A 57,671-nucleotide genomic window follows, 5' to 3' on the forward strand; every position below is an offset into this window, starting at 1 on the left:
AGAACAGTTGGTACAAGTAGGGCGTATTGCTGTGATTGTTATCGCCTTGATCGCCACGTTCCTCGCTCTAGATAAAGATTCTAAAGTATTGAGTCTGGTTTCTTACGCTTGGGCTGGTTTTGGGGCCGCCTTTGGTCCTGCGCTGATCATGTCACTGTACTGGAAGCGGATGAACAAGGCCGGTGCGCTCGCAGGTATTATTGTCGGTGGCGTTACCGTGGTCGTTTGGAAGCAACTAACCGGTGGTTGGTTTGATGTCTATGAGATCATTCCCGGTGTCGTTTTTGCTTTCATTGCGGTTATTGGTGTGTCTTTGTTTACTGCACCGCCTATTCGAGCCATTGAAGAGCGATTTGAGAAGGTATTAGTCGAGCTGAAAAGCTAAGCAAGCTGTCTGCCTCCCGGTGTTAATTTATTAATACCACACGATAGTTCGTCGTTTGACGGGATATCGACCTATACTCATTATGATGAAGCCTCGCTATGCGGGGCTTTTTCATGTCCTAAAAATAAATTTTACTATGGTCTTATTGGGTTGGTTTTTTGTCAGGTTTATGTCATAAGTTTTTATATTTTCTTTAAATAAAGAAAATACGTCTAATAAATTATATAAAATAGTGAAACTGACTTTTGATGTGTAGCTACAATAGATAAAACAAATGCCGTTTAGATACGTTGTTAAAGCGGTGATAACGATTGAAGGTGAGATTATGACAAACACAACTGACCCGTTCCGGACTAAAATTCGAGAGCACTATCTGGCTAATGAGAGCCAGGTCATCCGTGAGCTGATGAACAATGCCCGTATGACGGTTGAAGATCGTCAACAGATCTCCACTAATGCGGCACAGCTGGTTACTCGTGTTCGTAATGATAGTTCACCTTCAATGATGGAAAAGTTTCTCGGTGAATATGGTCTGACCACCAAAGAAGGTGTCGCCTTGATGTGTCTAGCCGAAGCTCTATTGCGGGTGCCTGATGCCTTGACCATCGATGCTTTGATTGAAGATAAAGTCGCATCGGGTAACTGGGGTGAGCACCTCGGTAAATCTAAGTCGTCATTGGTTAACTCCTCGACTTGGGCACTGCTACTGACCGGTAAGCTGATTGCACCGAGTGAAGATAAAGGTGTGACTCAGACTCTGCGGGGTATGGTTAAGCGTCTGGGTGAGCCCTTGGTTCGCACCGCGGTAGGTCAGGCTATGAAAGAGCTGGGGCGTCAGTTTGTCCTAGGGCGTACCATTGAAGAAGCCACAAACCGGGCGCGTAAGCTTGAAAAGCAGGGGTATTCTTACTCTTACGATATGCTCGGTGAAGCGGCGCGTACCGATGCCGATGCATTACGTTATCATCAAGCTTACAGTGCTGCGATCGGTAAGCTGACCCCCGCTTGTATCCACACGGATATTCGTATGAATCCGGGTATCTCGGTTAAATTGTCGGCGTTGCATGCCCGTTATGAATTTGCCCAGCAAGACCGGGTGATGACCGAATTGGTGGAACGCACAAAATCCCTAGCGTTACAGGCTAAACAAGCGAATATGGGCTTCAACATCGATGCCGAAGAGCAGGATCGTTTAGATCTCTCACTGGATGTTATTGAAGCGGTATTGAGTGATGAAGCACTGGCCGGTTGGGATGGTTTTGGTATCGTGGTGCAGGCGTTTGGCCCACGGGCTTCGTTTGTACTGGATTGGTTATATCAACTGGCGAATCGCCTCGATCGTAAAATCATGGTGCGGCTAGTAAAAGGCGCATATTGGGATGCGGAAATTAAGCGTGCTCAGGAGATGGGGCTTGATGGCTTCCCGGTGTATACCCGTAAGGTGAATTCCGATGTGTCTTACCTGTGCTGTGCCGAAAAGTTATTGGCGATGACCGATCGTATCTATCCGCAGTTTGCTACCCACAACGCCCATTCGGTGTCGGGTATATTGCACCTAGCGCGTGATCTAGATAACAAAACATTTGAGTTTCAGCGTTTGCACGGTATGGGTGAATCATTACACGATAGCGTTTTGCAGGGGCAGGGAACTCGCTGTCGTATTTATGCGCCGGTTGGTGCTCACCGTGACCTGCTGGCCTATCTGGTACGCCGTTTATTAGAAAATGGTGCGAATAGCTCGTTCGTTAATCAGATTGTCGATACGCGTATCAAACCGGAAGATATTGCTCGAGATCCGTTTGCCGCTATTGAAGCGATGGGTGAAAACATCAGCAGTGCGGCCATTGTTCGTCCGGCGGCATTGTTTGGTGAAAAACGTCAAAACGCTCGCGGTTGGGATATTACCGACCCCGTTCAAATTGCCGAATTAGCAGCACAGCAGGCGGACTTTAAGACTGCTCAGTGGCAGGCGGCGCCGATGATTGCAGGTCAATCAGTGAGCCAAAAAGCCCTTGCTATTCATAACCCGGCGATCCCGGATGACACGGTAGGTCAGGTGATTGAAAGCTGTCCAGAGGATATTGAAAGCGCGATTGTTGCCGCCCAAGAGGGTTATTGTCGTTGGTCACAAACCCGCGCGGCGGAGCGAGCGGCTTGTCTGCGTAAGGTCGCCGACTTACTAGAGCAAAATGCGCCAGAACTCTTCTCTCTTGTGACCCGTGAAGCAGGTAAAACTCTTCTCGATGCTGTCGGGGAGTTACGCGAAGCCGTCGACTTTGCCCGTTTTTATGCCAATGAAGCCGAGCGTAATGAGGCTGAGGGCGATGCACGGGGTGTGATTACCTGTATCTCTCCTTGGAACTTCCCGATGGCGATCTTCTCGGGTCAGGTGCTCGCAGCACTGGCGGCGGGCAATGCGGTATTGGCTAAGCCTGCGGATCAAACTCCATTGGTGGCAGCCCGCACAGTTGAACTGATGCATCAGGCGGGTATCCCGACGGATGTCATTCAATTATTGCCTGGTAGCGGTGTGGCTGTTGGTACGCCGTTGACATCAGACAGCCGGATTGCCGGGGTTTGCTTTACGGGCTCTACCGGCACCGCGCAACGGATTAACCGGGTAATGGCAGAGAACATGGCAGCGGATGCGCCGTTAGTGGCTGAAACCGGCGGTATGAATGCGATGATCGTCGATTCAACGGCGTTGCCCGAACAAGTCGTGCGTGATGTGCTGGCGTCTTCGTTCCAAAGTGCGGGACAGCGTTGTTCGGCATTGCGAGTGTTGTATGTACAGAAAGATATCGCCGATAACTTATTAGAAATGCTGTTTGGCGCGATGGATGAGTTGCGTTTGGGTAATCCATGGTTGCTGAGCACCGATATTGGTCCGGTGATTGATGCGACAGCGAAAGCGAAGATCGAAGCCCATTGTGCAAAATATGCTGCTAAGGGGCGTGTACTGAAGTCTTTGGCTATTCCTGATCAGGGGTTGTTTGTTGCGCCAACAGTGATTCAGATTGATAGCATTGCCGAACTTGAAGAAGAGATTTTTGGTCCGGTGCTACATGTGGTCACTTTTGAAGCCAGTGACCTGAATAAAGTGGTTGATAGCATCAATGCGACCGGTTATGGCCTCACCTTTGGCTTGCATACGCGGGTTGATAATCGTGTCGCACAGATCTGTAATCGCATTAAAGTGGGTAATATCTATGTCAATCGCAACCAAATCGGCGCGATTGTCGGTTCTCAGCCGTTTGGCGGAGAAGGCTTATCCGGTACGGGGCCCAAAGCGGGTGGTCCACAGTATGTGAAACGCTTTATGCGGGTTGAGGCGGTGCCTCCGATGACGACAGAGTTGAGTGCTGAGGTGGGTACCGCAACACTGCAGCAGACCATTGATCGTTTGGATAATAGTCAATGGGCAATGGATAACGCACGTATCGAAAAGCTTCAGTCACTATTTAGTCATCAAGATATCGACTTCTCATCACTGCAACATGATGCTGAGCCGATGCCTGGGCCTACCGGTGAATTGAATCTATTATCAACCCATGCACGGGGCACGGTACTCTGTTTGGGGCCGGACCTGGCCACCACGATGGCACATGCCATACAGGCCTTGTCGCAGGGCAACGCCGCAGTGGTGGTCGCGCCGGGTGCTGCGGCTGAGTGTCAGGCGGCTGCAGATAGTGGTGTACCGATTAAAGGAATTGATGGTCTGTTGAATCCGGAAGCACTGGCCGGCGCAACCGGTTTTGCGGCGATTGCGAGTGGTGCCGATCATGAGGTATTGCAAGCTTATCGGCGAGTATTAGCGTCTCGTAACGGCGTTATTATTCCTCTGATTACTGAACGTAATGCGGCCGATCGTTTCTCTCTGGAACGACATCTTTGTGTCGATACTACGGCAGCAGGTGGCAACGCGAGCTTGATTGCAGCATCTGAATAAGGTGCTACGGGTTATCGCTGAACTGTTGTTACCAAGCCAGGCTGTGGCTTAGTGGCACATTTTAAGCCCTCTCTACATAGGGGGTAGTAGCGTTGGACAGTATCGTCTGAGTTACAACTTTTTCGGCCCCTCGTTTAGAGGGGCTTTTTTTATGCGCGTATACAACTAAAATACGTAAAAATAACTTAAAGCGACCGCCAGATTAGGATAGAGTGGTAGTAGCTCAACTGTATGGCTGTTTTTATGCAGCTTTCAGGTAATTTAATACAGGGCAAGGAGGCTTGGCAGTTTCAATCAGTGCACTGATGTTTATCAGGCATAGCTTTGCTGTTCACTGTATATTGCTGATATCGGGGGCATGAATGACGACAACAAGGAGTTCAGTTGTGAGTGTAAGAAGTAGTACCACCAGTGATTTTCTGCATAACAATGTTAAAGTTTTACGCTCTCGTGTTTCTAAAACCGCCTGGCAGGGCATCACAATCGCCATTGTGGCTTTGATTGTTGCTACCTTGACCGTATCCCACCTTGAATTTGGCAATATCCATATTTCCAGTTTAATTAAAGTGCAAAAGACTAACTTTGCACTCTGGATTCTAGATGTTATCCCGTTTGTATTTGCCTTCTGGGGGCAGTATTCAAGCACCGTGCTGGCCTATGAAGCGAGCGCTATGGTAATGGATCAAACCAAAGAGCTACGTGATAAGGCGGATACCTTTGAAAAACAGGCTCGTCACAGCATTACCCACGACCTACTCACTGATATGCCCAATAAAGAGTTGTTTTATGATCGGGTCGAGCAGCAAATTGTCTCACCACGGGGTAAGGCTGCTTTTTCGGTGTTATTGGTTGAAGTGTCCAACTATAAAGAGATTAGCGATACATTAGGCCGCAATAGTAGCGATAGCCTGATTAAACAGATTGCGGTACGTTTAGAAAGTGCCTTTCCGTCCCCGCTGACCATCGCGCGCTTAGAAAGTAACGTTTTTAGTATATTGATTAGTGAGCTGCTGTCTGAAAAAAAGGTATTGGAGCTGGCGGACAGTGTCCACCGGGTATTACATGATGCTTTTTATATCGAGAAGGTGAAGCTCTCTGCTCAGGCGAATATTGGTATTGTTCACTTTCCGCAGCACGGGACCGATGTTGATACCCTAGTGCAACGGGCGGGGATTGCGTTATATATGGCGCAGAACTCCAATAAGGGTAGTGCGATCTATGATCCATCCTTTGACGCCCACAGCCCAAAACAGTTGACCCTGATGAGCGAGCTTCATCAGGCGATAGAAAATCAAGAATTGGAATTGTTTTATCAACCCAAAATTCGAGTGGAGGATGACCTGTTAACAGGTGCCGAAGCGTTGGTGCGCTGGAATCATCCGAAACATGGGTTATTGTCACCGGACCTCTTTATCCCGTTGATGGAACGCTCAAGACTGATTCAAGGGTTAACCTGTTGGGTGATACAGGATAGCTTTGCGCAGTGTGCCAAGTGGCATAAACAGGGGTTAGATATTGTTGTGTCCATCAACCTGTCGGCTAAAGATCTTAATAATCCAGAGCTGCCTGACCTTATTTCCGGTATCAAAGGGGCCACGGGGATCGACCCTCGCTGGATTACCCTAGAGATCACTGAAAGCTCACTGATGACCGACCCTGATGCCGCGATGGCGGTGATTAATCGCATACATGGGATGGGGTTTCAATTCTCTATTGATGATTATGGTACCGGTTATTCCTCATTGTCCTACTTGAAACAGCTACCGTTGAAAGAGCTTAAAATAGACCGCTCCTTTGTGTCTGACATTCTTCAAAATGAGAGTGATGCGGTGATTGTTAATGCCACTATTAACTTAGCTCATAACCTCGGCCTAGAAGTTACCGCAGAAGGCGTTGAAGACCTTGAGACACTGTCATTATTGAAGGCTGAAGGCTGTGACCTTGTGCAGGGCTATTATCTGGGACGCCCAATGCCGAAAGATGCCTTTGCTCAATGGGGCCTCGCGAGAGGTGATCGTAGGGCTTAAATGGCAGAGTCCACTTAAGCCCTATTCGATAAGCGCTGTTATATCGGTTTGTTGGCCGTGGTTGCGGGCCGCGTTTTTATCCCACCACATCCAGTTCCCGCTGTTTAAATTTAACCCCCCGAGATTCTGCCAACTGCCGACAGGCATCAATATCGACCCCCTCGAGTCCATTGATCGCACTGGCGCTGACATCCTTTATATAATTTGGGGCTTGTGCCACAAAGGCTAACATGGCTGCATATGAGCCGGGCAGGGCTGGCTGGCAATGGCGGATATACACGGCTTCATTTTGCGCATTGAGTGAGATCGATAACGCATCAATGCACTGGCTGAGTTCAGGCAAAATATTGTGCTTATGAACGAGGTTACCCAGTCCGTCGGTATTTAGACGGGTTATCCCACCTTGCTGCTTGACCCAATGGGCTATTTCCAGCAGCGGTTTGAGTCGCAATGTTGGCTCACCATATCCACAAAAAACGATGCAATCGTAACGGTTAGGGTCACCGATCAGTCGAATGATCTGTTGCGCCGCCGGACGTATGTCGAGGCTAAGATCATAACCTTTTACCTCGGTGCAGCCATTATGCTTGGGGCAAAATTGGCAGGCAAGGGTGCAGCGGTCAGTTAGATTGATATACAAGTTATTATCAATCTGATAAACCAGTGTTTCATCATCGGCAATCGCATTGAGCCGTGGCGCGGGTTGACTCTGATTAGGGCGCGCGGTTGTGTGATGGCGATCGTCGTCAGCATTGTGCTCTGAGGTGTGTTTAAGGGAATGCATGAATTGATCCATTATGACGTTAGAGCCGCAGAGTAGCAGCATCCTATTGGTTGGGAGATGATAGTGATCAATATTCGCTGCACAAGTGTGTATTTAATTAAATATTCACTTTTATATTCACAATAATGCATATATGATTTTCCATATATAAAGAAGCGGTAGTGTTTTATGAATCCAGTTGATCTATTTAAGAGCCTCGCCGACGAGACTCGACTTAAATCGGTGTTACTTATTCAACAGCATAAAGAGTTGTGCGTCTGTGAACTGATGGTGGCGCTCGAACTAAGTCAACCCAAAATTTCTCGTCATCTAGCGCAGTTAAAAAAAACGGGCGTATTGATGGATCGTCGTCAGGGTCAATGGGTGTTTTACCGTATTCATCCGGATCTACCGAGTTGGTATCGTGATGTGCTTTTGCAAACAACCACGGGTAATGAAGGCTATATGGAAACTGAGTCGCAGCGTTTACAGCAGATGGGTGCTCGACCAGGTCGCAGTGATCAATGCTGCTAACTAAAAGGACGTCGTTATGTTTGAAGTATTTACTCAATTGGCGGACTGGCTAATCTATGATTTAGCCGGACTATCAGCCAACGAAAGAATCGGCCAAGCACTGCATTTCTTTATTGAAGATACCAGTAAAATTTTTGTCTTGCTGGTGGTGATGATCTATCTCATCGCTCTGATTCGTGCCTCGTTGAATGTCGAACGGGTGAGGGATTTTCTTGCCGGAAAGCACCGTGGTGCGGGTTACTTGATGGGGGCCGGGTTTGGTGCAGTGACACCGTTTTGTTCCTGTTCTAGTATTCCTATTTTTCTTGGTTTTACCTCTGCCGGTATTCCGGTGGGTATTACCATGGCGTTTCTGCTCACATCGCCACTGATCAACGAAGTTGCCGTGCTGTTGCTGCTGAGTTTGTTGGGCTGGAAATTTACTGTGGTCTATATTCTCGTCGGGATGGGGGTGGGTATTGTCGGTGGCTTTTTCCTCGATGCCATTAAGGCCGAGCGCTGGCTGCAGTCATTCGCGGCTAAAGCATTGCAGCAGGGGCAGCAGAATGCATCGGCGGGCGCGGCGAAGGTAGAGTCTTTGTCTATGGCTGCTCGGCATCAGTTTGCTAAAGAGGAAACCTTAGAGATCTTTGGTCGAGTATGGAAGTGGGTCATTATCGGTGTCGGTTTGGGAGCGGCGCTGCATGGTTTCGTTCCTGATGGTTGGATTGAAGCGCACCTCGGTGATGGCCAATGGTGGACAGTACCCGCGGCGGTGATGGTCGGTATTCCACTTTATTCCAATGCCACCGGCGTTATTCCCGTGATGGAAAGTCTGATTAATAATGGCTTGCCGATTGGTACGACATTGGCTTTTTGCATGAGTACCGTGGCGGCTAGCTTCCCTGAATTTATATTATTGAAGCAGGTTATGCAGTGGCGGTTATTGGCGATTCTGTTTGCCATGCTGTTATTTGCATTCACATTGATTGGTTGGATATTTAACATTTTATTTCCGGTTCTTTAACCGCAGGAGAGCGTTATGAAAAATATTAAAGTGTTAGGCAGTGGCTGTGCTAAATGCACTAAAACCGCAGAGTTGATTGAGCAACGGGCGACCGAATTGGGCGTCGCGGTTAGTGTTGCCAAAGAAACCGATGCTCAGGTAATTATGGCCTACGGTGTGATGCGTACACCGGCCGTGGTGATCGATGAGCAACTGGTTCATAGCGGTAGTATTCCAACGGCGAATGATGTCGCTGGATGGTTGCAAGGTTAACAATCAACGCTATATGCCAGCGGTTTAGGTTGGCATTAGGGTATAACGGCGGCTGACGAATAAATCAGGAGGTGGATGTGGCGATTAAAGTGGGGATTAACGGGTTTGGCCGGATGGGACGGCTAGCATTACGTGCGGCGTGGGATTGGCCCGAACTCGAATTTGTGCAAATCAATGATCCGGCCGGCGATGCGGCGACATTGGCGCATTTACTGATGTTTGATTCGGTGCATGGTCTTTGGGCGCATGAAGCACTTGCTGGCAGTGGCGCCCAAGCGAATCAGATATTGGTCGGTGGTAAGTCGATACGCTGTACTCAAAACCGGGCAATAGACGACACGGACTGGTCCGCTTGCGATGTGGTAATCGAAGCCTCAGGGGTGATGAAAAGCAGTGCGAAGTTACAGCCTTACTTGGATCAAGGGGTTAAGCGTATCGTCGTAACGGCGCCGGTGAAAGAAGAGAGCGTGCTAAATATCGTGATGGGGGTTAACCATCATCTCTATGACAAAGATCGCTACCCTATTGTTACCGCCGCTTCGTGCACGACCAACTGTTTGGCCCCGGTGGTCAAAGTGATTCATGAGCAGTTAGGCATAAAACATGGCTCGATGACCACAATTCACGATATTACCAATACCCAGACGATTCTTGATGCCCCCCATAAAGACCTGCGTCGGGCACGGGCTTGTGGCAGCAGTTTAATTCCAACCACGACGGGATCGGCAACCGCTATTACGCATATCTTTCCTGAGTTAAAAGGTAAGTTGAACGGTCATGCAGTGCGGGTGCCATTGGCCAATGCGTCTATTACCGATTGCGTTTTTGAGTTGCAACGGGAGACAACCGCTGACGAGGTTAACCAGCTCTTGAAGCAGGCCGCAGACGGAGAATTGCAAGGTATTCTTGGCTATGAAGAGCGTCCTCTGGTCTCGGTGGATTATAAGACCGACCCTCGTTCCTGTATTGTCGATGCGTTATCGACCATGGTGGTCAATGATACTCAGCTAAAACTCTACCTCTGGTATGACAATGAGTGGGGTTATGCGAATCGAACCGTTGAATTAGTGCGCATGGTAGGGCAGGAGTAGTCATATCATGTTAGCCACTGTGCAACGCTTGTCACCCGAGGTGCGGCAATACCTGATCGTTACCGGTAACTACTGGTCATTTACACTGACCGATGGCGCTTTGCGGATGTTGGTGGTGCTACATTTTCATCAGCTCGGTTATAGTCCGCTGGATATTGCGCTGTTGTTTCTGTTTTATGAGTTCTTCGGTGTGGTGACCAATCTGTTAGGGGGATGGCTTGGTGCCCGTATTGGTTTAAACCGAACGATGAATATCGGTTTGGGGATGCAGGTCGTGGCGTTAGCCATGCTATTACTGCCTAGTAGCATGTTGACAGTCGCTTGGGTGATGTTAGCTCAGGCATTATCGGGAATTGCCAAAGACCTCAATAAAATGAGTGCCAAAAGTGCTGTAAAACAGTTGCTGCCGGCGAATGCTGAAGGAGCTCTATATCAATGGGTTGCACTGTTAACGGGTTCAAAGAACGCCTTAAAAGGAGTGGGCTTTTTTCTTGGTGGAGTGTTGCTGACCCTGTTGGGATTTCAGGGGGCGGTGCTGGCGATGGCGCTGCTGTTGAGCCTTGTTTGGTTGTTGAGTTTGGTGTTGCTGAAGCAAGATCTTGGCAAAGCCAAGAACAAACCTAAGTTCAGCCATATATTCTCCACTAATGCGGCGATTAATTATCTGTCAGCGGCCCGGATGTTTCTGTTTGGTGCGCGGGATGTTTGGTTTGTAGTGGCGCTGCCGGTTTATCTGGTGAATACCTTAGGCTGGGATCATTGGTCCGTAGGAGGATTTCTGGCGCTGTGGGTGATCGGCTATGGCATTATTCAGTCGTTGGCCCCCTATGTCACAGGCAAACGGTCAGGTCGGGTTCCGGGTGGTAGTCAGGCGGTTGGCTGGGCATTGGCGTTGTTGCTGTTGCCGGTGTTGATTGCATTAGCCTTAAACAATGATTTCTATCCTCAAACCGCACTGCTCGCGGGTTTGCTTCTGTTTGGCGGCGTCTTTGCGATAAACTCTTCACTGCATAGCTATTTGATTGTTAGCTATGCTCGAGAAGACGGAGCTTCGATGGATGTCGGGTTTTATTATATGGCCAATGCGATGGGGCGACTGATCGGCACAGTCTTGTCCGGTTATCTGTTTCAACTCGCGGGCTTAGCAGCCTGTCTTTGGGTATCCGGGCTGTTTCTGGCGTTGGCAGCACTGCTTTCACTGTTTTTGCCTCGCAGGGCCTGATATGGATAACGCTAATTGTTAAATTTTCGTTATCTTTCGAGGTTTGGAAAGCGTTTTGGTATAGGATTTTATGTTGTTAACATAACGAAGCGTTTTTCCTAGTAATAAAACTTCAGTTGCAAACCGCTTTAATAAATCAGTACGAGTGGTGGTATAGGGTGTTTTAATGAGCTCACTATAATGCCAACTGATCTTGGCATAGGCGGGAGCATATTTATTGAACTGGTTGGCTAAGTGTCGGATAACTTTAAAACGATGCTTAGTTAGATAATCATTAATGATATAGCGCTCGACTTCTCGTTTAAGTGTCGCAGAGGTAGCAGTCGTTTCTTTCTTGGTAAATAACCAGTTTAGGTTAATGCTCTCATCACCAGAGGCCGTCACTTGATGAAACCAAACCGGTGGAATGTAAACAATATCACCTTCATTCAGGGTAAAGCGGGTATAGATTTTATCCTTCAGAATAGCGTCTCCTCTATCATCAATAATGCTAAAAGTGGTGAACGGATAGCAATCAATAGGTGTATCAGGTGAAACCAGTATCCAGTCTTTAGTGCCTGTTATTTGAGCATTGAAAACATTAATGAAGGTGCTGTCATAATGCCACCTAGATACATTTCCTTTTTTGTTGATCCATAATCTGAGGTGTTTCTTTCTTGGGAATGCCGCAGTGGAGTCGAGACACTGGTTGATGAAGGGCGGCGTAGTATAGTCTTCGACTAAGGCCTCTCTATTCAGCCAATACCATAGCGATGCGGCTGATGCTGAAGCCTCTTTAGCTAGTTTTTTATGTAGATATTCTTCATTCCAGCGCTCTCGTGCAGGCCAGTTTTTGCCTGCACCTTCAATCACGACAGGGACTTCAGGGGTTAAATAGCTATCGCAGAAGTCTGCAAACGAAATATCTGACGACACACGTGCAACGTCAAAAAATCCGTTGTCTTGATCTTGTGGGGAGAGCATAAATGGTTGAGGCCTTGCTTGATTGAAAGTCTGGCCGTCAATATGCCTCATAAGTTGGCCTAAATCCAGACGGTAAGGCTAAGACGGTTAAGGTTGCCCTGTTATTTCCTTCACATTGATATAGAGCGTCAGATGGCGTATCACGTTCCGCTTACCTACTTGGTTATACCTCTTCATGACAATTGAGGCTGGCGTCAGGCTCTCATAATATTCTTAGTAGGAAATTTATTTGCACATCGTGATGCTAACCGAACCTTAATTAGGAGGGCTCAGATGCAAACAGAGCAATTGAACGGGGTTGCCAGCAAGCCGGTCTATGCACCGGTTGAGTTGAACCCAAAATCGAACTTTCATCTTTTTGTTGCCGAGCAGGATGTTCCGGTAGATCTTCAATCACTTTATGACAGTTGCTCTGCAGATAAAGCGGTAGCGGCCTATGCTTCAGCCAGTGACTCGCAACTGCTTGAGTCACTGCAACGTTTTCCGTTGACCGGCACACTTTACCTCGCTGGGACTGAGTCTTTTCTCTGGCGCGTGAAGAGCCATGCTCGTGAGGCAGGGCTTTGTTCAGATCAGGTTCGTTTGTTGGCTCCGATGAGTCGGGAGCGCCATCTGTTTTGTTGTCACTGCCATACGATAACCAAAGAGGTGACGTATTCGCCTTATTCCTGCAATGGCTGTGGTGCGATGTTGGAAGTGACGGATCATTTTTCCCGTCTACATGGCGCTTATTTTGCTTTTCAGGCGAACGCTGAAGATCGCGCCGATATGCCTGAGAAAAGGGAGGTGAACTGATGAGTACGGTTGATCAGATTGTCGTTGAAGTCACCGCGATTCAACAAGTCGCACCGATGATAAAAGCCTTTACCTTAAAGCCCTTGAAGGGAGAGTTAACGCCTTTCTCAGCCGGTGCCCATGTTGTGGTTGAGATGGGTGAAGAACAGAAGCATCGTAACGCTTATTCCCTGATGAGTGATCCAAATGATAGTCGTGAATATCAGATTGCTGTCCGTTTACAAGAGGCCTCACGAGGTGGATCTATCTTTATGCATGAACAGGTTGCGGTGGGAGATCAGCTGAAGATATCGCCTCCCGCGAACTTGTTTGCGCCTGCTTGGCGGGCCAAAAAACATGTCTTGTTCGCCGGAGGTGTTGGCATTACGCCCTTTCTGTCCTATGTGCCGGTGATGCAACAGCGTCAGGCTGAGTTTGAACTGCACTATCTATATCGAAGCCAGCAAACCGGTGCTTATCGTACTGAGTTAATGGAGGAGCTCGGTGAGCGTTGTCACTGTTACGATGCCGATGAAGGTAAACGCTGTGATATTGCAACCGTAATGGCGGATCAGCCGTTGGGGACGCACTTCTATATTTGTGGCCCAGCATCATTGATTGAGACGGTGCAGGCAACCGCTGATCAGTTGGGTATACCAGCGAGTGCGATTCACTGGGAAGAGTTTGCGGGAGCAAAACCCGGTCAGCCCTTTAAGGTTGAGTTAAGTCGCACAGGGGTTGAGCTTGTTGTAGCGGCGGATAGTAGCTTGCTTGAAGTGCTAGAAGAGGCCGATATTGAGATCCCTAACCTCTGTCGGGCGGGGGTTTGCGGCCAATGTGTTTGTGACGTCACCGAGGGAGACGTTGAGCACCGTGATAATTATCTCAGTGACGCTGAAAAACAGTCTGGCAAGCAGATGATGCCCTGTGTGTCCAGAGCGGCAGGCGGACGACTGGTTTTAGATATTTAGGAGAGCAGAATAATGCGTGTAGCACCGAAAGAGATTCAGAGTTTTCGTGACGATTTTACCTATACAAACAGCGCGGCAGCGATTGAGCGTTTTCCGTTTCCATTTCCTGAAGATGAGTATCGCTACTCGGTGAATATTGAAGCACATCAGCCCAAAGGTGGAGAAGGTTCGGCGTTTGAGCATTACATTGATATTGATGAGCATTATTTGTCCGAGATGGCCGAGCGTGAGCTGGTCTTGAAAGAGATGCCTAGTCGCTGCTTGGCGATGGAGCATATGGACCTAGCCTGTTGGGAAATGCTGGAGCGATACATGGTGTCTTTAGCAGAAGATTACCCTGAGCATTTCAAACTCACCCGAGACGATAACCATTGGCACTGGGAGAACAAGCTACTTAATATTGATGATCACTTTACATTTGGTGATGGTGCCACGCTACCGCGTCCACCCTTGGATTATATTGGCCGTCAGGTGCAGGGTGATTTTGCGTTGATGGACCAGCGTGAAGGCAATCTATTTATGGATGCCGGCATGGTGACTTGCCCTGCGGATTGGTCGCTGGCATTTGATGCAGGCATGAGTTTTGATGAATGGCATGGGCCGGTGCCGATGGTGCATAGTGAAGGGATAATTGAGCGGGCGAGAAAATACCTCCTGGCGCTTCCCGTTGGCAAGCCGGTGCGTCGGCTGAACTGGACACTGACCGTCAATGCGCGCATGGATACCTCGTCTGAGACATATAATGAGTGGGGACATGAGCGAACGTCTATTACGCCAGAGAATGTCGCCGAGAAAGTTTATCTGCGGGTCGAAGTACAGGTGTTGGATAGAATGCCGCGTAGTAATGCGGTCACCATTAGTATTCGTACTTATTTGCTTAGCCTTGAGGATTTGGTCACCAATAAAGCGTGGGCTGTGCGTATGCACCGAGCCTTAAAAACGCTACCGGAGGCGTTAGTTAACTATAAAGGATTAACCCGCTTTCACGGGACAGTGGTGGACTATTTAGCTCAGTTTGATCCCGCCAATTGAAACCAGCAACACTGGCCGGGCTTGCCTGTTTTGCCTGTTTTGCCCGGCGCGCGGCGATTGTGCATATTTGAGGTGTGAATCTATCACCGTAAACGAGATGAATGGTTGATCAAAAACGCAGGAGGTCGTGATGGGGTGGATCTATATAGCTATTGCCGGTGTGTTGGAATGTCTGTGGGCGGTAGGGCTGAAATACAGTGACGGATTTACTCGGTTCTGGCCGACAGCGATCAGTATCGTCTTAATTGTCGTGAGCCTTGGTTTATTGTCCTTAGCGATGCGCACGATTCCAGTGGGCACCGCTTATGCGGTCTGGACCGGTATTGGGGCGTCGATATTGGCAACCTATGGTATTTTGTTTTTGGATGAATCGGGCAGTCTGTTGCGGATTCTTTGCATCGCCATTATTGTTGCAGGGGTTGGTGGTTTAAAGCTGTTTGCCTAAACCGATACAAGGCTCAAGGGCGAGCGATCATCAGCAGCGGGTAAGCGCTCACCGGTGATCGCTATCGATGGTTTACGCCCGCAGCTTCATCACACTGACCCGAGGGTGAAGGCTGACAGATTTTGCGGTCGTGGGCTGTTTAGGGCCACCGCGATGGCGTGACTTCGATGGGATTGGTCGAGCACATTCTGCTTGATTTGTGTCGATGAGGTGCGAGGGTTGTAGTGCACCTGAATTATCTTCTTTCCCTGTGCCTTTAAATACCGCTCTACGGCCAGATTGTGTGGTTTGTCTCCCCAATCTTCGCCGATCACAAAGATGTCGACGTCGAGCGCTTTACAGGCACTTACGTATTCGAGCTCATAATAGGGCTGCACAAGATCGACACAGCTTAATGCCTCTAACATCTCTTTGCGTTGATCCAGAGGAATAACCGGAACATTGGGTTTATAGGAATTAACGACTTTATCTGAAGCCACACCGACAACAACGTTGCCTAATGTTTTGCAATATTCTAGCAAGGCTAGGTGACCTACATGTAATAGATCGAACGTGCCAACGGTGTATATGTTCATTTTTTAACTCACTGATAGTATTGGATTTTCTCTTTTAGTTTTTGGCTAAAAAATTTAACCTAGAAGAACGTAACGCCGTAAAAAAAGCTAACGACTAGGGTATACAGGGCAAGGATACGGACATTGTTCGGGTTGCCGGATAACTTGGGGGTTTTAATTTGTGCGACATTTAATGCCGCCAGCAGCAGTCCGCCGAGTGACAGGATGATGGCAAACGTTGCTTGACTAAATAGCGGTTCAAAAGCGAATAAGAACACCAACATTAAGCTGTTATTGTCCAGCGCCAGCCCCGTGTATTTTGCGCCACTCGCCAGGCCAAAAATGCTGAAATAGCTCAATCGGATGGCGGCAGCGGCGAGCATTACAAAGGCAACCACAAGGAAAATGGGTTCAAATTTACCATAACTCATTATCAGAATAGCGGGTGCCACACCATAGCTGACGATGTCGATTAAAACGTCTAGTTGGCCACCAAAGGCGCTATCTGTGCCCGTTCTGCCTTTCATTTTTCGGGCAATGAGGCCATCGGCCCAATCGAAGGCAACCGCCCAAACCATGCCGATCATGGCGCCATGAAAAACACCTAAAATACTGCAATAGATGGCCAATAATGTGCAGGCTAAGCCGGCAAGGGAACACAGGTTGGGTAGATCTTTGACATAGGAGAGAATGGTCGGTTGAGATTGTTCAGTAATCGTCGTCATAGTGGCCCTAAAGGTGGAGCAGGAATCGATCTCGCAAACCGATGGGATTATTAAGGCCACATAGGGGGCATTACCATGCACTTTCAGTGCAAGCAATGACAGACGTTAAAAATGTCTTGCAAGGTCTGAATATAAACTCGATTGAGCGTTCGAGATGAATAGCTAGAAACAGGCGTGGGAGTAACTGAATGTCGCTGTTGAAACAGCTTATGCAAAGCCAAAGGCTTAGAAATAAGATCGCAAGACGTTGGTACTCTCTGTACTTGGCGAATGAACGATAGTAACACAAATTGCGTTGACTGAGTGATACGAGTGAGCTAAATGTTCATGATGGTTATAAATGTTGGACTTAATATTCAGTTTAACCCGTTATGCTCGGGCCACCCTGAGATTTGATGCTGCCTCGTAATGCTCAGAGACTCTGTGTGTTACGAGGCTGGTTAGTGTTAATCAATATCGACCACTACATAGACCTGTTTACCATTGCGTTCGGTCGGTAGAAAGTAATTACCGGCATGACGGAAATACTGCACGCCGTTAATAAGGATAGCGTTACTGCCATTGGGCAGCGTTGTTAGCACGGAACCGGTTGCATAGTGAGATACCTGCTGTGTCTCGGGCTCAACTATCGTTGGTTCAACCACATAGATCTTTCTTTCAGGCACCCAGCGGTAGTAGGCACCATGATAGCGGTAGTATTCACGTCCATGATGTCGGACAGGGACGGCGCTGGAGGGCAGACGTTCATAATATGCACCTTTAGGCGGCTCTACAACGACATATCCCTTATCGGCTTTGCGGTAAAAGAGGGAGTCCATCACCCAATAAGTGACACCGGCGATGACCATTAACGCGGCTGCGCCAGGTAGGTGATCGACGCGATGGCCTTTGCCATGTGATGAAGGGCTGTGGCTAGAACCTGCATACAGTGGCGTGACGGTGCCTAGAGTTAGGGTGGTCAATAACAGATAGGTGGTTAATTTTTTCATTGATATATCCCCTCCTGTTGAGGCGATTTTGTTGGCAGGGCTGCGAGTTCGATGTGCATCTGATCGTGGCTGACTGTGGATAAATGCCACGACGTACAGATGTTGAAAAAGGTTGCTGAGGTGGCCAATGGTGCAACCGAGAAGGTGTATCGGGTCACTATAGGCTGCGATGTTGCGGTGAAGCTTTTCAGCCGAGATAGGTTGTTAATAACGGTGCTGGAATACATAGGAAAGCGCATGGCTGTTCTCCGTGTGAATATGTATTCATTTTGACAACAGCGAATGTTAAGTTGAGTTAAGCGGTTGTAAAGCTAGGTAAATAAACTCAAGTTGATCAAGATAAGAGAACAGTGTCGTTGCGGTGAGATAGAAGCAATAGGAAAAAAGGCGCTAAGTCGCGCCTTGCTGGTGTTGATGGCGGCTGTATGCCGTCGTAAGCCTGAGCAGCAATTGCTACTTCAGCTTAATGGCGAAGTGCTTAAAGACGGGTTTGATAATTTCCCAGGTACCGGTAAAGCCAGCCTCAACCATAAAGGCGTCACCGGGACATAGCGTTACGGGATCTTCACCGTCTTGTGTCACGATCACTTCACCTTCAATTAGGTGGATGAATTCCCAGCTGGCATAGGTGGCGCGATAGGTGCCGGGTGTTGCTGCCCAGCAGCCCGTAATCATACTGCCATCCGGGCTAGTATATTCAATCCAGGTGGTCATCGATGGGGTGCCGGCGACCTTTTCCCAACCTTCTAGATCATCGGTGATGGGGGTGACTGTTTTATCGATTATTTTACTGACCATATTCATACTGTATTCCTTAGTCTGTTCTTGGAGAGACGGTGAGAGTAAAAGGCTGATCGATGATCAGCCTAAATCGGCTTAAACAGCTTGTTTCATGTCGTCTCCGATCGAGAGGTAGGTTTCCAATGAATCATCGAGTGCGTCGATCCAAGGGGTATGGTGGGTAGGAGACATTGTGCCGGTCATCAGTGAACGATAGGCGTGATCCCTAAACGTCATGATGTCTTCCTGTTTGTGGTGTTTCCATTCGAGGAAGGTTTGTCGAACGCCTTCGATATCGAAGGTTGGGTAGTCGGTGGCTTCAATCAACTCAAGGATGTAATCGCCTTGGAAGGTAAACATCTCTTCAGCGGTGGTCAGTGTGAGTTCTCGGGCTTGCCATTCCTTGCTATTGGCGGTCATCTCTTCTTTGGTGGCGGGCAGTTCAATACGACCGAGAATAATATCCCGTGTATACCAGGCTTGGGCATCAAACATATTGAAGGTGTACCACTGATCTTGCATACCCAGATAGAACATCTGCGGATTATCTTCCCAAACAACACCTTTATAGAGGTCCATGGTCCAGAGACGGTTGTCGGTCTTGAGTCGCAGAGACTCATCGATGAAGGGGAAGTGGTGCAAATAGCCGGTGCAGAGAATGATCGCATCGATTTTACGGCTAGTACCATCGGCAAAGTAGGCGGTATCGGTATCAACCCGTTGGAGTAATGGTTTTTCTTCCCAGTTGTCTGGCCATTTGAAGCCCATAGGCGCGGAGCGGTAACAGCTGATTAGGCTGCGGGCGCCATATTTATAGCACTGTGAACCCACGTCTTCTGCGGAATAGCTGCTGCCAACTAAGAGAATATCTTTATCTTTAAATTCCAGTGCATCGCGGAAGTCATGGGCATGTAGAATGCGACCGCCGAAATGGCTGAAACCTTCAAATTCAGGTACGCGTGGTGTGGAAAAGTGGCCAGAGGCGCAAATAACATAGTTGAAGGTTTCGGAATACACCGTATCGCTGTCGTGGTCGTGTACGGTCACCGTGAAGAGTTTGGTGCTGTCATCAAAGGTAATGGTACGCACGGGGGTATTAAAGCGGATATAGTCACGCACACCGGCTTTTTCGACTCGGCCTTTAATATAGTCCCAAAGCACTTCGCGGGGAGGGTATGAGGGGATCGCTTTACCGAAGTGTTCCTCAAAGCTGTAATCGGCAAATTCTAGACACTCTTTAGGTCCATTCGACCAGAGGTAACGATACATACTGCCGTGAACGGGTTCGCCGTGCTCGTCTAAGCCGGTACGCCAGCTGTAATTCCATAAGCCGCCCCAGTCGCTTTGTTTTTCAAAACAGACTATTTCAGGGATCTCAGCGCCTTTCTGTTGAGCTGATTGGAAAGCTCTGAGCTGAGCTAGACCGCTTGGACCTGCACCAATTATCGCTACTCGCTTCGTCATGTGTGATCTCCTAATGATTAATATTCACTTGCCATCAGGTTATGCAGTAAACGACGTGGGATAAATTCCTCAGAGTGGATAAGTCAAAAGGGGTAAGAGGGGTTACTCCGTGGGGCTGATATTCAAAATAACACCTTCGATACCCAGCACAGCACCGGTCGATGAGTAGATACCCTGACCTTTTTCATAAACTTGACGATATTGGCCATCGGCATGGAGCAACTGATAGTACAGTTCAAAACACTGTTGCTGTTGAAGGGCGCGTTGAACCGTTTCCCATACCCGACTGGCATCGTTGGGATGGATCAGCGCACCAATCGATAACTGTGTTTGATTGAGCAGTTGATCGCGACTATATCCAGTTAACCCTAGGCAACCTTCACTGACATACTCCATGGTCCAGCGGGTGTCGTTTCGACCGCGATAGAGCATGCCGGATAATCGATTTACCAGCCCTGCTAAGCTGCGATGGGTTGCTTTTCTGATCTCATCACTGCGTACCTGTGGGGTAATATCGCAGAGGGTCGCCGTTAAAAGGGAGGATTGATCGGCATGCAGCGGTTGTAAGCGAATTTCACACCAGCGAACTTCACCGTCTTTACGGATTAGGCGAAACCAGAGACACTGACTGAGATGCTCCCGATGAACCTGTTGGGTAAAGGCGATCCAGTTGTGTTGATCTTCAGGGTGGATATAGTCACTAAAGCAGGTATCGATGGCGTCTTTTAGAGGGTATCCAGTGAGGGTTTTCCAACAGGCGTTTACATAACGGATTTCCAATTGCGGTGTGAACACCAGCACTGCATCACTTAGACTATCGAGTACCTCTGCCAGCACCGGTAACGCTTTTGATCGCTCTTTTTTTGGGCGACGAAATAACGAGAGTACCGCCATCATCCACGCTCGGTTTCAGGTAACGGTTGATTGGCATGGGCCCAGGCGGCCAGTTCAAGGCGTGAATTAACGTTTAATTTGCGTAGCAGGTTTTTAACATAGACTTTAACCGTACCATCACTAATGCCTAGTTCCCGTGCAATGAGCTTATTGCTCATACCCCGGGTGATTAGCTCTAGGGTTTGCAGTTCTCGCTCGGTAAGGTCTGCATGCTGAGGCGGTGTTTCTAAAGGTGATGGATCGCCCTTACTCAGGTGATGGGCCAGCATGGTAACCCCAGTATTATCCATGGCGATATTGCCGAGCATCGCATCCTTTAAACCGTTGATAATCTGTTCAGGGGAGGAGTCTTTTAATAGATAGCCATTGGCGCCTGCCGAAATCGCGGCAAACAGTTCACTGCTGTCATCTGATGCGGTGAGGAAGATAACCTTTTGTTCAACACCTTGTTGTTTGAGTCGTTGCAGCAACTGAAGCCCTGAAAGTTCTGGCATATGCATATCTAACAGCAGCAGTTCTGGTGCGAGTTCAGGAAGGGCATCGAGCAGTTGCTGACCACCATCAAAATCAGCGAGAACGTTGAATTCACCGCTGTCATTGAGCAGTTCGACAACCCCGCGTCGAAATAATGGATGATCATCAACGATGACCACATCTGTAACTTTATTTGTATTCATAAGTGCTTCATTTATAAGCATTGTGTTTGTCGGCGATGATGAATAAAAAACCATCGATCGGCGGTATCTATTATTTGGCTGCTGGAATAATTAGGTCTATCCGTGTGCCACCCGCTGCCCGAGGCAGTATGAACAGATTGGCCTGGATGCGTTCTGCTCTTTCCTGCATGATCTTCATACCAAAACTATCTTGGCGAGCCTGATCGGCACAGATCCCTTTACCGTTATCCTCAATACGAATGCGCACCGAACCGTCATTCTGGCGTAGCAGCTGTACTCGCGCATGGCTTGCATGGGCGTGTCGCACGATGTTGTTGAGGGCCTCACGGATAATAAAAATCGCCTGAGAATCATCTTCGGTGAACAACTGCGCGCCTACCCGATTATCCAGTTCAAATACCATCGCACAGCGTTGTTCAAACTCGCCAATGGCTTGGCTGATGGCATCAACCAGGTGGCCTTGCTCAATAGAAAGTCGGGAGCAGGCGATTAGTTCGCGGGTTTGTCGATAGGCGCACTGCGCCTGATGGGATAGGTCTTCGCTAATTTTCGCGAGCTCAGGTTCTGAGGTGTTTTTACATTGCTGGGCGAGACGAGAGGCTTTGATCCGCATATATCCGAGAATCTGTGCCATTGAGTCATGCAGTTCGGCGGCATGGGCTGCTTTTTCAGAACTGATGGCCGCGTTGATGCGTGATTGTTGTCGGCACCAACCCTTCAAACCACTGCCGAGGGCTTCAGCGACAGGCGTTAATAGACGGTTTATCGGGGTGCTATCCGGCAGATGATCCTTGAAACACAACACTACCCAACCGGCACTGTCGGCATCGTCTAAGGTTAGCTTTAAGGCGTGTATGGAAAGGGCGCTGCCGGGCAGTTTATAGCGTAATTCGTCGGCATCTTGGATGCTGTGTTCGGTTAATTGATAGCGTAGTTGTGCCGCCAATCCCATGGGCGGCACGATATCCGTTGGGTGCAATAATCTGTTTCGATCTGGTATTGGCATACCGATGAGGTAGATATCCGCTTCAAAGTGCAGGCCGACATAGCGTTGCAGTTGGTCGAGGCTCTGTTTCAAACTTTGGCTAATGTTGTCACTGCAGGCCAGATCAATGACCAGTTGGCTCAGGGCCGGAGCGTAGGTGCTCTCTTTTCGTGTCACCTGCTGTTGACGTTGTTCACGTAACAGTCGGGGAAAGTTGAGCAACCACAGGGGCATGGATACAGCCATTTTAACCTCCTTCACAGTGCGTTCGCCGGGTAGGGAAACGTCTCTCATGGTATGAACTAAGCAGTTTCTGTGCCATCGAGGGATGAATACTCACAATGGCTTACTCCTTCCTGAGAATTGTTACTTAAATCACTATGAGTAAATATTTTTAACCAGCAAGAAATAAATTTTGCGGGTTAATGGGTGGCTGAATCTGCACCATATTGGCTCCGAATGCCCAAAAAGCGCACTTATATAGCGCTGTAAGAGATCGGTCTCAGGGTGGAATTGAGTGACAAGTTTTGTCGACAAGTTTAACGGGATAACGCTATGACGATTCATCAACAACAGGCTCAGGTATCAAATGAGGTATTACCCGTTCAGCCTCGGCTATATCGGGTTGAAGGGCAGGATGCATTACGGTTAGCGCTACATGCTGGCGATAAGGTCTGTATTACGTCGGCGGATTTTCAGCAGGGCTGTGAACTACTTTTTATGGATGCACAGGGCGATGTTGCGGAGTCTCCGTTGCCCCATTACCCACTCAGTGAAGCGGTGAATACCGGAGCGCAATTGGCACAGCTCAGTGAGTCAGCGTTGCGATTAAGCGAGTTGCTGCAAGTGTGGGGGATTAATGAACAAGCCTTACAACAGGCTCATTGTTGTTCTGCCGACGGATTGCCAACGTTTGAGGTGAGTGAGTCGCTGACAATGGTTGTGCTTTGTTGCGGCAAGGATATGCAGGTCGTTGAGCAGACCCCTGTAACGGCGTTGCAGGTGGCGCACTTCACCACGGCCGATGCTGATTTACCGGCACCTCTAGCGACGCCTCGTAGCGAGTTTCGTGTCCCCCGTGGCAGTGCGGTCAGCTATGAGGTCAAAGCGGGTGAGTGGATTCAAATTATTGATGTTGAAGGTAAGCAGTGCAGCGATTTTATTGCCTTTGATGCGGCCGCGCTAGCGCAAGGACATGAGGTGGCCTTGGATGCCGTTGCGACGCGAACATTGAACGGATTAACACTGCCTCAGCCTGGCTTGCATTCAAAGCTGGTCGATACGCGGCAACAAACCATGCTTGAGGTGGTGCAGGATACAGTCGGGCGACACGATAGTTTTCTGTTTGCCTGTAACAGTAAGTTTTACGAAGACAGCGGTTATTTTGGCCATCTAAACTGCACCGATAATTTCAATCGCTGTTTGAGTAATTATGGCATCGCCGCGAGGGATGGCTGGCCAGCGATCAATTTCTTTTTTAATACCAGCGCCGGTGATTGCGGCACGATTGCATTTGAAGAGCCTTGGTCGCGCGCAGGTGATTATGTCTTATTGCAAGCCAACAGAGATTTGATCTGTGCATCGTCTGCTTGCCCCGATGATATTGATCCTGCCAATGGCTGGAATCCCACTGATATCCATGTCCGTATCTATCCGGCACGTTGTGAATTTCCACGTTCTGTGGGTTACCGAATTACACCAGAGGAACAGCCCCGTATGACTAAGCCGACCGGTTTCCATGGCCGCACATCCGCCCTGACAAAACAGTTTACTGAATATCGAGGCTACTGGGTGGCGTCAGAATATCAGAATTATGGTGCTCGGGCTGAATATTTAGCCTGTCGTGAGCGTGTCGCCATGATTGATTTAACGCCACTGAGAAAATTTGAAGTGGTCGGCCCTGATGCTGAAATCCTACTGCAATATGCGTTAACGCGAAATGTCTCACGGATGTCTATTGGCGAAGTGGTCTATTCGGCGGTGTGCCACAGTACGGGGGGGATGATCGATGATGGGACGTTATTTCGTTTAGGGCAGCATGCGTTTCGTTGGATCTGTGGTGATTCATACTGCGGTATCTGGTTACGCCAGTTAGCTGCCGAGAAAGGTTTGCAGGTGCAGGTCCGGGAATCCACCGATCAGATCCATAACGTTGCAGTGCAGGGACCGCAAAGTCGCAACCTGCTACAACAGATTATTTGGAACGCCGAGTCTTGCACTCCAATCGCTGAGCTAGGCTGGTTCCGCTTTATGACCGGTCGCGTGGGTGGCCCGGATGGGATGCCGGTGATGGTTTCTCGGACGGGTTATACCGGTGAACTTGGCTTTGAAGTTTGGTGTCATCCGGATCAGGGCGAGCAGCTATGGGATACGATTTGGCAGGCCGGTGAGCCATACGGTATTGCGCCGTTAGGCTTTGATGCCTTGGATACATTGCGCATAGAAGCGGGGCTTATTTTTGCCGAACATGAGTTCTGTGCCGAAACCAATCCATTTGAAGCGGGCATTGGCTTTACCGTGCCGTTGAAAACCAAGACCGATGACTTTGTTGGACGCGACGCGATTGCAGCTCAAAATCCATTGAGTCGAAAAAAACTGGTTGGACTCATGATCGATAGTCAAGAAACCGTTAGCCACGGTGATTCAATCTTTAATGGTCGTTTCCCGGTGGGCGTGGTGACCAGTGCGACCTATTCGCCAAGCCTGAAAAGCCAAATCGCTTTGTGTCGTGTTGAGCCTCAGTTTGCGGAGCCTGGCACTGTACTGGAAGTTGGACAGCTGGATGGCCAGCGCAAACGGATTCCGGTGCGTACAACCACATTACCGTTCTACGATCCAGAAAGAACTCGCGTCAGAAGTTAATAAAAGCAAAACCTATATCAGCGTGGGGCGGTTAGAACGCTTGATATAACGTGATGGATGAGAGTGATTAACAAGGTTTGGACGCTCATCATCCGCGGATGATGGGTGTTAATTCAAAGGGGGATGCCTGTAATCGAAGAGGGTCGGTGATGAGTTATCCGTTTTTAGCGTAGGCAATGATGGTCATTATGATTTACGCCATCAAGGTTAGCCCTATTACCTATGTAAGGGTGACGACTGATTTAGACTCTTTTTGGTGCGGTGCATCATTTAAGGTCAATAAAAAGATGAGGAAGAGAGAGTAATTAGTGGTTTTTATTATTTAACTCACTGATATTAAATAATAAATATTGCTGGTGGTATAAAAAATGCATTTCCTGAAGGGAAATAAAGTTTACCAACGATAAATAAAATTTAACGGCTTAAATCGCAGTTCTAAACGATTGTGCAATAGAAAATTTAACAGATGAGAGGTTTCCCAAAATGGAGCAGACAGCCCCTACATTAGCAGAGTTACAAACTCTGATAGAGATGACGGGCACCATCAATATGGAAGTATTCTATTGGTGGTGTACCGGTTTAATGATAATTATCCATGCAGGCTTTTTGGCGTATGAGATGGGTGCTTCACGCCTGAAAAATGCCCTGGCATCTGGTGTGAAAAACATTCTGGCATTCGCCTTTATTATTCCGACCTTCTTCTTTTTCGGCTGGTGGATCTATCTAGCCATGTACAACGGTTTCACGCCCGATTATGAAGCGGGTGCAGCAGGTCTGCCTTGGTCTTTGAATATGGGGCCGAACCTAGCCGATAATGCGAGTGGTATCTTCTGGGGTGCTTTTGTCCTCTTTGCGGCAACCACCGCATCAATTTTCTCCGGTGCGGTGATTGAGCGGATTCGCATGAGCTCTTTCCTGATTCTGGCGATCATTCTCGGTTCAGTTGTTTGGATTCTGGGCGCGGCCTGGGGCTGGCATCCAACTGGTTGGTTGACCGTTGAGTGGGGCTTCCATGACTTTGGCGCAGCAGGTTGCGTACATATGGTTGCTGGCTTCTTTGCGCTGGGTGTCACCATTAACCTTGGGCCACGTATCGGTCGCTTCCTTGCGGATGGTACGCCGGTTGATATTAAAGGTCATAGTATGCCGATGACCATTATCGGTCTGATGCTGATCATTGTTGGTTTCTTCGGTTTCCTCGGCGGCTGTATCATCTATGCCGGTAGCGCTCAATGGACCACTATCTTCGGTACGCCCGTTACCTTGTCAGCAGTTAGCTTCAATACACTGATGGCTTTCTCCGGCGGTATTATTGGTGCTTACTTTGTTACTCGTCAGCCTTTCTGGATGATGTCCGGTGCACTGGCGGGTATCTTCTCTGCGGCGCCAGGTCTGGATCTTTATTACCCACCACTAGCGTTCCTGTTAGGTATTACTGGCGGTGTTGTTGCGCCATTAGCGGACAAGTTCATCACCAATAAGTTTAAGGTTGATGATGCAGTAGGTGCATTTGCGGTTCACGGTGTGGGCGGTCTGATCGGTATTATCGGTCTAGGTATCTTCGCCAGCGGTTTCCCGAATGTTATCGAAGGTGCGCCTGACGTTTCATTCACAGGTCAGCTAATGAGTGCCGGTGTCATGGCTCTACTCGGCTTCGTGCCAGGCTATGGTCTGTCCTGGGTAATGGCGAAAGTGAACTTCCTACGTGTACCACCTAAAGCGGAAGAGATGGGTCTGGATATTGTTGAAGTACCTCTGGAAGCTTATCCAGAATCAGTGCCAGCATATTCATCTGAAATACCGGCTACTAAAGTAACAGCCACTGCAACGGCTTAAGGAGAACGACTATGAATTCAAGTCCTATTACTAGTTGGGAAGGCGCAGAAGCGTACTTTACCTTTGCGGATAGCCCAACCGCTATGATGCTTATTCTGGGTTTGGCTGTTCTTGCTACGGCAGGTGCAGTGTTGGCCAGTGTGCTGCACGAAAATCACACCTATATCGATTATAAGTAGTGATTAGTCCTGTCGTGTTACGATAGGACGAAACCTGTTCCGGAGTGGTACTCACTGCTCCGGAACTTATTTTTTGTAACATGCGTTGTTCATTGTTTATTTAAAACGACCTTTGTGGAGTTCGTCGTATTATGACCGTTTATTCCGCCACAGCAGGCCAGCAGCGCTGGCAGTTTGAAGATCTTAAAACACTGTTGGCTAAGGCGACACCGTTACGTTCCGGTGATTGTCTAGCGGGGCTGGCGGCAGGGTCGGCACGAGAGCGAGTGGCGGCACAGATCGCTTTGGCGGATCTACCCCTGAAGGTCTTTTTAAATGAGCAGGTGATTCCACCTGAGATCGACGAAATCAGTCGGTTAATCGTTGATAGTCATGATCCGGTTGCATTTGCCCCGGTTTCCCATTTGACGGTAGGGGATTTTCGTAACTGGTTACTATCGGATCAGGCGACCAGCGATAGCTTGAAACAGTTATCGCCGGGTTTAACGCCTGAAATGGTGGCGGCGGTGTCGAAATTGATGCGGGTCCAGGATCTGATTCTAGTCGCCTCTAAGTGTCGAAACGAAACCGCTTTTCGTAATTCGCTCGGTGGTAAGGGGGTGCTATCGACTCGCTTACAGCCCAATCATCCGGTGGATGATCCGGCTGGGGTGGCCGCCAGTATTCTCGATGGCTTAATGTATGGCAGTGGTGATGCGGTGATCGGTATTAATCCGGCGACCGATAACTATGCGGCGGTCACTGAACTACTGAAAATGTTGGACGATATTATCCAGCATTATGAGATCCCTACGCAGTCCTGTGTGTTGACTCATGTAACGAATCAAATTGAGGCGATCAACCGAGGCGTGCCGATCGATCTGGTGTTTCAGTCGATTGCCGGCACCCAAGCGGCCAACGAGAGTTTTGGTATTAATCTGGCATTGTTAACCGAAGCCAATCAAGCGGCCCGGGAGCTTAATCGCGGCAGTGTCGGCAATAACGTGATGTATTTTGAAACCGGCCAAGGCAGTGCGTTGTCGGCCAACGCCCATCATGGAGTCGATCAGCAGACCTGTGAGGTGCGAGCTTACGGTGTGGCCCGCCACTTTGATCCTTTGTTGGTGAATACGGTGGTGGGCTTTATCGGCCCAGAATACCTTTATGACGGTAAGCAGATTATCCGTGCTGGATTGGAAGATCATTTTTGCGGCAAATTGTTAGGCCTGCCGATGGGTTGTGATATCTGTTACACCAATCACGCCCAAGCGGATCAGGATGATATGGATATGTTGCTGACGCAGATGGCGGTGGCCGGTATTAATTTCATCATGGGCATACCGGGAGGCGATGACATTATGCTGAATTATCAGACCACTTCGTTTCATGATGCACTCTATATTCGTGAGGTGATGGGGCTGCGGCCTGCACCGGAATTCGAACACTGGTTACAACAGGTGGGGATTACTCAGCCATCGGGTAAGTTAGCGGCGCGCATGCCCGATCGATTTAGCGGGCTGTTGACGTCGTTATAACGCTGCTGATCAGTAAGACTCGCGAGTATGATGCCCGTCCATGATCAGTGTCACTTAACAAAGAGTTTAATCATGAGTGAAAAGAGCCAACCCCGCGCAATGAATGCAGAGACAAATAACTCGGTTATCGCTAATCCCTGGCAGTCATTACGGCGCTATACCGACGCCCGTATCGCGCAAGGGCGCAGCGGTGTGAGTCTGCCGACTGAGGCTCTTCTAGCATTTCAGATGGATCATGCTAGCGCGCGGGATGCGGTGCATGTTGCCTTGCAAACCGAGCGGCTGACGGAGCAGTTGCAGGCAGTGGGCTATGATACGTTATTACTTCACAGCCAAGCGGCTGATCGCAGCGAATACCTACAACGGCCTGATTTAGGGCGACGTTTAGACCAAGCCGCCATCAAACGACTCCAGCAATACCGACAACAGCAGGGCCGTGTAAAGGTGTCACTGGTGATCGCTGATGGCCTGTCATCGATGGCCGTGCAACATCATGGGGCCGCCATGGCCGAGGCGGTGCTAAACCGCCTTACAAGCCGCGGATTCAGTATTGCCCCGGTATCCATCGTGATGCAGGGACGAGTGGCGGTGGGTGATGAGGTTGGTGAATCCTTGGGGGCTGAGTTGTTGATTGTGTTGATCGGCGAGCGGCCAGGCTTAAGTTCCCCCGACAGTTTAGGGATCTATTATACCTATCAACCTCAGGCTGGCTTGACCGACGCCCGGCGCAACTGTATTTCCAACGTGCGTCCCGCAGGCATGAGTATTGACGCTGCCTGCGATAAGTTGATCTGGTTAATTGATCAATCCATGTGTTTAGGCACCTCCGGCGTGGCACTGAAAGACCAGTCGGTATCCACCTCGAATGTGAATCAGCATAAGAACTTTTTACTGCCCTGAAGCGACATCACGGCGGCGTGATTCAGCTATCTATTCCCCCAAAAACCAGTGGCATCTCCTCCGATGTCGCTGGTTTTTTTTACCTTTTTAATGTTGTTGATGATGTGTGCCCGATAGGGTGGTGTTTATCGGTGCATAGCGAGCACTGTGCTTCATTAGAGTGCGCGCTTAGCGGCGTAAATGCTCGATTATTGTTTTAACTATATGAATTATATAGATAAAAATATGTTGGCACGAATCTTACATATTCCTATTAAGAATATTTTATTCTCGTTATAGGTTTGGAGGTCAAATGAAACTATTAGCAGCCATGATCAGGCCGCATATTCTGGAAGAGGTGAGGCAGTCCTTGCAGTCTATCGGTGTGAACGGTCTTACGGTCACTGAAGTGATGGGTTATGGACATCAACAGCGACGCACAGAGCTGTATCGAGGCACGGCGTCTCATATTGATTTTGCCTCCAAGATAAAGCTGGAAGTGGCAGTTGATGATGCGCTGATAGAACAGGCGATTGATGCGGTGTCGGTTATCGCTAAGACCGGACGTTATGGCGACGGTAAGTTGTTTATTTCAGAGTTGGAACAAGTTTTTAGAATTCGCACCGGTGAATCCGGTGTTTTTGCATTGTAGGAGAAACAGATGAGTAATCTACCGATTGAACTTTCATACGCACTCGACACATTTTATTTTTTAATGTGTACGGTGCTGGTTATGTGGATGGCGGCAGGCTTCGCCATGCTCGAAGCAGGGCTTGTGCGTAGTAAGAACACCGTTGAAATATTGAATAAAAACGCACTGTTATATGGCATCGCCTGTGTTGCTTATCTCGTTGTAGGCTACAACGTTATGTATCCTGCCAATCCGGTGAATTCGTTTATTCCAGGTTTAGATTTCTTACTGGGCGGGGATAATACCACTGAGTCAGTGGTTGCCGGTGGTGATGATGCGCCGTACTACTCCAGTATGGCTGACTTTATCTTCCAAGCGGTGTTTGCCGCGGCGACCATGTCGATTGTCTCGGGTGCGGTGGCTGAGCGGATGCGCCTTTGGCCATTTCTGATTTTTGCGGTGGTGATGGTGTCTGTCATCTACCCAGTTGAGGGTTACTGGAAGTGGGGCGGTGGTTTCCTTGACGAGCTTGGTTTCCAAGATTTTGCAGGCTCTGTTGTGGTACATATGGCCGGTGCAGCTGCGGCACTTGCGGCGGTTATCTTAGTGGGGCCACGTAAAGGACGTTATGGTCCGAACGGTGAAGTACGTGCAATTCCCGGTGCTAACCTGCCGATGGCAACCTTGGGTATGTTTATCCTGTGGATGGGTTGGTTTGGTTTTAATGGCGGTTCTGAACTTAAAATCGCCAATGTTGAAGAAGCTAATGCGGTGGCGAAAATCTTTGTTAACACCAATGCGGCAGCGGCTGCCGGTATGGTTGTCGCAGCGCTGTTTGCTCGCTTCTTATTTGGTAAAACCGATTTAACCATGACGATTAATGGTGCGCTGGCCGGTTTGGTGGCTATTACGGCGGAACCTTTGGCGCCCGATGCTGGCACCGCTTCGCTTATCGGCGGTGTTGGTGGTTTAGTGGTGGTGCTCTCGGTATTGGGATTGGATAAATTGAAACTAGATGACCCTGTTGGTGCAATCTCTGTGCATGGGGCTGCTGGTATCTGGGGTATCTTCGCGGTACTGATTAGCAACTCGGATGCAACCTTTATGGGACAGTTAACCGGTACCGTCGTTACCTTTGCATGGATGTTTATAGCATCCTTCATTGTCTTGTTGATCATTAAGGCGACGATCGGTCTACGAGCCAGCGAAGAGGAAGAGATGGAAGGTATGGATGTGTACGAATGTGGTATGGAGGCCTATCCTGAATTTACCTCGGGTAAGTGATAACACCTGGAGGGTTATCCCGATAATCAAGGGATAAGTATTCACTCTTTAAAAACCATCGGTCTTACATCAAGGTCGGTGGTTTTTTTATGGACTATCGGCGGCTTCTGGCGCCAGCAAAGAGGGGCTGGTTTATCGATTTTAACGCTCTTTTCTTTCCATCATGATGTATCAGCCTCATTGTTTAAGCGCTTTTCAGTTAGTGGTTTGTCTATCCATTGTGTTTCCTGCTCAGTCTTTATTCCTCTCATAAGCCCTAATGGCTATAAAAATCACAGGCTCATAAAAAATTATTTTTTGCTGGCGGTCAGGGCTGAAAGTCGCGCCAATCGGGCTTTTTAGCCGATATTTTTGTTTATATTGATACGATACGTATCGATTAAGTTAATTTAACGTTGACTAAATTTAATCCTCGTATAATGATACATATCGTATCGATATGACGATTCGATTAAAAATAACAACAATTATTCGGACACAAAGTCTGAAAGACCTGAAGAGGAATTACTGATGCAACGTTTCGCAAAGTCGCTTAAGAACGGCCTGATCACGACCGCCGCCGCTTCCCTGTTGATGACGGCAACAACCTCCACAAGCTTCGCTGCCGATGACAAGATTCGCTGGAAAGTCCAAGCGGTATTTGGCACTCATTTGCCTGCCCTAGGTGATCCTATTACTCAGGTTGCTGAGCAGATCAAGGCTGCCAGTGGTGGTGATATCCAGTTCAAAGTCTATGAGCCGGGTAAGCTCGTACCGCCGTTTGGTATTACCGAGGCGATCAAAAATAAACAGCTGAATGCCGGTTACACCTGGCTTGGCTACGATCAAGGTAAGATCCCGGCGGCAGCGCTGCTGGCGGCAGTGCCTTTCGGCATGGCGCCCTGGGAGTATGCGACCTGGTGGTATGAGGGTGAGGGTAAGCAGCTGGCGGAAAACCTGTATGCCAAGCATAACGTTCATCCTGTACTTTGCAGTGTGATTGGACCGGAGACTGCGGGCTGGTTCCGAAAAGAAATTAACTCTATGGAAGACCTGAAAGGTCTGAAAATCCGCTTTGCCGGTATTGGTGGCAAGGTGCTCCAACGTGCCGGTGCTTCTGTGACGGTTATTCCCGGAGGTGAGATCTTCCCCGCGCTTGAGAAGGGGGCGATCGATGCCTCTGAATTTTCTATGCCGGCGATTGATCAGTTGATGGGCTTCGATAAAGTGGCTAAGAACAACTACTTTCCGGGCTGGCATCAAACATTTACCGCGTCTCATCTGGTCATCAATAAAGATACTTGGAACGGTTTGAGCGATGCCAATAAAGCAACTATCGATATGGCCTGTACCGCAGGCACCTTCCGTGCGCTGACACGGGGTGAAGCGTTACAAGGTAAAGTGCTGGCGACCTATCCGGAAAAGGGTGTTACCGCTCGTAGTATCAACACCGACATGCTGAAAGATCTGAAAAAACTCACCGGCGAAGTAATGGCTGAAATCTCAGCTAACGATGCTGACTTCAAAACCATTTATGAATCACAACAAGCCTTTGTTGATGAATACAAAGCGTGGAAAAAACTGGCTTACCTGCCAAGTGATTTATAAGCGATTTAACCTTCTTAGTGAGTCTCTTACTGCGTAACTGATCTGGCAACAGATCATCTCTCCTCCCGCGCCCTTAGGGCGTGGGTTAGGGGAGCGTTTGCCTAAAAACAATAACAATAAAATAGATCTCAGAGGGCATCATGGAATCTGAATCAAATAATGTGCCAATGGATCACCTTGGGTTGGACCAATTGACGCACCATACCGAACTACCGAAAACCTCTCTCTCTTGTGCAATTGATCGTCTGATTAAAGGGATTGGTCACCTGTTCTCTTGGACGTGGTTGGTATTAATGGCGGTGATTATTATCAATGTGCTGATGCGTTATGTACTCAGCGAAGGCCGAATCGAGTTCGAAGAGCTGCAATGGCATCTCTATGCGGTGGGCTGGCTAGTCGGTTTGTCCTACTGCTATGTCGCTGATGACCATGTTCGTGTCGATCTGTTTCATGACCGGATGTCGCTTAAAAAACAAGCTTGGGTTGAGTTCTTCGGCATCCTCTTTCTGCTGACACCGTTTCTGGTGGTTGTGCTCTGGTATGTCATTCCCTTTATCAGCTATTCGTGGGAGCTAGGCGAAGTCTCTGCCGCCCCCGGGGGTCTGCCGTATCGCTGGGCGATTAAAGCGGTACTGTTAATTGGCTTTGTGCTGTTAGCGCTAGCGGTCATAGCGCGTTTCTCGCGGGTCGTGGCCCTGTTGTTTATGTCCGGGCCGGCGGCTACGGCAACTCAGAATAAGGTTTAGGAGAGCGTTATGGAAATTAATGAAATTCTTGCCATGACCATGTTCGGTTGTTTTATCGCCTTTCTGTTCAGCGGTTTCCCTGTCGCTTGGGTCTTGGGCGGTGTCGCTATTATCTTTGCCGCGTTAGCAATGCTGATGGATCTCTGGTTCGACGCCTTTATCGGGGTGGACTGGAACTATGTCTCTATCGTGGTTCCGCGGATGTGGGCCGTTATGACCAACTGGGTGCTAGTGGCCCTGCCGATGTTTGTCTTTATGGGATTGATGCTGGATCGCTCAGGTGTGGCTGAAGACCTGATGAGTAATCTGGCTCGCTTGTTTGGCAAAGTCCGGGGTGGTCTGGCGGTCACCGTGACCTTTGTGGGTCTCTTATTGGCGGCGTCCACGGGCATTATCGGTGCTTCGGTGGTATTGCTGGCTGTTTTAGGTGTGCCATTAATGCTTCGCGAAGGCTATAGCAAGGAGCTGGCATGCGGCACGGTGTGTTCGACCGGCACCCTAGGCATTCTGATCCCGCCGAGCATTATGTTGGTGATGATGGGGGACCGTATTGGCCTGTCGGTTGGCGATCTATTTCTTGGGGCGTTATTCCCAGGGTTACTGCTGGCCGGGCTCTATGTCAGCTATATCATGATTTATGCCTTTCTACGGCCACAAGCGGCACCGGTACCGAAGGGGACTGAATCACTATCGATGCGGGTTGTCTTTAATGTGTTGTGGGCGGTGTTGCCGACTGCTGGGCTGATTATGGCGGTCTTAGGATCGATCTTTTTCGGTATTGCGACACCGACAGAAGCGTCTGGGGTTGGTGCTTTAGGGGCAACGCTGCTCGCCTTAAGTAAAAAGCGACTGAGCCTGAAAGTGCTGCGGGATGTCGGTCGGGAAACCACTAAGACGACCTCATTTATCTTTGCGTTATTGCTAGGCGCTACCGCTTTTTCGTTGGTGTTTCGCGGCCTAGGCGGTGATGAACTAATAGAAGCTGCATTGACCGGTTTGCCGTTTGGCCCAACCGGTATCGTGATCTGTATTCTACTGGTCACTTTTATTCTTGGATTCTTCCTCGATTGGATCGAACTCACCCTGATTATTTTGCCATTGGTTGCGCCTGTGGTAGCGGGGTTAGGTTTTGATCTGGTGTGGTTCACCATACTGTTTGCTGTTTGTTTACAAACCTCTTTCCTCACGCCGCCGGTGGGTTTTGCACTGTTCTATCTCAAGGGTGTGGCACCGGAAGGTATTAATCTGGGCCATATCTACCGGGGTGTGGTGCCCTTTATCTTAATTCAGTTGCTAGGTTTAGCCATCGTCTTTTACTGGCAGGGCATCGTTACCTGGTTACCTGCTGTCGCGTACTCGCAATAACACTTGGGGAAATCAGTGATGGGATTTTTAAATCTCGAGTCTTTGTTTTCTCTCATAATCGGAAAAATAGGAGCTGCAATGTCTACTCAAGTTATTCTGCCTCGGATCATGCAGGTTGGCGCTGATGCCAGCCTTGAAATACCTAATGTATTGGCCAGCTTAGGCTGTAAGAAACCGTTGATTGTTACCGATAAGGTGATGGTTGGCTTAGGTTATGTCAGCACTATCGAAACGCTGTTGTTTAACCATATGATCTACTGTGATGTGTTCGATGACACCGTGCCTGAACCAACGGTACAGTCAATTATGGCTGGGGTCAGTCAGGTCCGCGAAGGGGATTATGATGCCATTATCGCCATCGGTGGTGGCAGTCCGATCGATAGCGCTAAGGCGATCGCCATTTTGGGCAAGCAGGGTGGGACGATGCGGGATTATAAGTTCCCCCGTATCGTTAATGATCCTGGCTTGCCGATTATCGCCATTCCAACGACGGCCGGTACAGGATCAGAAGTAACTAAGTTCACCATTATTACCGATGAAACTTGCGATGAAAAAATGCTCTGTGTGGGGATCGGTTTTATGCCGGTTGCTGCCCTTGTGGACTTTAATCTCACCCTGAGTTTGCCACAACGCAGTACCGCGGATACCGGTATCGATGCCCTGACTCATGCGATTGAAGCTTATGTGAGTCAGAAAGCGAATCATTATAGCGATTCTCAAGCGCTCGCCGCGATGCGCCTCATTGGCCCTCATCTGCGTCGGGCTTATCACAATGGCCAAGATAAAGAGGCCCGTGAAGCGATGATGCTGGGGTCAACTCTCGCGGGCATTGCTTTCTCTAATGCCTCGGTGGCGCTGGTTCACGGTATGAGTCGTCCGATTGGTGCATTCTTTCATGTGCCGCACGGGCTATCCAATGCCATGTTATTACCGGCAGTGACCGCATTTTCAATGCCTTCAGCCCCTGAGCGTTATGCCGACTGTGCCCGCGCGATGGGTATCGCTGAAGAGTTGGATAGCACGGAAGTGGCGAATGGCAAGTTGCTCGATGAGCTGCACGCACTGAACAACGAGTTGGCGGTGCCAACCCCAGAACAGTTTGGTATTGAGCGAAGCCATTTCTTTGATCAGTTGCCGGTCATGGCTGAGCAGGCACTGGCCTCCGGTTCGCCAAATAACAATCCAAGAGTCCCCGATGCCAATGAGATTATCGAACTGTATAAGCAGCTCTGGTAGCCGGGCTGTCGGACGGATTTAAAACTGAAATAACGATAAGTATTAAAGTATGAGGAAGCAGTGATGACGACTATCGGACACCTAATTAATGGTGAAGTAATAATTGAAGGCAACCGTTGCCAAGATGTCTTTAACCCGGCTACGGGGATGGCCGAAAAAACGGTCGATTTGGCATCTAAAAACCTTGTTGAGCAAGCGATTGCGAGTGCGGCTGCGGCGTTCCCTGCATGGCGTAATACGCCGGCGATTAAGCGGGCTCGCGTGATGTTTAAGTTTAAAGAACTGCTGGAAGCCAATGCTGAAAAAATCTGTCAACTGATCGGTGAAGAGCATGGCAAGATCAGCCATGATGCGATGGGTGAGCTACAGCGAGGCATTGAGAATGTTGAGTATGCGTGTGGTGTGCCCGAGTTACTTAAAGGGGAGCATAGCCGTAATGTTGGCCCGGGCATCGACTCCTGGAGCGAGTTTCAACCCTTAGGTGTTGTCGCCGGCATTACCCCGTTCAACTTTCCGGCGATGGTGCCATTATGGATGTTCCCTATGGCGATTGCCTGCGGCAACACCTTTGTCTTAAAACCTTCTGAGCGGGACCCATCATCAACGCTGTATATTGCCCAGCTGTTAAAAGAGGCCGGCTTGCCAGATGGCGTGATGAACGTGGTTAACGGCGATAAAGTGGCCGTTGATACATTGCTACAGGCTCCACAGGTTAAGGCGGTCAGCTTTGTGGGTTCAACGCCCATTGCTGAGTATATCTATAGCACCGCGAATGCCAACGGTAAGCGTTGTCAAGCACTGGGCGGCGCTAAAAACCACGCGATTATCATGCCGGATGCGGATATGGATAACGCCGTTAACCAGCTACTTGGGGCTGCTTTTGGCTCATCCGGTGAGCGTTGTATGGCGTTATCGGTGGCAGTTGCCGTGGGTGATGCCGCTGCAGATGCTTTGATCAGCCGGATGCGTGAGGCGATGCAGTCGTTGAAAGTGGGCGCCTTCAGTAACAGTGATAACGATTTCGGACCGGTTATTACCCGTCAACATCAGCAAAAAGTCACCGGTTATATCGATAGCGCTGAACAGGATGGTGCATCAATTGTTGTCGATGGGCGCGATCCACAGGTGGCCGGCTATGAGCAGGGCTTCTTTGTTGGCGCTACATTGATTGATGGTGTGACACCGCAGATGCAAAGTTACAAGGAAGAGATTTTCGGGCCGGTGTTACAAGTGGTGCGCGTTAATAGCATGGATGAGGCGATGCAGCTGATTAACGACCATGAATATGGTAACGGCACCTGTATCTTTACCCGAGATGGTGAAGCGGCGCGTTATTTCTCGGATAACATTCAGGTGGGTATGGTGGGGATCAATGTACCTCTACCGGTTCCCGTGGCTTATCACAGCTTTGGTGGTTGGAAGCGTTCCCTGTTTGGTGATCTGCATGCTTACGGCCCAGATGCGGTGCGTTTCTATACCAAGCGTAAAACCATAACCCAGCGTTGGCCTTCTGCTGGTGTTCGTGAGGGCGTGCTGTTTTCTATGCCAACATGATCTGAGTTTGCACTGCCAACGTTGCCATTGCGTTGGCTTTTTGGTTGCGTCGCTACTGTCGGTAGAGGCGCAGCCCGTTTTATTCCCTTATAATGTAACTTCATTTACAAAAGAGGATTAACGATGACGACTCAGCGCCGGGAGAAAGGATCATCCATTGCTCGTGTTCTGGATATTATTGAAGCGGTATCTTGCGCCGAGAGGCCATTGAGTCCAGCGGATTTAGCTTTTCAACTCGATATTCCTAAGCCGAGTGTGCATCGTTTCCTACAGCAATTAGAAGCGGGTGGTTTCTTACAAACCAATATGCGAGGACAGTTATTGCCCGCCGACCGTTTACATAGTATGGCGTTAGGTATTCTATATTCCAGCCGTTTTAAAGCACCGCGCAAAGCGATCCTTAAAGATTTAGCTGATCAAATAGGCGAAACCTGCGGTATTTCGATTCCCGATGGCATCGATATGATCTACTACGACCGGATTCAAACTAACTGGCCGTTACAGATAAACTTGCCGATCGGTAGCCGTACCCCTATTTGGTGCACCGCCAGTGGTAAGCTTTATCTCAGCTCTTTAGCGGCAGATAAGCGTCAGCGTATTCTGAAAAAACTACCGTTAGAAAAGCGTGCTCGTAATACTCAGATCGACCCTTTGCAACTGGAAGCCGAGTTGGCCGAAACCGCTAAATTCGAGCGTGGCATCGATAACGAAGAGTTTGTCGACGGCATGGTGGCCTTGGCGGTACCGATTAAGGACAAGAAGGGGCGTTTGTTTGCCTGTTTGTTTACCCACGCTCCAATACTTCGAAAGAGCCTTGATGAGTTACTGCAGTATGAAACATTGCTGCGTGATGCGGCAAACGAGTTAGGTGATTTGATCGGCGACAATTGAGCGATCAGAAAGCAACGGCGTTATTTGGCCTGTCAGTATTTATTTGATTAAGCGATCTCCATAGCGGTACCCATCAGCGCTATATATACCCCCTCCAAAACGCCATCGATGATTGATCGATGGCGGTTGTCGTTTCAGGCACCTATCGCGTTTAAGCCTTAGCGGTGCTTACGCCTTATCTTCATAGTGAATAATAGATAGCAGCTTAATTGGCACTTCTAACAGGGTTTCCGGGCCGTGGGGGATCTCCGCATCAAAGGTAAGGCTATCGCCGGGCTCCATCTCATACAGATGATTACCGTGGCGATAGACGATCTTGCCACTGAGTAAATGAAGAAACTCTTCACCGGGGTGTGAAAAGGTGGGGAACACCTCGGATAGATCATCCATGGTCACTAGAAATGGCTCAAAGGATTTTTTACCACCACGTTGATAGGTTAGCAACTGATAGGTGTGACCCTTCTCAGTACCTCTTCGTACCACTTCCAAGCCGGTATTCGCTTTGGTGAACTGTGCACCGCCTTCTGGGCGATCGAAATCGTTAAACAGCTTGGAAATGGGTAACCCTAAGGTGGAGCAGAGACGGCTGAGAGTTTCTAGGCTGGTGGACACCTGGGCGTTTTCAATCTTACTGACCATGCCTTGGCTGATACCGGATATCCGTGCCACATCGGTAATTTTAAGTCCCTCATCAAGGCGAGCTTTTTTGACCTTCATGCCGATGTAGTGATCGAGCTCGAACTTCTGTCCTTTGTTTTCTGTCATTTATCTGCCCTTATTTGGGGCGTCGTGAACCAGCGTTGTGCGCCTGTCCATGCGGCCTGTAGCGAATGTTGATGGCTTATATATTCCCACAAAGAAATTTTTTTTACTAGTTTCTTTAAAATCAATAAGTTATCCTATGAGGAAAATAATATTCCTAAAAAGAACTTTTCTGGCACAGGCGTTGCTTTCTTAATAATCATAAATAATTACTGTTAAGAAAATATGGATCTGCTCTCTCTCGGAGCAGAACTCAGCATCAAACGGAGGGCTACCATGCCACAGGATTCAGAGAAGTTTATTGCGGATAACGACATTAAATATGTGTTGGCTCAGTTTGTTGATATCCACGGGGTGGCAAAGACAAAATCGGTGCCGGCAAACTGTTTGATGGATGTGGTTGAGAAGGGCGCTGGATTTGCGGGCTTCGCGGTGAGCGGTATGGGTATGGAGCCACACGGTCCTGACTTTATGGCACGCGGTGATCTTAGCACCCTGTCGACGGTGCCTTGGCAGCCTGGCTATGCTCGTCTTGTCTGTGAAGGTTATGTGAATGGTGAACCTCATCCTTACGATAGCCGGGTGGTGCTGAAGCGTCAGTTAAAGCTACTCGATGATAAAGGCTGGACCTTGAATACCGGGCTTGAGCCTGAGTTTTATCTGTTTGAACGCGACAGTAACGGTGGTTTGGTCACCGTTGATGAAACCGATGTATTGGATAAGCCTTGCTATGACTATAAAGGCCTGTCCCGTTCACGGGCATTTTTAGAAACACTGGTTGAGTCGCTACAAGCCGTCGATTTCGATGTTTATCAGATCGATCACGAAGATGCTAACGGTCAGTTTGAGATCAATTACACCTATGGTGATGCATTGCAGTCTGCCGATCGCTTCACCTTTGTCCGTATGGCCGCCGGTGAAATTGCCAATGATATGGGCATGGTCTGCTCCTTTATGCCAAAGCCTGCATCCGACCGCACCGGCAACGGTATGCATTTCCATCTGTCGATTACCGATGAAGAGGGACGTAACCTGTTCGGTGATGATAGCGATGTGAATGGCATGGGCTTATCTAAAATGGCGTATCACTTCACCGCCGGCCTGCTGCATCACGCTAAAGCATTGTGTGCCTTTGCTGCGCCGACTGTGAACTCCTATAAACGTCTAGTCGTGGGTGGTTCTGCATCCGGTGCGACTTGGGCGCCTGCTTATATCGCTTACGGTGATAACAACCGTACCGCGATGATTCGTGTGCCTTATGGTCGCCTTGAGTTCCGTCTGCCGGATTCTGGTTGTAATCCTTACTTGGTACATGCCGCCATTATCGCCGCAGGCTTAGATGGTATTGAACGCGAACTTGATCCCGGCACTCCTGAGAACATCAACCTGTACACCATGACTGAACAGGAACGTCTGGATAAAGGTATCGAAATTTTACCCCAGAGCCTGAATGAAGCGATCAACGAACTTGAGGCGGATACGGTGCTGGCGGAGCGGATAGGCAACGAGGTTGTTGCTGAATTTATTAAAACAAAACGCGAAGAATGGATTGATTACAGCCGGCATGTTTCTGACTGGGAAATCAAACGTTACGCGGAATTCTTCTAAGCCTAGAAAGCTTACATTGTCGATTTAAGAGGACATAACTATGTGTGGAATTGTTGGCCTTTATTTGAAAAACAAGGCTTTGGAAAGTCAACTAGGTGAGTTGTTCGAACCTATGTTGATTGCGATGACAGATCGTGGCCCTGACAGTGCCGGTTTTGCAATCTACGGTGATGAAGTGCCTGAAGGCAGCATCAAGTTAACGTTGCGTCATGCGAATGAAGATTATGACTGGGCTGGTTTGGCCGGCAAGCTGAAAACGGAACTGAATGTCGGTGTTGAGTGGTTTAATAATAGCAAGGTCGCCATCTTTAAAATTAATACTAGTGACGGTATCGCCGAAGCCTTTATTACTGAAAATGCACCGGATGTTCTGATTTTGAGTGCCGGTCAATCGATTGAAATTCTGAAAGAAGTTGGCCTGCCTGAAAATATCGCTAAAACCTTTAACCTGAAAGGGATGAAGGGCAGCCACATCATCGGTCATACCCGCATGGCGACTGAGTCTGCTGTTACTATGGAGGGTAGCCATCCGTTCTCAACCGGTATGGACCTTTGCTTAGTACATAACGGTTCGCTTTCAAACCACAACCGTTTGCGTCAAGAGTTACAGCGTGAAGGGATTGTGTTTGAAACCGAAAACGATTCTGAAGTTGCGGCTGGCTATCTCACTTGGCGCCTACAGCAAGGCGACACGCTAAATGAAGCACTGACTAACTCTTTGAAAGATCTGGATGGCTTTTTCACCTTTACCGTCGGTACTCGGGACGGCTTCGCGGTGGTGCGTGATCCTATTGCCTGCAAACCTGCAGTGATGGCGGAAACTGATGATTATGTGGCGATGGCGTCTGAGTACCAAGCATTAACCACCTTACCCGGTATTGAAAACGCCAAAATTTGGGAACCAGAAGCCGCGACTATCTATGTCTGGGAACGCAGCAGCGATGAAGGAGTGAAATGATGAAAACAATTAATTTAACTGAATGCACTGTTCGCGACCTTAATCAGGCGCTGCATGATCAGACTATTGAATGCACCGAGCGGGAATGGGAAGTGTTAGAGCCGAAAGGTCAGCACAACATCGCTTGCGGCCTCGATCAGAATATCTCCGTCGATATTAAAGGTCCTACCGGTTATTTCTGTGCCGGTATGAATAAAAAAGCCCACATCACTATTCACGGTAATGCCGGTCAGGGTGTGGCGGAAAACATGATGTCAGGCTCTGTGCGGGTTAAAGGCAATGCCTCTCAAGCCGCCGGTGCGACCGCTCATGGTGGTTTGCTGGTAATCGAGGGGGATGCGGGCGCGCGTTGTGGTATCTCGATGAAAGGCGTGGATATTGTGGTTAAGGGTAGCGTTGGTCACATGAGTTGCTTCATGGGGCAGGCGGGTTCATTGGTAGTCTGCGGTGATGCGGGTGATGCCTTAGGTGATTCTCTGTATGAAACCCATATCTATGTAAAAGGCGAAGTGAAATCTCTAGGGGCTGACTGTATCGCCAAAGAGATGCGTGACGAACATATCGAAGAGCTAACGGAGCTGCTGAATCGCGCCGGTGTTGATGAAGACCCGACTGCATTTAAACGTTATGGCACAGCCCGCCAGTTGTACAACTTTAAAGTAGATAACACCTCTGCTTACTAAGGCCGATTTCGAGGATAAAACGATGAGTGAAGATATTAAAGTAAAACCAGGTCTGCGCGAGTCTGCAACGTTTGACCGTAATACGATGACCGAAATCCGCCGTGCTGCTGAAACCGGTATCTATGACATCCGTGGTTTTGGTGCTAAGCGCAAGCTGCCCCATTTTGATGATCTGTTGTTCCTAGGCGCGAGTATGTCCCGTTACCCATTGGAGGGTTACCGTGAAAAATGTAATACCTCGGTAACGCTGGGAACACGTTATGCCAAAAAACCGATCGTGCTGGATATTCCAGTCACGATTGCCGGTATGAGTTTTGGTGCGCTGTCGGCGAATGCCAAAGAAGCGTTGGGTCGTGGTGCATCCTTGATGGGGACTTCGACCACCACTGGTGATGGTGGTATGACACCGGAAGAACGTGGCCAATCTACCAAGTTGGTCTATCAGTATTTGCCATCCCGTTACGGTATGAACCCAGATGATCTGCGTAAAGCCGATGCCATTGAAGTGGTACTCGGTCAGGGCGCTAAACCTGGCGGCGGCGGTATGTTGTTAGGTCAGAAGATTACCGATCGAGTGGCTAAGATGCGTACCTTACCGATGGGCGTGGATCAGCGTTCGGCTTGTCGTCACCCCGACTGGACCGGGCCTGATGACTTGGCAATTAAAATTCAGGAGCTGCGTGAAATTACCGATTGGCAGGTGCCGATTTACATCAAAGTGGGCGCTACCCGTACTTACTATGACGTGAAGTTAGCGGTTAAAGCGGGCGCTGATGTGATCGTGGTCGATGGTATGCAAGGGGGAACGGCAGCAACTCAAGAAGTGTTTATCGAGCATGTCGGTATTCCAACGCTGGCGGCCATTCCACAAGCGGTCCGTGCTCTGCAAGAGATGGGTATGCACCGCAAGGTTCAGTTGATTGTTTCCGGTGGTATCCGTAACGGTGCGGATGTCGCTAAGTGTATGGCTCTTGGTGCTGATGCGGTAGCCATTGGTACGGCTGCTCTGGTTGCGCTGGGTTGTAACCACCCGATGTATGAAGAAGAGTTTAATAAGATCGGCTCGGCTGCCGGTTTTTATGATGATTATCACGAGGGTAAAGACCCTGCCGGTATCTCGACGCAAGATCCTGAGTTGATGAAGCGCTTAGACCCTGTCGATGCCGGTCGTCGTTTGGCGAACTACCTCAACGTATTAACGCTGGAAGCTCAGACGCTGGCCCGTGCCTGTGGCAAGAACGACCTGCGCAACCTAGAGCCTGAAGATTTGGTGGCGCTGACCGTTGAATCTGCGGCGATGGCCAATGTGCCGTTAGCCGGTACTAGCTGGATTCCTGGTAAGGGGTTCTAAGGTCGAAATAACTTACTAAATACGAGTGGAGGCCTCACGGGGTGCGAGCGTATCCCGTGATCGGCAGTCAGTAACCTGAATAAAGTAAACGGAGACTATGGAGTCGCCATCATGAGTAAACACGAAGCAGATAATGAGATTGTATTAAAAGCCAGCTGTGTCGCCGGAAGTGGCATTGTTGCTAAAGTCACCACCTTTCTGGCGGAACGTGGCTGTTATATCAGTGAACTGGCACAGTTTGATGATGAAGGCAGTGGCAACTTTTTTATGCGGGCCCGTTTTCATGTTGAGAGTGGCGGCTATTTGATCAGTGATTTGCAGCAGGAGTTTCCCGAAGTGGCCGAGAGCTTCGGCATGACTTGGGAGATGGTGTCGGTTAAAGCGCCGATGAAAACTCTGATTATGGTCAGTAAGTTTGATCACTGTCTTGATGATCTGTTGTATCGCCTGCACAAGGGGGAGATCAACATGGAGATCACTGCCATTGTGTCTAATCACAAAGATTTGCGGCCGATGGCTGAACGTGAAGGTATCCGCTTTGTTTACCTGCCGGTGACCAAAGAGAACAAGCTAGAGCAAGAAGCCGCACTCATGGATATTGTCGATGAAACCGGTTCTGAATTGATCGTGTTGGCGCGTTACATGCAGATTCTCAGCGATGGGCTGTGTAAGCAACTGAGTGGTCGTGCGATCAATATTCACCACTCATTCTTGCCCGGCTTCAAAGGGGCAAAACCTTACCATCAGGCTCATGCCCGCGGCGTTAAGCTGATCGGTGCGACAGCCCACTATGTCACCTCCGATCTGGATGAAGGTCCTATCATCGAGCAGTCTGTACAGCCGGTTGATCACACCTTTAAGGCGGATGCGCTGGTGGCCATGGGTCGTGATACTGAAACGGTGGCACTGGCTCGGGCAGTCAAGCTTCACACCGAACATCGTGTTTTTCAAGATGGTAACCGAACTGTTGTATTCAAATAGGTATTGATCATGAACCGTTTAATCGATGGCAAGAAAATTTCAGCCGCAGTGGTTGAACAGTTAGCACTCGATACCCGTGAATTTATTGCCACATCGGGTGTGACGCCCGGTTTGGCAGTAGTACTGGTAGGGGAAGACCCGGCCAGTCAGGTATATGTGCGTAATAAAGTTAAACAGGCAACAGCGGCGGGCTTTAACTCCACCGAACATCGTTTGTCGGCAGATACCACTCAGGCAGATCTGAACGCACTGGTTGAGCAACTGAATAACGACGCGTCTGTGCATGGCATTCTCGTTCAACTGCCATTACCCGCACAACTGAGTGAACCTGAGATCATCCGTTTAATCGCCCCACACAAAGATGTTGATGGCTTTCATCCGCTGAATGTCGGCGCGCTCGCGTCGGGTGGTGCGGATCTGATTCCCTGCACTCCGATGGGCTGCATGATCATGCTTGAGCAAACTTTAGGTGATCTGAGCGGTAAACATGCGGTGGTGGTGGGGCGGTCAAATATTGTCGGTAAGCCGATGGCAGCACTGCTGTTACAGGCGAACTGTACCGTCACCATTGTGCATTCCAGAACACAAAATATCGAAACGCTCTGTCGTGAGGCGGATATCTTAGTGGCAGCGGTTGGCCGGCCTGAGATGATCAAGGGTAGTTGGGTTAAGCCGGGTGCAACCGTGATCGATGTGGGCATCAATGCGGTTGAGAAAGAGGGTAAACGGCGACTCGTTGGTGATGTCGACTTTAGTGAAGCGGTGGATGTGGCGGGAGCCATCTCTCCGGTCCCCGGCGGTGTTGGGCCGATGACGATTGCTTGCCTGATGAAGAATACCCTGACGGCTGCGCGCCAACAGATGTCTGTCTAATCCCTAGGACTCGTCTTAGGGTAATACAGAACATGTGACATTGAATGGAGGAGAGGTTAATGCCTTTCTCATTACTGAAATACGGTCTAAATAAAGACTACCCGTTTGAACAGAATGCGGATCTGCCATCGCCTTCGGCGCTGAAGCCTCACTACGATGTAGTGATTATCGGTGGTGGTGGTCACGGTGTAGCGACCGCGTATTATCTGGCGAAATACCACGGTATTACCAATGTCGCGGTGCTGGAAAAAGGTTATCTCGGCGGGGGTAACACCGCGCGGAACACTGCGGTTATCCGCTCTAACTATCTCACCTCTGAAGGGGTTAAGTTTTACAGCGAATCGGTAAAACTGTTTCAGGGTTTATCCAACGAATTTGATTTCAATATTATGTATTCCAGCCGAGGTCAGTTGACCTTGGCACATACCGACGCTGCGATTCGAGGCTTTCGCCAGCGCACCGAAGTGAATAAGCATTTTGGTGGTAAAACTGAACTGATCGACCCGCAACAGATTCGTGAGTTGGTACCGAGTCTGAATATGAACCCTGCGGATCAGCCTGTATTGGCAGGACTGTGGCATATCGATGGGGCAACCGCTCGACATGATGCGGTCGCCTGGGGCTATGCGAAAGGCGCGACTCAACGCGGCGTTGAACTGCATCAACTGACTGAAGTGACTGGCGTTGATGTCGATAAAGGCAAAGTGACCGGCGTGCAAACCAACCGTGGCAAGATTAGTTGTGGTTGTGTGGTACAGGCGGTGGCTGGCCATAGCTCTATCGTCGGGGCGATGGCGGGCATTCGTATGCCGATCACGACTTATCCCCTACAGGCGATGGTGACACAGCCGGTTAAACCCTTTCTTAACCCCTTGGTGAGTTCACCGGCACTGCACTGTTATGTCCAACAAACGGGCCGTGGCGAACTGGTATTCGGTGGTGGCTCGGATCCTTACCCATTGTATAACACCCGTTCGACGATGGAATTAAAAGAGAGCCTGTTAGCCCATGCGGTAGAACTGTTTCCCTTTATGACGAATATGCGCCTGATGCGCCAGTGGGCAGGGTTAACCGATATGACTACCGATTATAGTCCTGTCATGGGCCTTAGCCCCGTTGAAAATTACTATCTTGATGCTGGCTGGGGAACTTGGGGTTTTAAAGCGACACCGATCTGTGGCAAAACGATGGCTGAACTCGTGGCAACCGGTAAGGTGCCGGAACTCATCAAACCGTTCTCTATGGCGCGTTTCGATACCTTCCGCCAGGTTAATGAGATGGGCGCTACGGCGGCCAGTCACTGAGGAATCTGCAATGAAGATTATTAATTGTCCTCTGAATGGACCCCGAAATAGTAGTGAGTTTGTCCACGGTGGCGAGGTTCGGCAGATGCCGGACCCTAATAACTGTACTGATAAAGAGTGGGCAGACTATGTTTTTTATAGTGATAACCAGATCGGCGTGATAACCGAATGGTGGTTGCATGCACCTTCTGGCTATTGGTTTATCGCTGAGCGGCATACCGGCAGTGATGAGATTTTACGCACCTATGATCCTGCTGAAATATATACCAGTCGGGTCGAGTTCAAGGCAAAAGAAGAGCCGAGTGCGTCTGAGGAGAGAACCGCATGAACAGCGAGAAGCGTCTTAGTGCCCCGGCAGGGTTGCTGATCGACCGAGAAAAACCTCTCTCGTTCAGTTTCGAAGGGCAGCAGTATAGTGGGTTTGAAGGCGATAGCATTGCCAGTGCATTGCTGTCTAACCAACAATGGCTAATGTCCCGTTCATTTAAATATCACCGTCCCCGTGCGCCATTAACCATGGCCGGTCAGGATGCCAATACCTTAGTGCAGCTCGGTGGTGAGCCCAATGTTTTGGCCGACCGACAGGTGGCCGCTGAAGGTATGCAGATCGAAGGGCAAAACTATAAAGGTACACTGGAAGGCGATAAAGATGCTTATCTGGGTAACTTTGGTCGCTTTATGCCGGTAGGCTTCTATTACCGTAGTTTCTTTAAGCCGATGGGTGTGTGGGATAAATGGGAAGGCTATATCCGTAAGAAAGCCGGATTAGGCAAGATCGATCTGGATTTTAAACCGGAATATTACGATAAAAAATATCTGTTTACCGATGTGGTTGTGATCGGTTCGGGCCCTGCGGGGCTGAGTGCTGCGCTAAAAGCGGCCGATGCCGGGGCTCAGGTTTTGTTGGTTGAAGAGATGCCTCTGTTAGGCGGCGCGCTCACCTATAACCGCTTCGATATCGAGGGTGTTCAAGCTGATAGCCTGCGTCAGGAACTGATTGAAAAAGTAACCGCTCATGCCAAGATTGAGGTGATGACGGATACCGTTTGTAACGCTTGGTTTACCGATAATTATCTGCCGCTGATTAAGGGTAAACGGCTTTATAAGCTGCGGGCAAAGGAGTGCATCGTCGCTTCCGGTGCCTATGAGCAGCATGTGGTATTCCGCAACAATGATCTACCGGGCATCATGCTATGCAGTGCCGTCACCCGTTTGATGAAGTTATATGCGGTTAAGCCGGGCAGCAAAGCCGTGGTCTTGACCGGTAATGACGATGGTTATCTGACCGCATTGGAGCTACTGGATAATGGCGTTGAAGTCTCCGCCATTGTTGACCTACGCCAGCAGCACCTTTGGCCTGAGCTGCTGGGAATGGTGAAACAGAAGGGTGTTAAGGTCATACAGAACAGCACTGTTTATGAGGCGATCCCGAGTAAGGGTAATAAGCACATTACGGCGGTTGATATTCGCACCATCGTCGCTGAAGGCGAAGTGAGTGCTATGGGTAGCACTCTTGAGTGTGATCTGCTCTGTATGTCGGCCGGTTATATGCCTGCTTATCAGCTACTTTGTCAGGCTGGTGCGCAGCTGAGCTATAAAGATGAACTGGCTGAGTTTCAACTGTCCGGGATACCGCAAGGGGTTCATATCGCCGGTTCCGTGAATGGTCTGCATACACTGGATGCAGTGGTAATTGATGGTGCTAATGCGGCGCTTCGAGCACTCCATAATTTAGAACTCAGTGATGAGGCGGAACAACCGGTTAGCTGTCAGGCGAAACCCAACTTTAGTTGGCCGATCTTTAGTCATCCGAAAGGTAAAGACTTTGTCGATTATGATGAAGATCTACAGGCGAAAGATATTGTTAACGCCACCCGATTGGGCTATCGCGATGTGCAGTTGGTTAAACGCTTTTCAACCGTTGGCATGGGACCATCCCAGGGGCGCCATTCTGCCTTGCCTACCGCGCGTTTGGTGGCTAAGTCGACTGATCGCACCGTGACGCAAACCGGCGTGACCACTGCTCGACCACCGTTTGCACCGGAAAAACTCGCCCATGTGGCTGGTCGGATCTTTGATCCTCGTCGTCAAACGGCGATGCATCACCGTCACCTAGAACTCGGAGCAAAAATGATTGCCGCTGGCAACTGGCGCCGTCCTGCCTATTATGGTGATGCGGCCCAGCGAGATCGCTGGATTCGTGAAGAAGCCGAGCATGTTCGCTCTAAAGTGGGCCTGATCGACGTGAGTACCCTTGGTGGTATCGAATTGCGTGGGCCGGATGCTGCAGAGTTTATGAACCGCATCTATACCTTTGTGTTCCTTAAACAGCCGGTGGGTCGTACCCGTTACGCGGTGTTGACGAACGAGCATGGGGTGGTGATCGATGACGGTGTGGCTTGCCGGATCACTGAAGATCACTTCTATGTGACCGCGACCACCAGTGGTGTCGATCGTGTCTACCGTGAGATGACTAAGTGGAATGCGCAGTGGCGTTTAGACGTTGATATCTTACATGTGACTTCCGCCTTTGCGGCGGTGAACTTAGCGGGTCCAGATTCCCGTAAAGTGCTTGAACAGTTGGTGAGTGATGTTGATCTTAGCCCTGAAGGCTTTCCCTATCTCGCGTATCGAGAAGGCAAGGTGGCTGATATTCCCGCACGCTTATTACGGGTAGGTTTTGTCGGTGAACTGGGTTATGAGATACATGTGCCTGCTCGCTATGGTGAAGCCCTTTGGGATGCGTTAATGGCAGCCGGTAAGGCGTTTGATATTAAGCCGTTCGGGGTTGAAACACAGCGTCTGTTACGACTGGAAAAAGGCCATGTGATTGTCAGTCAGGATACCGATGGGATGAGTCACCCCGGTGAACTGGATATGGGTTGGGCGGTGAATCGCAAAAAGCCCTTCTTCATCGGCTGTCGTTCAGTGGATATTGTGATGGCGCAACCACAAACCCGTAAACTGGTGGGCTTCATCTTGCCTACTGACAGTACCAAGCCTGAAGAGGGGCATCTGGTATTAAAAGGGGATCGGATTGCTGGCAACGTGACCTCCTGTGAATATTCGTCTGCCCGTCAAGCGATTATCGGTTTGGCCTATGCGGATATCGCCGATAGCGAACCCGGTTCGAAGATTAGCATTCGTGTAGACGGTGAAGAGATTAAGGCGGAAGTGGTGACACTGCCTTTCTATGATCCTGATAACTTAAGACAGGAGATGTAATCATGAGCCTAATTACCCCTGAACAGTTTGATAGCCGTAGTTTTATCTATCGCAAACACCAGCAGGCTGAGTATATCGAAGTTGCCGGTGCCGCACAGGTGCTGAGTTATGAAGGGCAGAGTGCTCAAGGAGAGGGTGCTCAAGGGCAGAACGATCCTGACATAGGGCTGACCGATCTTTCAGTCTTGCCGCGATTTGGCTTGCGAGGCCCCGCGGCTGGTGATGCGCTGGTTGCGGCGGGGCTGCTGCAGCCTGAAAAACCCAATACACTGACCCTGTCGGATGAGGGACTGATGGTGCTGCGTTTGGGTTATAACGAGTACTGGCTGCTTGCAGTGCCTGATGCAACGGTTGATCTGTCGGCGTTAGAACAGCAGTTGACCGGCCCCGGTATTTATCCGGTGTACTGCCATGACAGCTATGCTTGGTTGGTGATGTCCGGTGATCATCTGGCCGATGTGATGGCGAAAGTCTGCGCGGTCGATCTGCGGGAGAAAAATTTTTCCTTAGGTGATTTAGTGATGACATCACTGGCGCGTGTCAGTGGGGTTATCTGTCACCATCAGATGGCGGGCAAACCGGTGTTTTCTATTTTCAGTGATAGTGCTTCAGCGGGCTACCTTTGGGATGCCCTATTGGATGCGATGGGTGAGTTTAATGGCACTCCAGTCGGGCAAAATAGTTTGCTTAAATAACCAGTTCCATCACCTCAAAAACCGGCTGGCATCTCCTCCGATGCCGCTGGTTTTTCTTTATTTATAACTCCGTTTGAGCATGATCCGAATCGGGTTATCTTTTTTCTCTTTGAAATAGTTCCTCTTGTCCAACTTTAAGGTACAGTGGGCGTTTTGATCAGCGTATCAAAACCCTTAACTGACTCTTAGGACACGCTATGCAGCAGGCAGATATTCATGCGGCCGCTCAGACATTACTCTCTCGGCGGTTGAATAACCGCATGACCGGACCTCTCAAGGCTGAATGTCGTCCTAACTCGGTGTCTGATGGCTTGGCGATTCAACACCGCTTGCTTGAACTGATGACGCAGCAGGGGAATCCCGTCGGCGGTTGGAAATGTGCTTTGCCGATTGCGGTCGATGGTTTAACCGATGTGCCGGTGGTCGCGCCAATTTTTAGTGACAGCATCTATACCACTTCACCCTGTCCCATCATCGCGGACGAAGGGTGGTGTAAAATTGAACCCGAGATTGCTTTTTGTTTCGCTCAAGATCTGCCTCACCGGCCAACACCCTATACCGAGCAGGAGATTGTGGCGGCGCTGTCCGGCGCGCATCTAGCGCTGGAGTTTATTCTCAGCCGCTACCTGCAACCGGATTCGGTGAGCTTTATTGAGCATCTGGCCGACTGCTTATTTAATCAGGGCTTGTTTATAGGGCCTGAAATCTCGTTGGAACAGGCTTTTCAGGCCTCAACGATCGAACTAACGCTGACAACCGCATCGACGCCAGAGGTACAGCATTTTGCGGGTAAACACCCCTGCGCTGAACCTCTGTTGCCGTTGTTTTGGTTGGTTAACTTTTTGCGTCAACAGGGTATCGATATTAAAGCGGGTCAGCAGGTGATTACTAGTTCATATGCGGGTGTGATCGAGATCGCGCCGGGTGACTATTTCACCTTAAGCTATGAAGACCTGGGTGAAATATCATTAGCCTTTACACAGGATTGAAGTGTGACGTTTAAGCCCCGGGTGATGATTAGCCGAAGCTGTATACAGCGGTTTACAACGTGTATCTAATTTAGACATATAAAAACGATAAGAGGTAAGACGATGGGCATTATATCTTGGATTATTTTAGGGCTGATTGCCGGTATGCTGGCGAAATGGATTATGCCGGGTAAAGATGGCGGTGGTTTTATTATTACTACATTGCTGGGTATTGCGGGTGCCTTTGTTGGCGGTTTCCTCGGCAGCTTGATCGGCTTCGGTAGTTTAGACGGTTTGAGCTTAGGTAGCATCGTGACCGCTACAGTGGGGGCGTTTATTCTGCTGTTTGCCTATAGAAAACTGAAGTAAGCAGACTATCTCATCTATCTAAGGAGCGCAGCATGCGACCACTTATCCCGTTTGTACATCAACTCGATAACGCTGAGGCGGATCAGTGGTGTGCAACCCTCCGCGAACTGTTGCCAAGCTGTGATATCCGGCTGTTTTCTCAGTTGAGTGATGAAGCAAAAGCGCAGGTGAGCGTGGCGGTAGTGGCGAACCCAGACCCAGATGAGGTGGCTCAACTGAGTAATCTGATTTGGTTGCATTCCGTGTGGGCTGGGGTCGAAGGGATGATGGCCAATTTAGCGCACTTGCCATTTGATATTGTGCGTTTAACCGATCCTCACCTAGCCCAGGCGATGTCCGAAGCGGTGCTGGCATGGAGCCTCTATCTACATCGTGATATGCCCCGTTATCGGCAGCAACAGTCACTTAACGTCTGGCGACCTCAGTCTTACATTGATGCTTGCGATCGCCATATTGTGATTCTTGGGCTGGGAGTACTGGGGCAAAAGAGTGCTTTGCGACTCGTGGATAACGGCTTTCGGGTTTCAGGTTGGAGTCGGACGCTAAAGCGCATTGATTCGGTGGCCTGCTATATGGGTGAACAATCTCTATGTGAGTTGGTGGCGCAGGCGGACATTATTGTTAATTTACTCCCTCTGACTCCGGCTACCAAAGGGTTGATGGGGCGTGATTTTTTTAATCGGGTAAAAATTGGTGCCGCACTGATTAACTTTGGGCGAGGTCCTACGGTGATTGATGACGACTTACTGCAGGCCTTAGACGAGGGGCAGGTCAGTCATGCGGTGTTAGATGTTTTTGCTCAAGAACCGTTACCTACACAATCACCGCTATGGGGCCACCCCGCAGTTACTCTATTACCGCATATTTCAGCGCCAACCAGTGTGGCAACTGCCAGTCGGATCGTTGCTGCTAATATCAGTACTTATCTGACGCAGGGGACGATACCGCCGAGCGTTGATAAAACCCAAGGATATTAACGGCATAAACCGTTTCGCCATGAACGTTTATGGTGAGGCTTGGGTTAATGCGAGGTAGGTCTATTTGTTGAACGATCGATGTTCAAGCTAATCCCTAAACAATGGGGGATGAAAGCCGCCTATCTGTGTTAAAGTGCCATCCTTATTCTTTACTGTCCGGACTTTTTTTGTGACCAATAACGATATTCTGCGCCGTCTGCGCTATACCTTTGATTTCAGTGATACCAAAATGATAGGTGTCTTTCGTCATGCCAATCTGGCGGTTACCCGGGTGCAACTCGGTGGTTGGCTGAAAAAAGAGGAAGACCCTGAGTATGTGCGCATTACCGATCAGGAGATGGCGACCTTTCTCAATGGTTTGATTATCGAAAAACGCGGCCGCAAAGAGGGTGATCAGCCCGAGCCTGAACGGCACCTCAATAACAATATCATCTTCCGTAAGTTGAAGATCGCTCTGAATCTTACGGCCGATGATATTCTGCAGTTGTTGAAGTTAGCGGGTGTGAGTCTCAGTAAACATGAACTGAGTGCGTTGTTTCGTAAACAAGGCCATCAGAACTACCGTGAATGTAAAGATCAGGTGTTGCGTAACTTTTTAACGGGTTTGCAACACCAGTGGCGCGATAAGGCACCGGCAATCGATAGTGATAAACCCCAGCGTGTGACTGCCACGGCGACTGCAACGGCAGATAAGCCGGTACGTAAACCGTCTGAGAAACGTGCCAGCAAAGAGGTTAAGTTTGTTGTTGATAAGCCCGCGACCGCTAAACCTGTAATAGATAAGCCTGAGACAGATAAGCCGGCGCCGACAAAACCAACTCCTAAAACCGCAGACAGTGATTCCGTGTGGGCCAAAGCGCTGGCGAAAAGCAGTAAAAAGAGCTGATAAACAATGAAAGAGAAGCTGCTGCCACCGACACGGGAAGAGATTGCTCTGTTTCCTCTGTTTCAGGGACTGACACTGGAGCATATCTGCTTACCTGTCGGCCCAGAGGCTCTTGAGGCCGCGTTGCAGGATCTGTTAAGCAGTCCGTTTGTCGGCTTCGATACCGAATCAAAACCCGTGTTTCGTAAAGATCAGCCCTCTAAGGGGCCTCATGTAGTGCAGTTATGTACCGCCAGCACCGGCTATATTTTTCAACTACATGATCAAGCAGCCTATCCGGTTATTTGTCAGGTATTGCAGGCTAAGCAGGTGGTCAAAGTGGGCTTTGGCTTACAATCGGATCGTAGTCATATCCGCCGTAAGTTTGGTGTTGAGATTACCGCTATACTGGATCTCGATGCGGTTTATCGTAAGCTCGGATATCGGCGTCAGTTAGGTGTCAAAGCGGCGATAGCGGTGCAGTTTGGGCAAAAATTTAATAAATCGAAACGGGTTTCCACTTCTAACTGGGCGCTACCAACGCTCAGCGATGCTCAGTTACTCTATGCCGCTAATGATGCTTATGCTGCGTTAAAAATCTTACAGGGGCTGCAGCAAGCGGGTGATGGAAAGATTATTAAAGAGCAGATATTGATGTAACGTTTTTTGAAGCTGACGTTAGAGTTAGCTTCACAGTTGACAGGATATTAATCAGATGATTTTAAAACGTTTTTCAGAACTGCCGCCGCTGGAAACCGAGCCGGGTACGGATTGTTCTTTTATTAGCCATAACCCCCAAGGTGAACCACTACTGACCGTTGTCTATGCCACTAAACGGGATTTTTTGTCGGTGCCTAAAACCTATACGGCCGTACAGTTTAAAGGTAATGATGCGGTTCCTTTGGAGTTTCATTCGGTTTCCCGTAAAGATTATCTAGAACAGATGGAGATGGCGACGAGCTGGTTTAAATCTGGTGTCTATGAAATCGAGCAAACCAAAGACTATTCCATTGTGATGTTGCTGACCAATGACCGGGCGCTGGAAATTATTTTTACCGGTTTTGAATTGTTAGAAGATGGTTATCATTCTGTCGATTCCCAAGCGGCGTTAATTGCTCGTATTAGTGGTTAACCGCTGTTGATCTTGAACCTTTTTTAACCCGATAGGGTGCTGGAACCGAGCGTTAAAATTCATTTTGTTTTAATACTCGGTGGTTTTTGCTGCATTTGTGGACTCTTCGTTAGTGGTAATTTATGCAGAGTTAACTTACTGTCAAAAACTGTGACACGTAAAAAAATTTGTAACTCACCGTTTTTTTTGTCAATATACACCTAAATGGATACACGTTAGCCGCTGATGTATACGTTCAGCGTAACGGATCAATAGATTGGCACATTTTCAGAGGATGAAAATGAAGTGGCTATCTTGGCACCTCTTTTAGCTCCTTTCTGAATTAAATCATTGCTCTAAAAGTGTATTCCTTATCTGTGAATCATTAGATTGATGGGTAAGTTATAACCTAGTTTGTCGTGATTAGATGTTTTAATCAGATAACTGATAGGTATCAGGAAGACGGAAGGAATCAGAAATAGAGTAGGGATTGATTAGTGTTTTATTAGATCAGGCCTATTGATAATACTGCTAATTCTTATAAGGAAATAAGATGAAATCATTAGTCATTATTTTAGCGAGTCTTTGGGTTTCATGCCGCTACACCGATCTATATTCAGGTGATGTGTTGTATAACTTGGCCGCACCGGTAGGTTTAATTGTCGGGGTTATTTCGTTAACGCTTTGGCTGGTTATGCATGTTGATCTCGTGCTTCATAGTCACCACTCTGATGGCTATCAAAGCGATAACGCTGACTTTAGCCACGATTCTCTAAGCAGTCACCGTGGTGATTAAGCGTACTTAACCTGCTGCTCTTTTCAATATCACCATGCCAGATATGACTCACTGGTTCATGACGCTGCTATCACCGTTACTCTTGTTCAAAATAACGCCCCGGCGTTTTTCCTAACGCTTTTCTAAACATGGTGATAAAAGCGCTCTGGCTGTTGTAACCGAGATCTTGGGCAATATTAGCGATGGCATCTCCCTGTGCAATACGGGTGAGCGCGGCTAATAATCTCGCCTGCTGTCGCCACTGACCAAAGGTCATCCCCGTTTCTTGCCGAAAATGGCGTGCTAAAGAACGGGCGCTGGTACCGAGTTCGGCTCCCCAATCATCCATTGAACGAGCATCCGCAGGGTTATCCCTCAACTGATGGGCTATCTCTATCAGTGGCTTGCTCTTCGGATGTGGCAGATGCAAGGGGGCTTCCGGTGTTGCTTTGAGTTGATCGAGAAACACCTCGACTAAGCGTCCTTCAGCTCCCGTTTCATCATACAGGGTATCGAAATTTACCATCGCTAATATCAGTTCTCGCAACAGGGGGGTGACATGGAATACCTGACAGTGATTCGGTAGATGTTTAGACGCGTCCGGAGCGATATAGACGTTGCGCATCTGCACTGGATGAATGGTGCGGGTATCATGCTCGATATAGGCGGGAATCCAGACCGCTCGTTGAGGCGGTACGACCCAGTAGCCAATGTTTTTGGCTGACACCTGAATCAGACCATCGGCGATAAATAAAAGCTGTCCCCAGCCATGACTGTGAAAAGGGGTATAAAAACCTGCCGTATGGTCTACTTGGCGAATAACCAGTTGGCGCGGTACCTGTTCGAGCCGGTTAAAGGGTTGTCCACCAGGGTTAAGCCAGTGGTTCTGGGTTTCAGGGTGTTCTGTCTGTTTTTCGATATAAGTTGGCATGGTTTATTATATACGACAGGTGAGATGTTTTTTAAAGTAGAACATTAAACTTAACTGAGTAACAGAGTCGGGTATTGGCATTTGGTTGTGCCCTGATTCGCTGGAGTCACTGTGTTGAATTTTATCCGTCGTCCGGAAATGTTTCTGTTTTTACTCGCCGCGGCAATGCCGTTATCGATGGGCGTGTGG

The 57,671-nt window shown here is 49.1% G+C and carries 55 protein-coding genes (2 of these 55 cut by a window edge); 43 read left to right on the forward strand and 12 right to left on the reverse strand.

Translation table 11 applies throughout. The features are described 5' to 3' along the window. The 3 genes from putP to ACN0T0_RS09375 form a co-directional block, all read left to right on the forward strand. Window positions 1–385: the end of a sodium/proline symporter PutP gene (gene putP / locus ACN0T0_RS09365; protein WP_417225386.1), read on the forward strand. Its footprint begins 1,085 nt before the window's first position; the window shows 385 of its 1,470 coding nt (coding positions 1,086–1,470); the start codon falls outside the window, past its left edge; it ends in the stop codon at window positions 383–385. Between the two features lie 325 nt (window positions 386–710). Then, entirely contained in the window at window positions 711–4,334 is a 3,624-nt protein-coding gene (gene putA, locus ACN0T0_RS09370) for a bifunctional proline dehydrogenase/L-glutamate gamma-semialdehyde dehydrogenase PutA (protein ID WP_417225388.1), read from the forward strand. Window positions 4,335–4,720: 386 nt separating this feature from the next. Next, the gene (locus tag ACN0T0_RS09375; protein WP_417225390.1) at window positions 4,721–6,361 is read left to right on the forward strand and encodes a putative bifunctional diguanylate cyclase/phosphodiesterase; all 1,641 of its coding nucleotides are present in this window, start codon (window positions 4,721–4,723) and stop codon (window positions 6,359–6,361) included. A gap of 76 nt (window positions 6,362–6,437) precedes the next feature. Here ACN0T0_RS09375 and ACN0T0_RS09380 read toward each other — a convergent pair whose 3' ends face one another. Then, window positions 6,438–7,145 carry a TatD family nuclease-associated radical SAM protein gene (locus ACN0T0_RS09380; protein ID WP_417225392.1) on the reverse strand — a complete coding sequence of 236 codons (708 nt, stop codon included), beginning with the start codon at window positions 7,143–7,145 and terminating at the stop codon, window positions 6,438–6,440. A gap of 168 nt (window positions 7,146–7,313) precedes the next feature. Between ACN0T0_RS09380 and ACN0T0_RS09385 the strand changes: the two genes are divergently transcribed. The 5 genes from ACN0T0_RS09385 to arsJ all read left to right on the forward strand — a co-directional run bounded on the left by ACN0T0_RS09385 (window position 7,314) and on the right by arsJ (window position 11,229). Then, window positions 7,314–7,658 (forward strand): metalloregulator ArsR/SmtB family transcription factor, encoded by a 345-nt coding sequence (locus tag ACN0T0_RS09385; protein WP_417225394.1) that lies wholly within the window; start codon window positions 7,314–7,316, stop codon window positions 7,656–7,658. Between the two features lie 16 nt (window positions 7,659–7,674). Beyond that, window positions 7,675–8,664 carry a permease gene (locus tag ACN0T0_RS09390; RefSeq protein ID WP_417225396.1) on the forward strand — a complete coding sequence of 330 codons (990 nt, stop codon included), beginning with the start codon at window positions 7,675–7,677 and terminating at the stop codon, window positions 8,662–8,664. Between the two features lie 15 nt (window positions 8,665–8,679). After that, a complete protein-coding gene (locus ACN0T0_RS09395; protein ID WP_417225398.1) occupies window positions 8,680–8,916 on the forward strand; it encodes a thioredoxin family protein in 237 nt (78 codons plus the stop codon). A 77-nt stretch (window positions 8,917–8,993) separates the two neighbouring features. Further along, entirely contained in the window at window positions 8,994–10,007 is a 1,014-nt protein-coding gene (locus ACN0T0_RS09400) for an ArsJ-associated glyceraldehyde-3-phosphate dehydrogenase (RefSeq protein ID WP_417225400.1), read from the forward strand. 7 nt (window positions 10,008–10,014) lie between these two features. Beyond that, entirely contained in the window at window positions 10,015–11,229 is a 1,215-nt protein-coding gene (arsJ, locus tag ACN0T0_RS09405; RefSeq protein ID WP_417225402.1) for an organoarsenical effux MFS transporter ArsJ, read from the forward strand. An 18-nt stretch (window positions 11,230–11,247) separates the two neighbouring features. Here arsJ and ACN0T0_RS09410 read toward each other — a convergent pair whose 3' ends face one another. Beyond that, window positions 11,248–12,243 (reverse strand): cupin-like domain-containing protein, encoded by a 996-nt coding sequence (locus ACN0T0_RS09410; protein WP_417225404.1) that lies wholly within the window; start codon window positions 12,241–12,243, stop codon window positions 11,248–11,250. Between the two features lie 222 nt (window positions 12,244–12,465). Here ACN0T0_RS09410 and ACN0T0_RS09415 point away from each other — a divergent pair, with 222 nt between their 5' ends. The 4 genes from ACN0T0_RS09415 (at window position 12,466) to ACN0T0_RS09430 (ending at window position 15,414) form a co-directional block, all read left to right on the forward strand. Next, on the forward strand, window positions 12,466–12,987 hold the full coding sequence (locus tag ACN0T0_RS09415) for a dimethylamine monooxygenase subunit DmmA family protein (protein ID WP_417225406.1): 522 nt from the start codon (window positions 12,466–12,468) through the stop codon (window positions 12,985–12,987). Further along, the gene (locus ACN0T0_RS09420) at window positions 12,987–13,937 is read left to right on the forward strand and encodes a PDR/VanB family oxidoreductase (RefSeq protein WP_417225408.1); all 951 of its coding nucleotides are present in this window, start codon (window positions 12,987–12,989) and stop codon (window positions 13,935–13,937) included. Before ACN0T0_RS09415 ends, ACN0T0_RS09420 begins: the two co-directional genes overlap by 1 nt. 12 nt (window positions 13,938–13,949) lie before the next feature. Continuing rightward, window positions 13,950–14,969 (forward strand): heme-dependent oxidative N-demethylase family protein, encoded by a 1,020-nt coding sequence (locus ACN0T0_RS09425; RefSeq protein WP_417225410.1) that lies wholly within the window; start codon window positions 13,950–13,952, stop codon window positions 14,967–14,969. A gap of 130 nt (window positions 14,970–15,099) precedes the next feature. Continuing rightward, window positions 15,100–15,414 carry a DMT family transporter gene (locus ACN0T0_RS09430; protein ID WP_417225412.1) on the forward strand — a complete coding sequence of 105 codons (315 nt, stop codon included), beginning with the start codon at window positions 15,100–15,102 and terminating at the stop codon, window positions 15,412–15,414. 89 nt (window positions 15,415–15,503) lie between these two features. Here the strand turns inward: ACN0T0_RS09430 and ACN0T0_RS09435 are convergent, their stop codons facing one another. From ACN0T0_RS09435 to ACN0T0_RS09470, 8 genes are all read right to left on the reverse strand, one after another. Next, window positions 15,504–15,989: an adenylyltransferase/cytidyltransferase family protein gene (locus tag ACN0T0_RS09435; RefSeq protein ID WP_417225414.1), complete on the reverse strand. Its 486-nt coding sequence runs from the start codon at window positions 15,987–15,989 to the stop codon at window positions 15,504–15,506. Window positions 15,990–16,048: 59 nt separating this feature from the next. Next, on the reverse strand, window positions 16,049–16,693 hold the full coding sequence (locus ACN0T0_RS09440) for a CDP-alcohol phosphatidyltransferase family protein (RefSeq protein WP_417225415.1): 645 nt from the start codon (window positions 16,691–16,693) through the stop codon (window positions 16,049–16,051). Window positions 16,694–17,139: 446 nt separating this feature from the next. Next, window positions 17,140–17,682 (reverse strand): DUF6515 family protein, encoded by a 543-nt coding sequence (locus tag ACN0T0_RS09445; RefSeq protein WP_417225417.1) that lies wholly within the window; start codon window positions 17,680–17,682, stop codon window positions 17,140–17,142. 453 nt (window positions 17,683–18,135) lie between these two features. Next, entirely contained in the window at window positions 18,136–18,486 is a 351-nt protein-coding gene (locus ACN0T0_RS09450; protein WP_417225419.1) for a cupin domain-containing protein, read from the reverse strand. 72 nt (window positions 18,487–18,558) lie between these two features. Beyond that, window positions 18,559–19,926 carry an NAD(P)-binding domain-containing protein gene (locus ACN0T0_RS09455; protein WP_417225421.1) on the reverse strand — a complete coding sequence of 456 codons (1,368 nt, stop codon included), beginning with the start codon at window positions 19,924–19,926 and terminating at the stop codon, window positions 18,559–18,561. Window positions 19,927–20,028: 102 nt separating this feature from the next. Then, entirely contained in the window at window positions 20,029–20,820 is a 792-nt protein-coding gene (locus ACN0T0_RS09460; protein ID WP_417225423.1) for a PAS domain-containing protein, read from the reverse strand. Further along, window positions 20,820–21,497: a response regulator gene (locus ACN0T0_RS09465; RefSeq protein ID WP_417225425.1), complete on the reverse strand. Its 678-nt coding sequence runs from the start codon at window positions 21,495–21,497 to the stop codon at window positions 20,820–20,822. Before ACN0T0_RS09465 ends, ACN0T0_RS09460 begins: the two co-directional genes overlap by 1 nt. A gap of 70 nt (window positions 21,498–21,567) precedes the next feature. Beyond that, a complete protein-coding gene (locus tag ACN0T0_RS09470) occupies window positions 21,568–22,728 on the reverse strand; it encodes a sensor histidine kinase (protein WP_417225427.1) in 1,161 nt (386 codons plus the stop codon). Window positions 22,729–23,037: 309 nt separating this feature from the next. Between ACN0T0_RS09470 and ACN0T0_RS09475 the strand changes: the two genes are divergently transcribed. The 13 genes from ACN0T0_RS09475 to ACN0T0_RS09535 all read left to right on the forward strand — a co-directional run bounded on the left by ACN0T0_RS09475 (window position 23,038) and on the right by ACN0T0_RS09535 (window position 39,046). Continuing rightward, window positions 23,038–25,344 carry a DUF1989 domain-containing protein gene (locus ACN0T0_RS09475; RefSeq protein ID WP_417225429.1) on the forward strand — a complete coding sequence of 769 codons (2,307 nt, stop codon included), beginning with the start codon at window positions 23,038–23,040 and terminating at the stop codon, window positions 25,342–25,344. A 483-nt stretch (window positions 25,345–25,827) separates the two neighbouring features. Then, window positions 25,828–27,180 carry an ammonium transporter gene (locus tag ACN0T0_RS09480; RefSeq protein ID WP_417225431.1) on the forward strand — a complete coding sequence of 451 codons (1,353 nt, stop codon included), beginning with the start codon at window positions 25,828–25,830 and terminating at the stop codon, window positions 27,178–27,180. Between the two features lie 11 nt (window positions 27,181–27,191). Next, a complete protein-coding gene (locus tag ACN0T0_RS09485) occupies window positions 27,192–27,359 on the forward strand; it encodes a hypothetical protein (RefSeq protein WP_417225433.1) in 168 nt (55 codons plus the stop codon). A gap of 131 nt (window positions 27,360–27,490) precedes the next feature. After that, window positions 27,491–28,873: an ethanolamine ammonia-lyase subunit EutB gene (locus ACN0T0_RS09490; protein ID WP_417225435.1), complete on the forward strand. Its 1,383-nt coding sequence runs from the start codon at window positions 27,491–27,493 to the stop codon at window positions 28,871–28,873. A 72-nt stretch (window positions 28,874–28,945) separates the two neighbouring features. Then, entirely contained in the window at window positions 28,946–29,773 is an 828-nt protein-coding gene (gene eutC, locus ACN0T0_RS09495; protein ID WP_417225437.1) for an ethanolamine ammonia-lyase subunit EutC, read from the forward strand. Window positions 29,774–30,065: 292 nt separating this feature from the next. After that, a complete protein-coding gene (locus ACN0T0_RS09500) occupies window positions 30,066–30,404 on the forward strand; it encodes a P-II family nitrogen regulator (protein WP_417225439.1) in 339 nt (112 codons plus the stop codon). A gap of 9 nt (window positions 30,405–30,413) precedes the next feature. Then, window positions 30,414–31,667, forward strand: coding sequence for an ammonium transporter (locus tag ACN0T0_RS09505; RefSeq protein WP_417225440.1), 1,254 nt, complete (start codon window positions 30,414–30,416; stop codon window positions 31,665–31,667). A gap of 510 nt (window positions 31,668–32,177) precedes the next feature. Then, entirely contained in the window at window positions 32,178–33,254 is a 1,077-nt protein-coding gene (locus ACN0T0_RS09510) for a TRAP transporter substrate-binding protein (RefSeq protein WP_417225442.1), read from the forward strand. A gap of 140 nt (window positions 33,255–33,394) precedes the next feature. Beyond that, the gene (locus ACN0T0_RS09515; protein WP_417225443.1) at window positions 33,395–34,000 is read left to right on the forward strand and encodes a TRAP transporter small permease subunit; all 606 of its coding nucleotides are present in this window, start codon (window positions 33,395–33,397) and stop codon (window positions 33,998–34,000) included. Window positions 34,001–34,009: 9 nt separating this feature from the next. Then, window positions 34,010–35,365 carry a TRAP transporter large permease gene (locus ACN0T0_RS09520; RefSeq protein WP_417225445.1) on the forward strand — a complete coding sequence of 452 codons (1,356 nt, stop codon included), beginning with the start codon at window positions 34,010–34,012 and terminating at the stop codon, window positions 35,363–35,365. Between the two features lie 78 nt (window positions 35,366–35,443). Then, window positions 35,444–36,601 (forward strand): iron-containing alcohol dehydrogenase, encoded by a 1,158-nt coding sequence (locus tag ACN0T0_RS09525; RefSeq protein WP_417225447.1) that lies wholly within the window; start codon window positions 35,444–35,446, stop codon window positions 36,599–36,601. A gap of 63 nt (window positions 36,602–36,664) precedes the next feature. Then, window positions 36,665–38,155, forward strand: coding sequence for a CoA-acylating methylmalonate-semialdehyde dehydrogenase (locus tag ACN0T0_RS09530; protein WP_417225449.1), 1,491 nt, complete (start codon window positions 36,665–36,667; stop codon window positions 38,153–38,155). Between the two features lie 123 nt (window positions 38,156–38,278). Next, a complete protein-coding gene (locus ACN0T0_RS09535) occupies window positions 38,279–39,046 on the forward strand; it encodes an IclR family transcriptional regulator (RefSeq protein WP_417225451.1) in 768 nt (255 codons plus the stop codon). A 168-nt stretch (window positions 39,047–39,214) separates the two neighbouring features. On the opposite strand, the gene ACN0T0_RS09540 is transcribed toward ACN0T0_RS09535, so the two are convergent. Continuing rightward, the gene (locus tag ACN0T0_RS09540; RefSeq protein ID WP_417225453.1) at window positions 39,215–39,811 is read right to left on the reverse strand and encodes a helix-turn-helix domain-containing protein; all 597 of its coding nucleotides are present in this window, start codon (window positions 39,809–39,811) and stop codon (window positions 39,215–39,217) included. Between the two features lie 273 nt (window positions 39,812–40,084). On the opposite strand from ACN0T0_RS09540, the gene glnT reads away from it, so the two are divergent. The 17 genes from glnT (at window position 40,085) to ACN0T0_RS09625 (ending at window position 56,572) form a co-directional block, all read left to right on the forward strand. Further along, window positions 40,085–41,416, forward strand: coding sequence for a type III glutamate--ammonia ligase (gene glnT / locus ACN0T0_RS09545; RefSeq protein ID WP_417225455.1), 1,332 nt, complete (start codon window positions 40,085–40,087; stop codon window positions 41,414–41,416). A 40-nt stretch (window positions 41,417–41,456) separates the two neighbouring features. Further along, complete coding sequence (locus tag ACN0T0_RS09550; protein WP_417225457.1) at window positions 41,457–42,374, forward strand: class II glutamine amidotransferase; 918 nt, start codon at window positions 41,457–41,459, stop codon at window positions 42,372–42,374. Then, a complete protein-coding gene (locus ACN0T0_RS09555) occupies window positions 42,374–43,057 on the forward strand; it encodes a protein glxC (protein ID WP_417225459.1) in 684 nt (227 codons plus the stop codon). Before ACN0T0_RS09550 ends, ACN0T0_RS09555 begins: the two co-directional genes overlap by 1 nt. A gap of 22 nt (window positions 43,058–43,079) precedes the next feature. Next, on the forward strand, window positions 43,080–44,408 hold the full coding sequence (locus tag ACN0T0_RS09560) for an FMN-binding glutamate synthase family protein (protein ID WP_417225461.1): 1,329 nt from the start codon (window positions 43,080–43,082) through the stop codon (window positions 44,406–44,408). 111 nt (window positions 44,409–44,519) lie between these two features. Further along, window positions 44,520–45,389 carry a formyltetrahydrofolate deformylase gene (purU, locus tag ACN0T0_RS09565; RefSeq protein ID WP_417225463.1) on the forward strand — a complete coding sequence of 290 codons (870 nt, stop codon included), beginning with the start codon at window positions 44,520–44,522 and terminating at the stop codon, window positions 45,387–45,389. Window positions 45,390–45,398: 9 nt separating this feature from the next. After that, complete coding sequence (folD, locus tag ACN0T0_RS09570) at window positions 45,399–46,262, forward strand: bifunctional methylenetetrahydrofolate dehydrogenase/methenyltetrahydrofolate cyclohydrolase FolD (RefSeq protein ID WP_417225465.1); 864 nt, start codon at window positions 45,399–45,401, stop codon at window positions 46,260–46,262. A 59-nt stretch (window positions 46,263–46,321) separates the two neighbouring features. Beyond that, window positions 46,322–47,566, forward strand: coding sequence for an FAD-dependent oxidoreductase (locus ACN0T0_RS09575; protein WP_417225467.1), 1,245 nt, complete (start codon window positions 46,322–46,324; stop codon window positions 47,564–47,566). A gap of 10 nt (window positions 47,567–47,576) precedes the next feature. Next, window positions 47,577–47,894: a sarcosine oxidase subunit delta gene (locus ACN0T0_RS09580; protein WP_417225469.1), complete on the forward strand. Its 318-nt coding sequence runs from the start codon at window positions 47,577–47,579 to the stop codon at window positions 47,892–47,894. Next, a complete protein-coding gene (locus tag ACN0T0_RS09585) occupies window positions 47,891–50,791 on the forward strand; it encodes a 2Fe-2S iron-sulfur cluster-binding protein (protein WP_417225471.1) in 2,901 nt (966 codons plus the stop codon). The genes ACN0T0_RS09580 and ACN0T0_RS09585 overlap by 4 nt, the downstream gene beginning before the upstream one ends. A 2-nt stretch (window positions 50,792–50,793) precedes the next feature. Then, complete coding sequence (locus ACN0T0_RS09590) at window positions 50,794–51,486, forward strand: sarcosine oxidase subunit gamma (protein WP_417225473.1); 693 nt, start codon at window positions 50,794–50,796, stop codon at window positions 51,484–51,486. A gap of 197 nt (window positions 51,487–51,683) precedes the next feature. Further along, the gene (locus tag ACN0T0_RS09595) at window positions 51,684–52,475 is read left to right on the forward strand and encodes a 2-keto-4-pentenoate hydratase (RefSeq protein ID WP_417225475.1); all 792 of its coding nucleotides are present in this window, start codon (window positions 51,684–51,686) and stop codon (window positions 52,473–52,475) included. A 102-nt stretch (window positions 52,476–52,577) separates the two neighbouring features. Next, on the forward strand, window positions 52,578–52,823 hold the full coding sequence (locus ACN0T0_RS09600) for a GlsB/YeaQ/YmgE family stress response membrane protein (RefSeq protein ID WP_417225477.1): 246 nt from the start codon (window positions 52,578–52,580) through the stop codon (window positions 52,821–52,823). Window positions 52,824–52,855: 32 nt separating this feature from the next. Next, a complete protein-coding gene (locus tag ACN0T0_RS09605) occupies window positions 52,856–53,800 on the forward strand; it encodes a 2-hydroxyacid dehydrogenase (protein WP_417225479.1) in 945 nt (314 codons plus the stop codon). 169 nt (window positions 53,801–53,969) lie between these two features. After that, window positions 53,970–54,686: a DUF1456 family protein gene (locus ACN0T0_RS09610; RefSeq protein ID WP_417225481.1), complete on the forward strand. Its 717-nt coding sequence runs from the start codon at window positions 53,970–53,972 to the stop codon at window positions 54,684–54,686. Between the two features lie 6 nt (window positions 54,687–54,692). After that, window positions 54,693–55,325: a 3'-5' exonuclease gene (locus ACN0T0_RS09615; protein WP_417225483.1), complete on the forward strand. Its 633-nt coding sequence runs from the start codon at window positions 54,693–54,695 to the stop codon at window positions 55,323–55,325. A 55-nt stretch (window positions 55,326–55,380) separates the two neighbouring features. Beyond that, a complete protein-coding gene (locus ACN0T0_RS09620) occupies window positions 55,381–55,797 on the forward strand; it encodes a hypothetical protein (RefSeq protein WP_417225485.1) in 417 nt (138 codons plus the stop codon). A 532-nt stretch (window positions 55,798–56,329) separates the two neighbouring features. Continuing rightward, a complete protein-coding gene (locus ACN0T0_RS09625) occupies window positions 56,330–56,572 on the forward strand; it encodes a hypothetical protein (protein ID WP_417225486.1) in 243 nt (80 codons plus the stop codon). Window positions 56,573–56,648: 76 nt separating this feature from the next. Here the strand turns inward: ACN0T0_RS09625 and ACN0T0_RS09630 are convergent, their stop codons facing one another. After that, complete coding sequence (locus ACN0T0_RS09630) at window positions 56,649–57,482, reverse strand: AraC family transcriptional regulator (protein WP_417225488.1); 834 nt, start codon at window positions 57,480–57,482, stop codon at window positions 56,649–56,651. Between the two features lie 111 nt (window positions 57,483–57,593). Here ACN0T0_RS09630 and ACN0T0_RS09635 point away from each other — a divergent pair, with 111 nt between their 5' ends. Next, on the forward strand, window positions 57,594–57,671 hold the 5' portion of the coding sequence (locus tag ACN0T0_RS09635) for an MFS transporter (RefSeq protein ID WP_417225490.1). Its footprint extends 1,110 nt past the window's final position; 78 of the gene's 1,188 nt are visible here — the first part of the coding sequence; it begins with the start codon at window positions 57,594–57,596; the stop codon falls past the right edge of the window.

It is taken from the genome of Amphritea sp. (genome assembly GCF_048266285.1).
In the GTDB taxonomy this organism is placed as follows: Bacteria; Pseudomonadota; Gammaproteobacteria; order Pseudomonadales; family Balneatricaceae; genus Amphritea.

Bases quoted from the DNA above. Each gene is read 5' to 3' on its own strand.
- ACN0T0_RS09425 (WP_417225410.1), top strand. From the start codon at position 13,950: ATGCGTGTAGCACCGAAAGAGATTCAGAGTTTTCGTGACGATTTTACC.
- ACN0T0_RS09445 (WP_417225417.1), bottom strand. From the start codon at position 17,682: ATGAAAAAATTAACCACCTATCTGTTATTGACCACCCTAACTCTAGGC.
- folD (WP_417225465.1), top strand. From the start codon at position 45,399: ATGAACCGTTTAATCGATGGCAAGAAAATTTCAGCCGCAGTGGTTGAA.
- ACN0T0_RS09435 (WP_417225414.1), bottom strand. From the start codon at position 15,989: ATGAACATATACACCGTTGGCACGTTCGATCTATTACATGTAGGTCAC.
- ACN0T0_RS09585 (WP_417225471.1), top strand. From the start codon at position 47,891: ATGAACAGCGAGAAGCGTCTTAGTGCCCCGGCAGGGTTGCTGATCGAC.
- ACN0T0_RS09415 (WP_417225406.1), top strand. From the start codon at position 12,466: ATGCAAACAGAGCAATTGAACGGGGTTGCCAGCAAGCCGGTCTATGCA.
- ACN0T0_RS09430 (WP_417225412.1), top strand. From the start codon at position 15,100: ATGGGGTGGATCTATATAGCTATTGCCGGTGTGTTGGAATGTCTGTGG.
- ACN0T0_RS09410 (WP_417225404.1), bottom strand. From the start codon at position 12,243: ATGAGGCATATTGACGGCCAGACTTTCAATCAAGCAAGGCCTCAACCA.
- arsJ (WP_417225402.1), top strand. From the start codon at position 10,015: ATGTTAGCCACTGTGCAACGCTTGTCACCCGAGGTGCGGCAATACCTG.
- ACN0T0_RS09525 (WP_417225447.1), top strand. From the start codon at position 35,444: ATGTCTACTCAAGTTATTCTGCCTCGGATCATGCAGGTTGGCGCTGAT.
- ACN0T0_RS09395 (WP_417225398.1), top strand. From the start codon at position 8,680: ATGAAAAATATTAAAGTGTTAGGCAGTGGCTGTGCTAAATGCACTAAA.
- ACN0T0_RS09540 (WP_417225453.1), bottom strand. From the start codon at position 39,811: ATGACAGAAAACAAAGGACAGAAGTTCGAGCTCGATCACTACATCGGC.
- ACN0T0_RS09470 (WP_417225427.1), bottom strand. From the start codon at position 22,728: ATGGCTGTATCCATGCCCCTGTGGTTGCTCAACTTTCCCCGACTGTTA.
- ACN0T0_RS09420 (WP_417225408.1), top strand. From the start codon at position 12,987: ATGAGTACGGTTGATCAGATTGTCGTTGAAGTCACCGCGATTCAACAA.
- ACN0T0_RS09580 (WP_417225469.1), top strand. From the start codon at position 47,577: ATGAAGATTATTAATTGTCCTCTGAATGGACCCCGAAATAGTAGTGAG.
- ACN0T0_RS09530 (WP_417225449.1), top strand. From the start codon at position 36,665: ATGACGACTATCGGACACCTAATTAATGGTGAAGTAATAATTGAAGGC.
- ACN0T0_RS09480 (WP_417225431.1), top strand. From the start codon at position 25,828: ATGGAGCAGACAGCCCCTACATTAGCAGAGTTACAAACTCTGATAGAG.
- ACN0T0_RS09630 (WP_417225488.1), bottom strand. From the start codon at position 57,482: ATGCCAACTTATATCGAAAAACAGACAGAACACCCTGAAACCCAGAAC.
- ACN0T0_RS09515 (WP_417225443.1), top strand. From the start codon at position 33,395: ATGGAATCTGAATCAAATAATGTGCCAATGGATCACCTTGGGTTGGAC.
- ACN0T0_RS09590 (WP_417225473.1), top strand. From the start codon at position 50,794: ATGAGCCTAATTACCCCTGAACAGTTTGATAGCCGTAGTTTTATCTAT.
- ACN0T0_RS09595 (WP_417225475.1), top strand. From the start codon at position 51,684: ATGCAGCAGGCAGATATTCATGCGGCCGCTCAGACATTACTCTCTCGG.
- ACN0T0_RS09390 (WP_417225396.1), top strand. From the start codon at position 7,675: ATGTTTGAAGTATTTACTCAATTGGCGGACTGGCTAATCTATGATTTA.
- purU (WP_417225463.1), top strand. From the start codon at position 44,520: ATGAGTAAACACGAAGCAGATAATGAGATTGTATTAAAAGCCAGCTGT.
- ACN0T0_RS09625 (WP_417225486.1), top strand. From the start codon at position 56,330: ATGAAATCATTAGTCATTATTTTAGCGAGTCTTTGGGTTTCATGCCGC.
- ACN0T0_RS09510 (WP_417225442.1), top strand. From the start codon at position 32,178: ATGCAACGTTTCGCAAAGTCGCTTAAGAACGGCCTGATCACGACCGCC.
- ACN0T0_RS09615 (WP_417225483.1), top strand. From the start codon at position 54,693: ATGAAAGAGAAGCTGCTGCCACCGACACGGGAAGAGATTGCTCTGTTT.
- ACN0T0_RS09485 (WP_417225433.1), top strand. From the start codon at position 27,192: ATGAATTCAAGTCCTATTACTAGTTGGGAAGGCGCAGAAGCGTACTTT.
- ACN0T0_RS09465 (WP_417225425.1), bottom strand. From the start codon at position 21,497: ATGAATACAAATAAAGTTACAGATGTGGTCATCGTTGATGATCATCCA.
- ACN0T0_RS09500 (WP_417225439.1), top strand. From the start codon at position 30,066: ATGAAACTATTAGCAGCCATGATCAGGCCGCATATTCTGGAAGAGGTG.
- ACN0T0_RS09535 (WP_417225451.1), top strand. From the start codon at position 38,279: ATGACGACTCAGCGCCGGGAGAAAGGATCATCCATTGCTCGTGTTCTG.
- eutC (WP_417225437.1), top strand. From the start codon at position 28,946: ATGAGTGAAAAGAGCCAACCCCGCGCAATGAATGCAGAGACAAATAAC.
- putA (WP_417225388.1), top strand. From the start codon at position 711: ATGACAAACACAACTGACCCGTTCCGGACTAAAATTCGAGAGCACTAT.
- ACN0T0_RS09505 (WP_417225440.1), top strand. From the start codon at position 30,414: ATGAGTAATCTACCGATTGAACTTTCATACGCACTCGACACATTTTAT.
- ACN0T0_RS09605 (WP_417225479.1), top strand. From the start codon at position 52,856: ATGCGACCACTTATCCCGTTTGTACATCAACTCGATAACGCTGAGGCG.
- glnT (WP_417225455.1), top strand. From the start codon at position 40,085: ATGCCACAGGATTCAGAGAAGTTTATTGCGGATAACGACATTAAATAT.
- ACN0T0_RS09520 (WP_417225445.1), top strand. From the start codon at position 34,010: ATGGAAATTAATGAAATTCTTGCCATGACCATGTTCGGTTGTTTTATC.
- ACN0T0_RS09490 (WP_417225435.1), top strand. From the start codon at position 27,491: ATGACCGTTTATTCCGCCACAGCAGGCCAGCAGCGCTGGCAGTTTGAA.
- ACN0T0_RS09600 (WP_417225477.1), top strand. From the start codon at position 52,578: ATGGGCATTATATCTTGGATTATTTTAGGGCTGATTGCCGGTATGCTG.
- ACN0T0_RS09440 (WP_417225415.1), bottom strand. From the start codon at position 16,693: ATGACGACGATTACTGAACAATCTCAACCGACCATTCTCTCCTATGTC.
- ACN0T0_RS09385 (WP_417225394.1), top strand. From the start codon at position 7,314: ATGAATCCAGTTGATCTATTTAAGAGCCTCGCCGACGAGACTCGACTT.
- ACN0T0_RS09475 (WP_417225429.1), top strand. From the start codon at position 23,038: ATGACGATTCATCAACAACAGGCTCAGGTATCAAATGAGGTATTACCC.
- ACN0T0_RS09460 (WP_417225423.1), bottom strand. From the start codon at position 20,820: ATGGCGGTACTCTCGTTATTTCGTCGCCCAAAAAAAGAGCGATCAAAA.
- ACN0T0_RS09575 (WP_417225467.1), top strand. From the start codon at position 46,322: ATGCCTTTCTCATTACTGAAATACGGTCTAAATAAAGACTACCCGTTT.
- ACN0T0_RS09555 (WP_417225459.1), top strand. From the start codon at position 42,374: ATGAAAACAATTAATTTAACTGAATGCACTGTTCGCGACCTTAATCAG.
- ACN0T0_RS09455 (WP_417225421.1), bottom strand. From the start codon at position 19,926: ATGACGAAGCGAGTAGCGATAATTGGTGCAGGTCCAAGCGGTCTAGCT.
- ACN0T0_RS09550 (WP_417225457.1), top strand. From the start codon at position 41,457: ATGTGTGGAATTGTTGGCCTTTATTTGAAAAACAAGGCTTTGGAAAGT.
- ACN0T0_RS09380 (WP_417225392.1), bottom strand. From the start codon at position 7,145: ATGCATTCCCTTAAACACACCTCAGAGCACAATGCTGACGACGATCGC.
- ACN0T0_RS09560 (WP_417225461.1), top strand. From the start codon at position 43,080: ATGAGTGAAGATATTAAAGTAAAACCAGGTCTGCGCGAGTCTGCAACG.
- ACN0T0_RS09450 (WP_417225419.1), bottom strand. From the start codon at position 18,486: ATGAATATGGTCAGTAAAATAATCGATAAAACAGTCACCCCCATCACC.
- ACN0T0_RS09620 (WP_417225485.1), top strand. From the start codon at position 55,381: ATGATTTTAAAACGTTTTTCAGAACTGCCGCCGCTGGAAACCGAGCCG.